This window comes from Pantoea sp. EKM10T, assembly GCF_011800685.1.
Lineage (GTDB): Bacteria > Pseudomonadota > Gammaproteobacteria > Enterobacterales > Enterobacteriaceae > Pantoea > Pantoea agglomerans.
The window spans coordinates 1-42,598 of record NZ_JAALEU010000018.1 but is presented as its reverse complement, the minus strand read 5'-3'; the positions used below and the strand labels follow the sequence as shown (position 1 = coordinate 42,598).

Here is a 42,598-nt window from a genome sequence, read left to right as displayed (position 1 = left end):
AAAACTGGAGCGGGAAACGAGACTCGAACTCGCGACCCCGACCTTGGCAAGGTCGTGCTCTACCAACTGAGCTATTCCCGCGCCTTGTACCGTTAATAAATTCTTCACCGGTACGGGGTGCGCATTATACGAGAAATCGTTGCTGCTGCAAGCGTCTGAAAGCAAAAATTTTCGCTTTCAGCGCGTTTGCTGATTAAATCAGCAACCTGGTGATTTCATGCGCACCCGTCGCCGATTAAAGCTGCAAAAAGTGTTCGCGGTAGTACGCCAGCTCCGCCACGGACTCACGGATATCATCCAGAGCCTGGTGCGTCCCCCCTTTTTTGAAGCCAGGAAGGATATCGGGTTTCCAGCGACGAGCCAGCTCTTTCAGGGTACTGACATCCAGATAACGATAGTGGAAGTACGCTTCCAGCTCAGGCATATACTTAAACAGGAAACGACGATCCTGCCCGATGCTGTTGCCGCAGATAGGCGAGGTGTTCGCCGGAACCCACTGTTTCAGGAACTCAATGGTCGCCAGCTCTGCTGCGCGATCGTCAATCTGACTCTCCTTCACCCGCGCAACCAGACCGCTGTTGGTATGAGTGCGGACATTCCACTCATCCATCAGCGCCAGCTGCGCATCGGACTGATGAACGGCCATGACCGGCCCTTCCGCCAGAATGTTCAGGTTGGCGTCAGTCACCAGGGTCGCAATTTCAATAATGCGATCGTGCGTCGGATCAAGTCCGGTCATCTCAAGATCAATCCAGATCAGATTCTGTTCATTTCCAGTAGCCATGCTGTTTCCTGCGGTTGCTGTAGTCGTCATTTACGATGAATAAGGTGTATCATAGACGTTTTGCCCAGCCGGGCGAAATCTGGCTAACGCTGTGAGGGTGAGTGAGTAAAAATAAACTGTCGAAGGGCCAACAACGCCGCGTAAGCGCTAACCACGATCGCCGTCTCAACCAACGCAGAGAGCGTCCGGAAGCGGATGACAACCTGTTTGGTGAAGCTGCAGATGGGGTCGTTGTCAGCCGTTTTGGCATGCACGCTGATGTTGAGGATAGCGCAGGCGTCGCCCACCGCTGCAATATCCGCCGAACCATTCGTTCGCTGGTCACCGGCGACCGGGTGCTGTGGCGTCCGGCAACCAGCGGCAACAAAGGTATTGTTGAAGCGGTGCATGAGCGCACCAGCGTATTAACCCGCCCCGATTTTTACGACGGCGTGAAGCCGATGGCGGCGAATATCGACCAGATCATCGTCGTCTCCGCAATCCTGCCTGAACTGTCGTTAAACATCATCGACCGCTATCTGGTTGCCAGCGAAACGCTGGATATTGAACCGTTGCTGGTACTGAACAAAACCGATCTGCTGGATGACAAGGCGCGCGCCTTTGTCGATAAGCAGATGGATATCTATCGCAATATTGGCTATCGCGTGGTGATGGTCTCCAGCCGGGCGAAAAACGGCATGGACGACCTGAAAGCGGCGCTGACCGACCGCATCAGTATCTTTGCCGGTCAGTCTGGCGTCGGCAAATCGAGTCTGCTGAATGCCCTGCTCGGCTTCGACAAAGAAGAGCAGGTCGCTATTCTGACTAACGAGGTTTCGGATGGCTCAGGCTTAGGCCAGCACACCACCACCGCATCGCGCCTTTATCACTTCCCGGACGGCGGCGATGTGATCGATTCACCCGGCGTGCGTGAGTTCGGTTTATGGCATCTTGAGCCGGAACAAATTACCCGCGGATTTGTCGAATTCCGCGCATTCCTTGGCGATTGCAAATTCCGCGATTGTAAACACGGCAGCGATCCCGGCTGTGCCATTCGCGAAGCGGTCGAACAGGGCAAAATCAACAGGTCCCGTTTTGATAACTACCACCGTATCCTGGAGAGCATGGCGCAGGTAAAAACGCGTAAAAATTTCCCTGATGGTGAAAGTTAATCGGTATAACCGCGTCTGAACGGATAAGCCGGGGCATTTTGCGAGGTGCATTCCAGTCGCGCGTCCAGACCGTGCAGCGTGCCGGAATTCGGGTATAGTCGCCATCTGAACGGGGCGCTGCTACAATCCGCCCCCTTTTTTACAACGTCATAAAATAGCCAGGAGGCTAAGGTGTTTGATCGTTTAAAACTCGGCTTGAATCATATTCTCCCGAAGAAATGGCTGACTGAACTTGCCGGTTGGGGCGCCAGTCGCCGCGGTGGTTGGTTGACCAAACTGGTCATTGACATCTTTGTCTGGTTTTACAAAGTCGACATGGCGGAAGCGCGTAAGCCCGATACCGCCAGCTATCGCACCTTTAATGACTTTTTCGTTCGTCCGCTGAAAGACGATGCGCGTCCGGTGGATGCCGATGCCAATCTCATCGCCCTGCCCGCGGATGGCGCTATCAGCCAGCTCGGCCACATTGATGGCGATCAGATTTTCCAGGCTAAAGGTCATCACTACACCATTGACGCCCTGCTGGCAGGTGATGAGCGGATGGCGGCACAATTTGTTGATGGCGAGTTCGTCACCACCTATCTGGCGCCCCGCGATTATCACCGCGTCCATATGCCGTGCAACGGCATCCTGCGTGAGATGATTTATGTGCCTGGCGACCTCTACTCCGTCAACCCGCTGACCGCGCGTAATATTCCCAACCTGTTCGCCCGTAACGAGCGCGTCATCTGCTACTTCGAAACCGATATCGGGCCGATGGTGCAGATCCTGGTGGGTGCCACCATTGTCGGCAGCATCGAAACCGTCTGGGCTGGCACCATCACGCCACCGCGTGAAGGCGTGATCAAGCGCTGGCACTATCCGGCAGCGGATGATGAAAGCGCCGTGGTGCTGTTGAAAGGCCAGGAAATGGGCCGCTTCAAGCTTGGCTCTACCGTCATCAATCTGTTCGCACCTGGCCGCGTCAAACTGGCTGAAAGCCTGGAAGCAGAAAGCAAAACCCGTCTGGGTCAACCGCTGGCGATTGCGCTGCCGGTCGCGACAGACATTTCAGACGTCATCGTCGATTAAATTGAGTGTCCTCTGTGCGTTCGATTCTCCTCCTGCTGCTGAGCCTGTGGCTCAGCAGCCCGGCCTTCGCGGCCAGCCTTCCTGATGCCAGCCAGCTCAAACAGCAGCTGGAAGAGATAAAATCGGCCAAAAGTTCACCCTCGCAGGCTGAACAGATCCAGACGATTGAAGCCGCCTTAAACTTTCTCTCTGAACGCGATGAATCGCTGGAGCGCGCGGCGCAATATCAGCAGGTTATTGATGATTTTCCGCGTCTGGCGCGCGAACTGCGTCAGCAGATCGCCGCGCTGAGTGACAGCGGGAAAACCGTGCGCAACAACATGAGCAGCGCCGAGCTGGATCAGGAGATCCTGCAGGTCAGCAGCCAGCTGCTGGAAGAGGGGCGTCAGGCACGGCAGGAGCAGGATCGGGCGCGGGAAATCAGTGATTCGCTGTCGCAACTGCCGCAGCAGCAGACGGAAGCACGCCGGGCGATGACGGAGAGTGAACGCCGTTTGCAGAGCGTCAGCAGCAGTTCGCCACAGGGGCAGCTGCAGCTGGCGGCTCGCCAGGCGGAAAGCGCCGCGAATAAAGCGCTGGTCGATGAACTTGAGCTGGCACAGCTCTCTGCCAACAACCGTCAGGAACTGGCGCGGATGCGGGCTGAAGCCCACCAGCGCAAAGCGACTCAGCTCGATAACTATCTTCAGGCGCTGCGCAACCAGCTCAACGATCAGCGGCAACGTGAAGCCGAAGTCGCGCTGGCCCGCACCGAGCAACTGGCAGAAAACAGTGGCGATCTTCCGCCAGAGATCAGCGATCAGTTTCGGGTTAACCGCGAACTCTCGGTTGCCCTCAATCAGCAGGCGCAGCGCATGGATCTGGTGGCGTCGCAGCAGCGACTGGCCACTAACCAGATTATTCAGGTCCGTCAGGCGCTCTCTACCCTGCGTGAACAGTCGCAGTGGCTGGGTGCCTCTAATCTGCTGGGCGAAGCGCTACGGGCGCAGGTCGCGCGTCTGCCGGAGATGCCCAAGTCGCAGCAGATTGATAATGAGATGGCACAGCTTCGCGTGCAGCGTCTCAATTATGAAGATCTGCTGGAGCGCCAGGAGGCGCTGCGCAAGGGACGGCAGGCCGATGGTCAGCCCTTCACCGCAGACCAGAAGCGTATTCTTGATGCGCAGCTACGCACTCAGAGGGAACTGCTCAATTCGCTGATTTCCGGCTGTGACACGCTGATTCTGGAGATCACCAAGCTCAAGGTTGGCAACACGCAGTTGCAGGATGCGCTGACGGAAGTCAAAGAGGCGACGCACCGCTATCTGTTCTGGACCGCCGACGTTAACCCGATTGGTTTGAGTTATCCGCTGGATCTGGCCAAAGATCTTTCCCGTCTGCTGTCGCTGGATACGCTGGGTCAGCTCGGCAAAGCGATGGCGATGATGTTTACCAGCCGCAACTCGGTGCTGCCGATTATTGGTGCGTTGCTGCTGGTCGGCTTCAGCATCAGTTCGCGCCGCCACTTCAATGCTTTCCTTGACCGTTCCGCCAGCAAAGTCGGCAAGGTCACGCAGGATCGTTTCCGCCTGACTATCCGTACCCTGTTCTGGTCGATCCTGGTGGCGCTGCCGCTGCCGGTGTTATGGGGTGCGCTGGGTTATGGCCTGCAGAACGCCTGGCCCTACCCTATCGCCGTAGCGATTGGTGATGGCATTACCGCCACGCTGCCGCTGCTGTGGGCGTTTATGATCAGCGCTGCCTTTGCCCGTCCTAACGGCCTGTTCATTGTGCATTTCCGCTGGCCGCAAAACCGGGTGGCGCGCGCCATGCGCTACTACTCGCTGAGCATCGGATTAATTGTGCCGCTGATTATGTTGCTGATCGCCTTTGGTAATCTGGAAGATCGGCAGTTCTCCTCGTCGCTGGGTCGTCTCTGTTTCATCCTGATCTGCGGGGCAATCAGCATTGTCACCGTGAGCCTGAAGCGTTCCGGGATTCCGCTCTATCTCGATAAAGAGGGAAATGGCGAGAACATGGTGAACCGGATGCTGTGGAACCTGATGATCGCTATGCCGCTGATGGCGGCTCTCGCCTCCGCTGTGGGTTATCTGGCTACCGCGCAGGCGCTGCTGGCGCGACTGGAAACCTCTGTCGCCATCTGGTTCCTGCTGCTGGTTATCTATCACATTATCCGGCGCTGGATGCTTATTCAGCGTCGCCGTCTTGGCTTTGATCGCGCCCGTCAGCGCCGTGCCGATATGCTGGCTAACCGTGCGCGCAGTGAAGAGGAGAAGGAGCAAGGCTCTCTGAACACTGATGCGATTGAAATTGAAGAGCCGGTAATTGACCTGGATGCGATCAGTGCGCAGTCGCTGCGGCTGGTACGCTCTATCCTGATGCTTATCGCCCTGGTCTCTGTGATTGTGCTGTGGTCAGAAATCCATTCGGCCTTTGGCTTCCTGGAGAATATTCAGCTGTGGGACGTCAGTACCTCAGTGCAGGGCGTAGAGTCGATTCAGCCCATCACCCTGGGGTCAGTGCTGATCGCCATTCTGGTGTTTATTATCACCACCCAGCTGGTGCGCAATATGCCCGCGCTGCTTGAGCTGGCGCTGTTGCAGCATCTTAATCTGACGCCAGGTACGGGTTACGCCATCACCACACTGACCAAATATCTGCTGCTGTTGATTGGCGGGCTGATTGGTTTCTCAATGATTGGTATTGAGTGGTCGAAGCTGCAGTGGCTGGTTGCCGCGCTGGGTGTGGGACTGGGGTTTGGTTTGCAGGAGATTTTTGCCAACTTTATCTCAGGTCTGATTATCCTGTTCGAAAAGCCGATTCGTATCGGCGATACCGTGACAATCCGCGACCTGACCGGCAGTATCACGCGAATTAATACCCGCGCGACCACCATAACCGACTGGGACCGCAAAGAGATCATCGTGCCGAACAAGGCCTTTATCACCGAGCAGTTTATTAACTGGTCGCTGTCCGATTCCGTGACGCGCGTGGTGCTCACCATTCCGGCTCCGGCGAAAGTCAGCAGTGAACAGGTGACCACCATTCTGATCCAGGCGGCTGAGCGCTGCAGCTATGTCCTGGACACGCCGCAACCGGAAGCCTTCCTGGTCGATCTGCAGCAGGGCATTCAGTTATTTGAACTTCGTGTGCATGCTGCTGAGATGGGACACCGTATGCCGCTGCGTCACGAACTGCATCAGTTGATTCTGAGCGGATTTGATCAGCACGGTATTGAGATGCCGTTCCCGCCGTTCCAGATGCGTATGGAAACCCTGGGTAAGAAGCTGCCTGCCAGCAACGGCACACCCGCTGCCCGCGCCTATAAGTCTGGCGGACTGTAATGCAAAACGCCCGGCTGAGCCGGGCGTTTTCATTCTGCTGACACACTCTGATCAGTTTTAATCTTACAGCGGTGCATAAACCTGAAGCGCAGGGAACACGGTCAGAGGAGGAAAGCGTCCCGAGCCAGGGATGGCGCGGGCCGAGCACGTCATGGATGACAGCTTTTGCGTCTTTCCGATCTGACCGTGTTTCCTTCGCGGGCTCAATCTTATAGCAAGACGGGCCTGGATTTGCCAACAAGTAAAACGCCCGGCAAAGCCGGGCGTTATTGCAAGTCTGAGCCGTCAGTTACTGCTTAACGAACTCTTCGCCCTGGGCGATATCTTTCTTCAGCGTATCCAGCATGCCTGACAGCGCCTGCTGTTCGTAAGCGCTGAGGGTACCAATCGGCCTGCGTTCAGCCACACCGTTTTTACCCAGCAGCAGCGGCTGGGAGAAGAAGCGCGCATGTTCACCCTCGCCTTCTACGTAAGCACACTCCACCACATTAGCTTCACCCTTCAGCGCGCGTACCAGTGACAAACCGAAACGTGCGGCTGCCTGGCCCATCGACAGCGTGGCCGAGCCGCCACCCGCTTTGGCTTCCACCACTTCGGTGCCGGCGTTCTGGATGCGTTTGGTCAGATCAGCCACTTCCTGATCGCTGAAGCTGACGCCTTTAACCTGCGACAGCAGCGGCAGAATGGTTACGCCAGAGTGGCCACCAATGACCGGGACTTCCACCTGGTCAGGCTGCTTGCCTTTCAATGCAGCCACAAAAGTATTGGCGCGAATGATATCCAGCGTGGTCACGCCGAACAGCCGATTTTTGTCGTAAACACCGTGCTTTTTCAGCACTTCTGCCGCAATGGCCACGGTGGTATTGACCGGATTGGTGATGACACCAATCAACGCTTTAGGTGCCGTTGTGGCAACCTGTTCGATCAGGTTACGGACGATGCCTGCGTTAACGTTAAACAGGTCGGCGCGATCCATACCGGGCTTACGTGCGACACCCGCGGAAATCAGTACCACATCGGCACCCTGTAAGGCAGGCGTGGCGTCTTCTCCACTGAATCCCTGAATAGCCACTGCGGTAGGAATATGGCTGAGATCAACGGCAACACCCGGCGTAACCGGCGCGATGTCATACAGCGAGAGTTCTGAACCTGCGGGAAGCTGGGTTTTGAGCAGAAGTGCGAGCGCCTGGCCTATGCCGCCAGCGGCACCGAGAACGGCAACTTTCATTCTTAACTCCTTATTAAGGTGGGGCAGAGATGGGCCGAAATTCTATCTGTGTCAGACCTTAATCAACTGCTCAGGCGATGATAAATATCCGTTGTTAATTCTACGTGTTTTCACACTTAATCTCCGGATTCAAAAGTTACTTATCATTGCACCTGAATGACCGACAACTTTGCCGTCGTCAGACAGAGAACGGCTACGTGCGTTTTCTGTTACTACACCACCAATAATATAACAACTTTGCAACCTTCGCCTTCCGGGGCTGTGACGCGTGTTTTGGTCTGAGCGGATTTATTTGCTATTATCGCCGCCCGCTAGCCGCCCGGACGCTGCTCATCAATCGAACGATTGCATAAAAATGCATATAAATGCATAATCACCACTCTGCCGCGGGCGGATGCGCGGTTATTCTCTCTATTTATTGGTAACCTATGCGAAACCCATCGAAACAAGACGATCTGGTTAAGGCTTTCAAAGCCTTATTAAAAGAAGAAAAATTCAGTTCCCAGGGCGAAATTGTTCAGGCGCTTCAGGACGAGGGCTTTGAAAATATCAATCAGTCCAAAGTCTCGCGAATGCTGACCAAGTTTGGCGCAGTGCGCACCCGGAATGCCAGGATGGAGATGGTCTATTGCCTGCCCGCTGAGCTGGGTGTGCCGACCACCACCAGCCCGTTAAAAAACCTGGTACTGGATATCGACTACAACGATGCCCTGGTAGTGATTCATACCAGTCCCGGCGCAGCACAGCTGATTGCACGTATGCTGGATTCACTGGGTAAGTCGCACGGGATTCTGGGTACCATCGCGGGTGATGACACAATCTTTATTACCCGCGCGCGTGACTTCACCGTTAAGCAGCTGCACGGTGCCATCCTCACCCTGTTTGAACAGGAACTCTGATCGCGGACTGACGACCGGCCATCATGCGTCAGTTCGTCAGTTCGTCAGTTCGTTCTTTCTGCTCACCCCTTTCCACAATAGTCACCCGCTCTGGATAAGTATTAAGCCTGCTTTTACACGCCCGGCTGTTGGTCACATCGATAACTCTGCTTTACTTTCTGCGCTATTTTACACTGCTTTACATCACTGAACCGGCACCATTGCCCGGATCCAGATCAAACTCCAGCCCGATACACCCCCGACTTTCGCACTAAAAGTTAAAGTGATCTATCTCACTGTTTTTGCAATTAAAAGTGGCTTAAAGGTTAATTTTTATCCTTTTTTTATAACGTTAAGTTATTAAAAGTAGCCATAAGGATAAAGAATCACAAAAAAACATTATTAGCGGGGTATTAATTTCTGACGTTATTAGTTCTATACTTCTTTTCGTGATGCAAATCACACTAAATAAAAAGATAAAAATAGACGACGAGGAAAAATCTATGAACGTAAAAACTACCATTGCTACCCTGAGCATTCTCTCCGCACTCTCATTTGGTGCTGTGGCAGCAGAATCTATTGATGCGTCACAGGCGCAGAATCTGCAGGCTGTCGGCACCATCAGTGTCAGCGGCGTGGCGGGTTCACCGATGGATATCAAACAGAAACTCAGCGACAAAGCCGATCAGCAGGGCGCAAAAGCCTATCGCGTGATTGAGGCATACAACAACGGCAACTATCACGCTACCGCCGCACTGTATAACTAAGGCGTAACCGATAATGCCATCTGCTCTCTGTCTGACGCGCCCTTTTGCGCTCCGGAGAGCTGAAGCAGAAATTTCAGGAGAGTTGACCATGAAAATGAAATTAGCTATCGCTGCACTGAGTCTGGCATCCCTGTTCTCAGTGGGTGCTAACGCCGCCAGCCTGGTGTCCAATGAACAGGCACAGGGTCTGCAGCCAATGAATCAGACCATCAGCATTGGTGGACGAAATGGCGACCAGACGCATATCCGTCAGGTGCTGTCAGAGAAAGCGGATGCCCAGGGCGCAAGCCACTATCGCATCATCGAAAACAACCAGGATAACACCTGGCATGTCACCGCTGAGCTTTATAAATAATTAACCGTGATGACGCCTGAAGGGCGTCAGAAGATATCGACGACCCGCCTTTACGAGTAACCGCAGGTTGTTGAAAGTATTGAGGAGATAATCATGAATATCAAAACAACCATCGCTACAGTCAGTCTGCTTTCCGTTATGGCGTTCGGCGCATCAGCCGCACAGCTGGTCACCGGCGATCAGACGCAGAACCTGCAGCCTGCGGGCACCGTGACCATCAGTGGAACCGCGGGATCGCCAATGGATTACCGCGCTGAGCTTTCTCAGAAAGCGGATGAACAGGGTGCCAGCGCCTATAAAGTTATTGAGGCGCGCACCGGTGATAACTATCACATCACCGCACAGCTTTATAAGTAATTCCTCGTCAGATGTATGACGAACCCTTTGGCCCCGCTCGCCGGGGCCTTTTTTCATCTGACGTTTTATCTGACATTAAAGTGAAGCTGACCTTCCAGCTCCTCTTCCGCTTCATCAAATAACAGAATCAGCGCGCCATAACGCCGTCGCTGTCCCCTGCCCAGATTAACAAACTCAATCTCCAGCGGCAGCGGTAACAGATCGCCCGTCACCACATCCCATAATCCATCCAGATCGCAGATGCGGTGCTCCTCCAGCGCAAATCGCTCGCTGAACTGGCGGAAGAAATGGGCCTGATCGACAATTTCATTAAAATCAAAACGCTCGATTTTCATGCTGACGGCTCCCATGCTCCGTCTGCGGGCGACCTGCGCCGCCCGTTACTGTCCGCTAGCTCAAACCGCCCAGGTGCAGCGCTTTGACCTCCAGATACTCTTCCATGCCGAGTACCGAACCTTCGCGGCCCAGCCCCGACTCTTTCACACCACCAAACGGCGCCAGCTCGGTTGATACGGCACATTCATTAATGCCGATCATGCCGCTTTCCAGCGCGGCTGAAACACGGAATACCCGCTGCAGATTCTGCGTGTAAAAGTATGCGGCAAGGCCGAACGGCGTATCGTTAGCACGGCGGATGACGTCATCTTCATCATCAAAGCGGAAACAGGCAGCCACCGGACCAAAGGTCTCCTCCTGCGCGAGCTGCATCCCTTCGTGCGCCTCAGTAATCACAGTGGGCTGCCAGAAGTTGCCACCCAGCGCATGTCGCTCGCCACCCGCCAGTAATTTGCCACCTTTTGCTACCGCATCATTGACGTGCTGCTCAACCTTTTCCACCGCCGATGCCTCAATCAATGGCCCGACAATCACGCCCTCTTCCATGCCGTTGCCCACCTTCAGCTTGTTCACTTCGGCAGCCAGCTGCTGAGTAAAACGATCATAGATAGCATTGTGAATGTAGAAGCGGTTTACGCTGACGCACACCTGGCCCGCATTACGGAATTTGTTGGCAATGGCGCCCTGCACGGCGGCATCAATATCGGCATCGTCAAACACGATATAAGGGGCATTCCCCCCCAGCTCCATCGACACTTTTTTCATGGTTTCGGCAGCATTACGCATCAGCAGCTTGCCCACCTGGGTGGAGCCGGTGAACGAGATTTTACGCACCGCTTTGCTGGCCATGATGGCATCGCTGATAGCATGGGTATCACCGGCTACCGCATTCAGTACACCATCAGGCACGCCTGCCTCCTTCGCCAGCGCCAGCAGGGCAAAGGCGGAGAGTGGCGTGTTATTGGCAGGTTTAATAATGCCGGTGCAGCCGGCAGCCAGAGCTGGCCCCAGTTTGCGGGTCAGCATCGCCATCGGGAAATTCCACGGCGTAATGGCAGCCACAACGCCAATCGGTTCGCGGGTTGCCAGAATACGGGAGCCGGGTTTAGCTGGCGGAATAATTTCACCATTGGTCCGTTTCGCCTGCTCGGCGAACCACTGAATAAAACTTGCGGCGTATTCTACTTCCCCTTCCGCCTCTTTCAGGGGCTTGCCCTGTTCGGTCGTCATCAGCTGTCCCAGCCAGCGCTTGTTCTCAATGATCAGCTGGTACCAGCGAGTGAGAATTTCAGCGCGCGCTTTTGCAGTCTGCGCCCGCCAGGCGGGAAATGCGCGCTCCGCTGCGGCGATAGCCTGTTCCGTTTCAGCTTTACCCGCTTTCGCCACCTGTGCAATCACCTCACCGGTCGCCGGATTGGTCACGTCAAAGGTAGAGGCCGCCTGATGCCACTGGCCGTCCGCTAAATAGCCGGTCCGGAACAGTTCGCTCTCTTGCAGTGATTTCATTGATTCGCTCCTGTCAGTTTTGCTCTTCCGTCTGGAGAGTATAGTTGGCAAAAGCGACAGATTTTGTGATGGGTGGGGATTGCGCAGGCCGCTGCAGGTCACAGCGGCCAGATTCAGATTTGGATGAGCGTGTTCTGGTACTTATCCAGCATCATAGCCAGTCGTTTTACCGGTTCCGTTACGCTGGCGGGAGCCTCGTAATGGGCCAGCTTTTCCTGATAGACATCCAGCTCTTTCAGCAGACGTTCAAAGTAGTAACGCCGCTTGTCATCGCTGCTGGCGGAGATCACCCGGTCAGCGGTGTAACGCAACTGCCGGTGATAAGCAGAAAGATCGGCATTCACCGGCACTTCTGCGTCGCGTAACCGCTGATGACCGATGATCAGCGTCAGGGCGATGCGATATTTGTTGATATCGCCCGGAAACAGGTTCAGCAGCAGAAACAGTTGCTGATAGAGCGCTGGCAGATGGTTTTCACGCCGGCGCGCCTGATTGGTCGTCATGGCAGAGACAGCCGCATACATAAAGCGGTTCAGCAGCTTGCGGCCGGTGCGCGCTTTTGATTTATCACGAATCAGCAGGATCACCATCATCGCCACGAAGCAGCCGATGACCTGGCCCAGAACGTTATCGAGAAAGACGTTAATGTGGAATTCCATCGGATTATCCAGCACCAGAACGTTAAGGGTGCCAATCAACGCCCCCAGCGTGCCAAGCTGACGCCGCTGAATGAAAATACCACCGATAAAACCGAGCAGGCCGATTGCGATGCAGAGCAGCAGTGCGCTCTGCTGCGTCGCCGGGAGAACATACATAAAGTAGAGCGCACCCAGCGGAACCGCGACCGTCATGCCGTAGAGAAAGTCCTTTGCCATCATCAGCGGGTTGGGCATGCGCATCGCCAGCGCGGTGATGACAGCCAGCATGACCATGCAGCCACTGCCAGAGGTCCAGCCGGTATAGAGCCAGAACAGCGAACCCAGCGCGGTCGCCACAAAGGTACGGATACCGTTGATCATCGCATGATGCGTTTCAGCGGAACGCGCCTGGATCACCACTTCGCGCTGCAGAATCTCCTCTTCCAGCGAGGTGATCCGGCTATTACTTTTGATCCCTTTCAGCAGCAGCAGATATTCGGTAGCAGTGCCTACCCAGCTGGCCAGCGTGACCGGCGTTGATTTGCCGCTGGCACCAATCACCCGCCGCATCACTTTCATCCGCTTATGCACCTCTTCAACGGTCAAGGCTGGTTTTTCAACCATCAGACGATACTGGGGCGGAATGTAATCAGGACGGGAATTCTGGATCAGAAAGGTTTCGGCTGCCTGTGTAATCAGCGTCAGTGACAGCGTATTGAGCATCTGCAAACGGCGATTGCTGTTCTTCCAGCGTGAGGATTCCATCATCAGCTGGCTGCGCATGCTGTTCAGCGCCGTGGTGCGGCGTACCAGCGCGCTCCAGGCTTTGTCGACCTCTTCTTTATCACCGTGTGCGACGCAGAGTTGCAGCAGGTTATAGTGTGCCACCAGCAGCGAATCGACCTCAGCGTCGATCACTTTTTTAATCGAACGGGGTGAGAAAATCATGTCGGCCAGAATGGCACACAGAATGCCGAGTACGATTTCACTGCAGCGCTCTACCGCATATTGTGGCACCAGCGTCAGACCGCCGCTGGCATTAGCCGTCACCACAATAATCAGCGCGGTGTAGCCCGCCAGTCCGAGCGCGTAAGAGTTTTCTACCTTGATCAGCGAAGAGAGCCAGACGCAGAGCCCTGCCCAGATGCAGCACAGCAGCAGCATCACGACCGGTGCACGCACGGTGGCAATCATGATGGTCAGCGCGGCGATACAGCCAATAAATGTCCCGATAATACGCAAAACGCCGCGATAGCGCAGCGCCCCTGAATAGGGGTCACCCCCGGCCGCAAACGCGGTACCGCCAGCCACGATACCGGCGGTCATCACCGCCCAGCGCGGCGTTTCAAGGTTAAAGTGAAAACCCACCATCAGCGCTAACACCAGCGCAAAGGTGAGCTTTACCGGGAACCGCAGGAACTCGATCATATCGCCCTCTTAACCAAACTCACGCAGGCGATTAAACAGTCGGACCATCGGTGAAACCTGTTCAGGCTGACGATCGGCCTGACCGGTGATCACCACTGTCGCTGTCGTGCCCGCCGGGAAGCGATTGCCGGGCTGCTGATCAAGCCGGATGCGCACCGGCACACGTTGCGCCAGACGCACCCACTCCAGATTGGAGTCCACCGTTGCCATGCCTTTGCTGTCGACCGAGCTGCTGCTGTTGGTGACGCCAGCCGCCACACTGTCTACGGTGCCGCGCAACACGATGTTGCTGCCAAGTGGGGTGACTTCCGCGCGGAAGCCCTTCTCCACGCCGTGCAGTTTGGTCTCTTCCAGGTAAGCCAGCACATAGAAAGAGTGCTGCTGAACCAGCGCCACGGCAACCGAACCACGGGTAATGAACTCACCCTGGTAGACATTCAGGTTGGTGACCCAGCCATCGGATGGCGCTTTCACCGTGGTGCGCTCAAGGTCAATCTTCGCCAGATCGCGTGTCGCCACCGATTTCGCCAGCTGGTGCTCGCTGGTTTGCAAATCGTTATTGGATTGCTCGATAGCCTCGCGCGACATGGCGGAGGTGCCCAGCTGGTTACGGCGCCCGGCTTCGCGACGTTTCTCACTGACCAGTGCCTGGTAATATTCAACATCCGCCTGCGCCTGATCGAGCGCTTTTTGATAGCGCGGCCGGTCAACCACAAACAGCGTATCGCCCTTCTTCACCAGCTGGTTGTCGTGTACCGGAACCTCGGTAATCAGGCCGGTAACGTCAGGGGAGATCGCCACCACGTCAGCGGCGAAACGCGCATCACGGGTCCAGGGCGATTCGGTATAGAAGACCCAGGCACGGAAAATAATGACCACTGCGATGATGACCAGCAGGATAGTAATCGCGTAGCGCGCGATTTTTCTTATGAGTGCTTTCACTTAAACCTCAGACTAATAAACGGGAGACAAGGTAAAACACACAGCAGTAAAGCGCTGTATTAAAAAGTGCCGGATGCCAGACAAGATCGTAGATACCGCTCGGCGTAAGCACGCGTTTCACTAACCAGAACAGCATCAGTGAAATAATAAGTTCGATGAAAATGGGCGGAAAAGAGAGCCCAAACATGACAAATACCGGAAGCACACTCATCACAAATCCTTAGTTCGACCTTGCCGGGATACTCATGCCTCTTCAGATGTCGCAGGAAAACCCTCTGGAAGCGTTATCCGAACCGCAGCTGGCTTAATAATAGCGTATCATCGAAGGGTATCAGGCAATGAAGAATCACCGGGAAATACCCCGGCGCGCTTATAATAACGCGCCTGACTATAAGTTTTCTACAGAATGTGATCTAAATCACTTTTAAGTCAGAGTAAATAATGGAACGACTGAAAGGCATGTCTGTCTTCGCTAAAGTGGTGGAACTGGGTTCGTTTACCGCTGCGGCGCGTCAGCTTCATCTGAGCGTCTCATCAATCAGCCAGATCGTCGCGAAACTGGAAGATGCATTGCAGGTGAAACTGCTGAATCGCAGTACCCGCAGTATCGGGCTGACCGAAGCGGGCAAAATCTATTATCAGGGCTGTCGCCGTATGCTGGCCGAAGCGACGCAGGTGCATGAACAGCTTTACGCTTTTAACAATACGCCCATTGGCGTACTGCGAATTGGCAGCTCCTCTACCATGGCGCAGAACGTGTTAGCCGGCATGACCAGCGATATGCTGCGGGAATATCCGGGGCTGAGTGTGAATCTGGTCACCGGCGTTCCGGCCCCGGATCTGATCGCGGATGGTCTGGATCTGGTGATTCGGGTGGGAGCGTTAAAAGATTCCAGCTTATTTTCGCGTCGCCTGGGTGCGATGCCGATGGTGGTGTGCGCCGCAAAAAGCTATCTGGCGCAGCATGGTACGCCGGAGAAGCCGGGTGATATCGATAATTTTTCCTGGCTGGAATATAGCGTACGGCCCGACAACAATTTCGAACTGATTGCGCCGGAAGGATTAGTGACACGCCTGGCACCCCAGGGACGTTTTGTGACCAATGATTCCCTGACGCTGATTCGCTGGCTGAAGTCGGGCAATGGCATCGCCTATGTGCCGATGATGTGGGTGATTGATGAGATCACCGCAGGCGAGATCGATATTCTGTTTCCGCAGTATCAGTCCGATCCGCGCCCGGTCTACGCGCTCTATACCGAGAAGGATAAGTTACCGCTTAAGGTGCAGGTCTGTATCGATTATCTGACCGGCTATTTTGAACAGGTGGCTGAACAGTATCAGCAGCACCGTAAAAGCTAACAATAAATTGTTGACAACATCTGTCCCGACCAGCTGTAAGACCCAGCCAGCGAAGGGAACACGGTCAGATCGGAAAGACGCAAAATCCATCATCCCAGACACGCTCGGCCCGCGCCATCTGTGGCGCGGGACGCTTTCCTCCTCTGCCCGTGTTCCCTGCGCTTTCAGCTATTGCATTGCTGCCAGGTTCATCCGGCTATGGATTTGTCAGCATTCTGACAACCCGCCGGGCGGCGGGTTGTTGGGGTCACATCAGGCGGTGCCGCCGATGGTCAGTTTATCCAGCTTCAGGGTCGGCTGACCGACACCGACCGGCAGGCTCTGTCCCTCTTTACCACAGACGCCGACGCCTTTATCCAGCGCCAGGTCATTACCCACCATCGAGATCTGCTGCATCGCTTCGATGCCGGAACCAATCAGCGTTGCGCCTTTAACCGGTTTGGTGATTTTGCCGTTCTCAATCAGATAAGCCTCTGAGGTTGAGAAGACAAATTTGCCGGAGGTGATATCCACCTGACCGCCACCAAAGTTCGGCGCATAGAGGCCATACTCAACGCTTTCAATAATATCCTGCGGCGATGACTTGCCAGCCAGCATATAGGTGTTGGTCATGCGCGGCATCGGCAGATGCGCGTAGGATTCACGACGTCCATTACCGGTAGGGCTAACCCCCATCAGTCGCGCATTCAGCTTGTCCTGCATGTAGCCTTTCAGTACACCATTCTCAATCAGCATGTTGTACTGACCGGGAACGCCCTCATCATCTACTGCCAGTGAACCGCGCAGCCCTTCAAGGGTGCCGTCATCCACCACGGTACAGAGGTCAGACGCAACCTGCTGACCAATTTTACCGCTGAACACCGAGGTGCCACGGCGATTGAAGTCGCCTTCCAGACCGTGACCGACCGCTTCATGCAGCAGCACGCCCGGCCAACCCGCACCCAGTACCACTGGCAACGCACCAGCAGGTGCGGCCACGGCGGAGAGATTCACCAGCGCCATACGCACTGCTTCACGCGCCCAGGCGTCAGCGCGGACTTCGCCATCTTCATCTGCCAGGAAAAACGCATAACCGGTACGCGCACCGCCGCCGCTTGCGCCGCGTTCACGTTTGCCCTGATCTTCCACCTGGACACTAATAGAGAGGCGAACCAGCGGACGGACATCTGCCGCCAGCGTGCCGTCAGTCGCGGCTACCAATACCTGCTCGTAAACGCCGGTCAGGCTGGCATTGACTTCCTGCACGCGCGGATCAGCCGCACGAGCCACTTTATCAACGCGATGCAGCAGGGCAATTTTGTCTTCACGTGTCAGGCTGCTCAGCGGATCGATAGCCTGATAGAGCGAACGGTTCATCACGGCAGAGAGCGTGTGTGCCTTGCCATTTCCCTGTTCGCGTACGATGCTGCGTGCGGCTTCAGAGGAGAGACGCAGTGCATTCAGCGTGATCTGGTCTGCATAGGCGAAGCCGGTTTTCTCCCCGCTGACCGCACGCACGCCCACACCCTGATCGATATGGTAGGAGCCATCTTTAATGATTTTGTCTTCCAGCACCCAGGATTCGTGAAAGCTGGACTGAAAATAGAGATCGGCATAATCCAGACGACGTTCTGAAAGCTGCCCTAACAGGGAAAATAGGTCCTGCTGATTAATGCCGTTAGCAGTCAGTAACTGCTCACTTACCAGGTTCAGAGTCATCGTTTCTCACTCATTATGTGCTCAGATAATCATAGCCTGCGGTAATTCCGGTACGGCGTCAAATTCACTTGTTGTCAGTTTCACGCGGTTTACGCAGCACTTCATTGATTTCTGGTTTATCCAGCGGGCCACTGATGTGATAACGCAGCAGCGATATCTTGTTCCACAGGGGTCCCAGAACTTTACTGGCGGCAAACACCGCCGCGCCAATTACCGGATTGATGGCAAAAGCTGTCGCCACACCGACCGAGGCGGATATTTCCGGCGCAACCACCGCTTCCATGTCGATCTGACGCTTCACCAGATCGAGATTACCCTGCATCGCAATGTCCGCTTCCAGGCCATCCACCAGCAGATTATCGGTGCGCATCATGCCGTTTTCGATCCAGGCGGTGCCGTTAATCGAGTCGAAGTAGAAAGAATTGGTGAAGGTGTCGCTGAAGTCGAAGCGCAGCTTGCGCAGTAGCGCATCAAAGCTCACCAGCCGCAGAATTTTCCCGGCGGCACCGGTATTCACATCGGCGATCTGGCCTTTGCCAAAGTGGGTCTTCAGGGTGCCGCTCAGCGTCTCTGCCGAGGGCTGCCAGGGGGCAGAGCGCCAGTGCAGGTCATACGCAATATCAAATGGCGCATCGCGCAGCGGCGTGTTGACCCCAAACCAGTTGGTCGCGTTATTAATATTCGGGCCTTTCAGCGTGCCCTTCAGCGAAGTGCGCTGGTCGTCCGGGCGGTTAACCCATTCCCCGTTGATTTTCAGCTGTGAGCTGCCAGTATCCACTTTTCCGTTAGTAAGCGCTAACGTATCTCCGCGGGGTTGCAGCATCGCGGAGACCTGACCATATTTCTGACCCAGCACCCAGCACTCTTTACAGCGCAACTGTAAAGCGGGCCACTGGCTGAAGTTAATGTTCGTGGCTTTTTGAGGTGGCGCTTTGCCGCCTTTGCCTTCACCGTTATCCCACTGCGGATTGTAGTAAAGGTAATCCAGGTTCACCTGCCACGGTGCTTTCGGTGCCATTGCCAGCGCACCACGCAGCTCTTTAGCCCTGATGCCGACCTGGCCCTTGCCGCCCGCACTCTGAGCCAGTGTCGCTTCAACCTCATGCCATTGCTGCCCGGCCAGGGTGACCGCCGGGCTACGAAGCGTGATATTGCCGGGCAGCGTAACGCCACCCGTTTTGAGGCCGCCGCCTGACTCGCTGCCCCCGGATGCTCCCCCTGCGGCCATCATCGCCACCCAGGCCTCGCCATCCAGCGCGGGCAGGTTCAGTACCATGCCGGGATGATCGGGCAGAGCAGGTGTTTTCTGCGCATCATTCAGCCAGATGCCACGATCGACGCGCAGCGTCGGCTCCAGCAACCAGCGGCTGTTAAAGCGATGGTTTGCATCGACGCTGCCACTGAGATCGAAATGGTGCAGGTCGCCACTGGCCTTGATTGCGACTGGCATCGCCTCACCGGCTTTCTTATCGAGCGGTGCAGGTAAGTGACTACTTACTTCTTTTGCATTACCGTTCAGCGTCACGTCATAACGCGCCCCGCCATGATGGGGCAGCGTAATATTGACGTCGCCCTGCCACGGCAGATTTCCGCCCAGTTGCTTGCTGACGGCTGCAGGAAGCTGGCTGATTTTAGCGGGCTGCCAGTCGCCCTGAAGTTTGACGTTCACGCCAAAGTCGTCCGGATTCTCTTTGGTGCTGAAACGCACGCCCATCGGCTGACCAAACCAGTTCGCACGCAGATCCTCACTGGCCAGATTGCCGTTGTCGTAACGGAAGCGCCCGGAAAGATTGTTAATGGTGGTTTTTAACGGTTTGATAAACAGCGAATTATTGTTCAGGTCCACATTGCCACGGGCATGAACCTGCTCACCATCCAGCGGGATATCCAGATTCAGGCGGCCGCCGACGCGGCCTTTGATTTCCAGCTGTTCCAGCGCGGCACCCAGTGAAGGTTTCAGCGGAGTCTGCCCGAAATAGTCCGCGATCTGCTGGCCTTCACCACTGATATCACCTTCAATGATCAGTTTTTCTTTCAGGTAGTCGGGGATCACCGCAGTGACGTTGCGCGCGTCCACCTCGCCCAGTTTCGCCACCGGCGCTTTCATCCAGAGACCGTCATTCAGGAAGTTAAGGTCGATATCGAGATTGCTTAACGCTGGCCATTTGGGCTGAAACGCATAGGTTGCCTGGCGAAGCGGCACCCAGACCTGGAACATGCCATCATTATGCTTGAACGGGAACAGCGCCGGATTACCGGCAAACAGCAGTGTGGCGTTGTCCACCTTGCCACCCTTCACTGCCCCACTCAGATAGTGCGTCAGGCTGTTACCCAACAGCGGTACCGGGAAGTAGCGCCAGGCATCGCCCGCATCTGTAAGCCGGATACCGGCCAGAATATCCAGACGAGGCTCACCGCCGCTATTCTGCTGGTAGCTGAAGTCGCCGCGCGCCCAGAGCGAGCGCGCCTCCAGGTCAAGATTTTCGCCCGCCAGCGTGAGGCCATGATCATCATTCAGCCAGCGCAGCGCACCGGTCACCCGCTTAATCTCTAACGGAGCCTGGAACATGTCGCCATAGGGAACGGTCGCCGCCCCCATATCCACACTGACCTGACCATTGCTCAGGCTGCCGCGCGCTTCACCGCTTAAATGGCTGATGCCCGGCAACAGTTTCCAGTGCTGCCAGCTGAAATCACGCCACTTCACCTGTACGCGGGTTTTTTCAGGCTGCTGTAACGGAATATCCAGCGCCAGGCCATCGATGGTGCCCTGTGGCTGCAGCGTCTGCCAGTTTTCAAACAGCGCCGGAGAGAGCGGCGCAAACAGCGGAACGATCGGCGCAATATGACTCAGCACCAGCTGTGTGGCGCGAACGCGCACTTCCGGCTGACCATCCGGTCCCAGCATCTGCTTATCTTCAGGACGCCATAACAGAGAGAAGTGACCGGCGGGCCAGGCGTGGCCGTCGGTGCTGAGCCGGGTTTGTGGCACATTGACCACCCAGCCATTCTGGAAACGTGACAGATGCGCGGTCAGCCCATCGACCTCAATGCGGTGTCGTCCGGTCTCGCCCTGCCAGCTGGCTCCGCCCTTGCGCAGCAGCAGATCACCGGCGTAGATGTCGCCATCGCGCAGGTTAACCCAGGCCGCCAGGCTAAATCGGGCGCTATCCAGCCGGGTATTGTCACGCACCCAACGGCCCAGCCACGGGCGCATATCGACGTCGTCGGCCTGCATCCAGATGCGGCCATCATTGAGTAAACCGTTGCTGTCGTTAAGATCAAGCCGCACCTGGACCACGCCGTGCTGGCCGGTAAAGCTCGACAGACTGACTTCGCCTTCGGCCCGGTGGCGGTTATCTTCATTGACCCAGGTGAGTCGCGGGATCGCCAGCTCAGCATGCTGACCGGAAGGGGTGCGGAAACGGATGGTGCTGTCACGCAGGTCAAAGTGGTCAAACTGACGCAGGAAGAGTTCGTTTATCTGCGCCGGACGGAAGCTGTTTTTCTCTTTGTCGTTATCCAGCAGCGGGCGATTAGTATCGAGGTGCAACTGCCAGAAGGTCAGATCGCGAAACTGCCACCGCCAGTGCAGCAGGGACTGCCAGACGTCGAGAGCCAGATTGATGCGTTTGATAGTGAGTTTGCCGTTCTCATGCAGATCGACGCTAAGATCGCGAACCTGCAGGGTTGGGCCAAAATTCTCCCATTTACCCTGTAACTGGCTGGCGTTGACCGGCACGCCGCTGCTGTCGGAGATGTATTGCAGAAGGTTGCTGCGATAGCTGTCGAGATGCGGCATCACCAGACGCAATCCGCTGACCAGCAGCGCGACAATCACGATGATTGCCGCGACCAGCAGTAACAAAATCCTCGGCAACTGCCTCACTCACGCCTCTCCTTGTGTTCCGTAAACGACGGATAGTTGGTTCTCATACCCGACCGTCTCCCGATAAAAGCGTTAAAACGCGCATTTTATCTCAAACAAGGGCGATTTTTCAGCCCGATATCCGAAGAAACCGGTGACCGGGCTGGCGTTACATCATCACCACGTCGAACTGCTCCTGAGTGTAGAGCGCTTCGACATGAACTTTAACCTGCTTGCCGACAAAGATTTCGACTTCAGCCAGTGCATGAGACTCGTCGGTTTTTAACGCCTCACCCACCGTCGGTGAAACATAGACCAGAAAGCGGTCAGAATCATAAGCGTGATGAACCCGGACAATCTCCCGCATGATTTCATAGCAGACCGTTTCAACGGTTTTCAGCGTGCCGCGCCCTTTGCAGACCGGGCAATCCTGGCACAAAACGTGCTCAATACTTTCGCGGGTACGCTTACGCGTCATCTCCACCAGACCCAGCGCCGAGAAACCATTAATACCGGTTTTAACCCGATCTTTACTGAGCGCGCTTTCCAGCGAATGCAATACCCGGCGGCGATGGTCTTCGTTGCTCATATCGATGAAGTCGATAATGATGATGCCACCAAGATTACGCAGTCGCAGCTGACGTGCGATCGCCTGAGTGGCTTCAACATTGGTATTAAAGATCGTCTCATCAAGGTTACGATGGCCGACAAACGCACCGGTGTTGATATCGATGGTGGTCATCGCTTCGGTCTGATCGATGATCAGATATCCGCCTGACTTTAGTTCAACTTTGCGATCCAGCGAGCGCTGAATCTCATTTTCGACGTCAAACAGGTCGAAAATAGGCTGTTTACCGTTGTAGAGCTCCAGCTTACCGGCCATTTCCGGGATATATTCACCGGTAAATTCCACCAGCATATCGCAGGTCAGGCGGGAGTCGACCCGGATGCGATCCAGCGCCGCGCCCGCAAAATCACGCAGAATACGCTGGGCCAGAGCCAGCTCACCGTAGAGCAGGCAGCGGGTCTGATTGCGCTTTTTACGCTCGCTGACTTTGGTCCAGAGTCGTTTGAGAAAAGCCGCGTCCTGCGCCAGCTCCTCTTCCCCGATGCCTTCTGCGGCGGTACGGATAATAAAGCCGCCCAGATCGTCGCAGTAGTCAGCCACGACCGCTTTAAGCCGATCGCGCTCTTTCTCGCTCTCAATACGCTGAGAGACACCCACATGCGATGCGCCTGGCATAAAGACCAGGTATCGTGAAGGCAGCGTGATGTCAGTGGTCAGCCGGGCACCTTTGGTGCCAAGCGGATCTTTGACGACCTGAACCACCAGATCCTGTCCCTGCCGCACCAGCTCGGCGATATCCCGCACGATAAAGTTTTTCTTTTCGTCGCCCGCCACACATTCAGTATGCGGCATGATATCTGAGGCGTGCAGAAAGGCCGCTTTCTCCAGACCGATATCAACAAAGGCGGCCTGCATGCCGGGCAGAACACGGCTTACACGGCCTTTATAAATATTGCCAACGATGCCGCGCCGCGCCTCACGCTCAATGTGAATTTCCTGCAGTATGCCGCCGTCAATATAGGCAACACGTGTTTCAGAAGGCGTGACGTTTACCAGTAATTCAGCCGTCATGTTGACCCCTTACGGCACGCAGTGACTCGAAATGGCTGATCAACTCCCCTGTCTCAACCAAGGGTAATCCGACCACTGCATGGTAGCTTCCATTAATTTTGCGGACAAAGTTTCCTCCCCTGCCCTGAATACCGTATGCACCCGCTTTATCCATTGGCTCGCCGGTCGCGATATAGTCGTCGATGTCGGTGGCGGTTAAGGTGCGGAATGTCACATCAGTGGTTACGACGCAATCCAGCGCCTGCTGACTGTCGGCCAGCGCTACCGCCGTCATCACCTGATGCGTATGACCAGAGAGTTTGCACAGCATCGCGCGGGCATCAGCGGCATCGCGCGGCTTTTCCAGCACTTCGCCATTCAGCACCACAATCGTATCCGCGCCCAGCACCGGCAGATCCTGCGCGGCCAGTTTGACACCCGCCTGCGCTTTATCATTGGCCAGACGGCGGACATAGATCTCCGCCGCTTCGTTCGGCTGACGCTGCTCTTCAACGTCAGTCACGATGCGCTCGAATGTCAGACCAAGTTGAGTTAACAGCTCACGACGACGCGGTGAACCGGAAGCAAGATAGAGGGTTACCATAAATTTCCTTATTGAACAGCGAACTGACGTCGAATTTTTCTCATTAATAAGAATAGCCAGGGCCAGAGAATACCGTCGACGACACTGCTCCAGAAAATTTCAGGTCGGAATGAAACGTTGATTACCAGGAATTCAGCCCAGAAGACAATCACATCCATCGCCAGTGACAGCACCATAACCATTAACGCTTGCTGCCACAACGCTAAGTTGCGGAATAACTGGAACTTAAAGGCAATCAGATAGGCGATGATACTGAGCGCCAGCGCACGCACGCCAAGTGTGGAACCCGCAATCAGATCCATGATGGCACCCAGCACAAATCCGCTGCCGACATTGACCCGATGCGGCAGTGCGAGCACCCAATAGATAAGGATCAACAGCAGCCATGAGGGCCGGAACATATAAATTTCATCCGGCCAGGGCATGATCTGCAGGACAAGCGCAACCAGGAAGGAGAGCCAGATGACCCAACGTCCCTGGCTGCGATATCGACTCAAGGCTGCCCCCCGCGTGAACGCGAGGAGTTGCTTTGTCCACTGCTGCTGGTAGCTGACGGTGCAGGCGGTCCCATCTGTACGGCAGGCGCAGGCGGGCCCATTTCTCCCGCAGGCGGTAAGACCTGCGGCATCATCTGCATCAGACGCTCGTTCGCAACGCGATGAACTTCATCCTGCGGCAACGGCATATCACCATTGCGATCGGCACCCCACAGCAGCAGCAGGTAACGCAGACGCTGCAGACCCGCGGTCGGATGCGCCTGAATCACCGTATAGGCGCGTTGGGTATCCACTTTTACCGAGGAAACCACACCCACCGGATAGCCTTCAGGGAATCGGCCACCGATACCTGAAGTCACCAGTACATCGCCGACCCGAATGTCCGTATTACCTGGCAGATGCTCAAGCTGAAGATCTTCAGTACAACCGTTACCTGCGGCAATGACACGAATATCATTACGCAGCACCTGAATCGGCAGGGCATGTGACGCATCGCAGATGAGCAGAACACGGCTGGTGAGTTGTCCGACAGCGATGACCTGACCGACTACCCCTTTATCACTGATGACCGGCTGGCCTTCATAGACGCCGTTAACGCTGCCTTTGTCGATTACCACCTGGTCGGTGTAAGGATCGGTGCCGGTGGAGATGACCTGTGTCACCATCTTTTGCTCATCCTGACGCAGCGGTGAACCCAGCAGTTCACGCAGGCGTGCGTTTTCCTGCTTATATTGCCCCAGCATTAGCAGGTTACTGTTTTTCAGGAAGAGCTCACGACGTAACGCTTTGTTTTCCTGCTCGAGTTGCTGACGCGACGCCAGCGACTCTGACACGCCATCCAGCAGCTGACGTGGCCCATTGGCCAGGAAGTAAAACGGACTGACCGACGTATCCAGATAGTTGCGTATTTGGGTGAAAGAACCCACACGGCTGTCGGCAATGATAATGGCAATCGCCACGATAACCGCCAGGAATAGACGCAACTGCAGGGAAGGTCCCCTGCTAAAAATCGGCTTCATATAATCTGCGTGATCCTCGACAACAGGAGAGGAAGCGACGGCATAACACCGTGCTTCCCTGGGCTGAACGCACTGCACCGGCACAGATTGCGCCGGTTCACATGCCACTCCCTCGCATGATCATTGCGTTCTTAGCCGGTTGAGGCAATTATTCTTCGCTGAACAAATCGCCGCCATGCATGTCGATCATTTCCAGCGCTTTGCCGCCACCGCGAGCCACACAGGTCAGTGGATCCTCAGCAACCACAACCGGAATGCCCGTCTCTTCCATCAGCAGACGATCCAGGTTGCGCAGTAACGCACCACCGCCGGTCAGCACCATGCCGCGCTCCGAAATATCTGAAGCCAGCTCAGGCGGACACTGCTCAAGGGCAACCATCACCGCGCTAACGATGCCGGTTAATGGCTCCTGCAGCGCTTCCAGAATTTCATTAGAGTTCAGTGTAAAGCCGCGCGGTACACCTTCTGCCAGGTTACGACCACGCACTTCGATCTCACGGACTTCATCACCCGGATAGGCTGAACCGATCTCATGCTTAATACGTTCTGCGGTCGCTTCGCCGATCAGTGAACCGTAGTTACGACGCACATAATTAATAATAGCTTCATCGAAACGATCGCCACCAATACGCACTGACGAGGAGTAGACCACACCGTTCAGCGAGATCACCGCCACTTCTGTGGTACCGCCACCAATATCCACCACCATTGAGCCGGTCGCTTCTGAAACGGGCAGACCCGCACCAATTGCTGCAGCCATCGGCTCTTCAATCAGAAATACTTCACGCGCGCCTGCGCCCTGAGCGGATTCACGAATCGCGCGGCGTTCAACCTGTGTTGCCCCGACGGGTACGCAGACCAGCACACGCGGGCTGGGACGCATAAAACTGTTGCTGTGAACCTGCTTGATGAAGTGTTGCAGCATCTTTTCGGTCACGAAGAAGTCAGCGATAACGCCATCTTTCATCGGACGAATCGCTGCGATATTGCCTGGCGTACGGCCAAGCATCTGTTTGGCCTCATGACCTACGGCCGCAACACTTTTCGGTGAACCGGCACGATCCTGTCGAATAGCGACGACGGAGGGCTCGTTCAGTACGATGCCCTGTCCTTTCACGTAAATCAGGGTATTCGCGGTACCCAGGTCAATGGACAAGTCGTTGGAAAACATGCCACGAAATTTTTTAAACATACTAAGGGGTAATCCTGCAAGCTGGGGGCGGAAAATAAAATCCGCTTACTTTACCAACCACACGAAGCTGCCACAAGGCGCAAAAACGTTCTGCTTCGGTGAAAAAAGACGCCTGATTGCGTTTAAGTCATCTGAACTGGCGATCCACAACAGCAGAATGGCGACCAGACGCCATCAGCACTGCATTTCACGCTATTTCCCCTCGCCCTGTCCGACATAAAATCTAACATTTCCGGCAGTAAGTTCAGAGGTTCAGACGCGGATAAACATTAAAAAAAACCGTAAATTTCCGTCAGTACGACCGCAATTCATTAAATACGGTAACGTTGTGAATACTTCTTCACGTTACTGTTAACCGGAAGCGAGGGAGCAAAAAAGTCGCCCTGCCCACCTGCTACGCCCAACGCGACTAAAGTTTGCCACTCCGCTTTAGTGCGGACACCGGTAGCAAACACCTGAATGCCCGTACATTTACAGACTTCCAGCAGACTCTGCACAAACAGCTGATTTTCAGTCCGTCGCTCAATATTGCGTACCAGACCGGCATCAAGCTTGATCAGTTCCAGCGGCAGCTGTCGTATATAGGCGCTGCTTACCACGGTTAAACCCGCCTGATTTACCGCAACCCGACAGCCAAAAGCCTTAAGTGCGCGGAAAACTGGCGTTAAACGGTTGATGTGTTGACAAACATCTGCCTCGGCAAGTTCAAATAAAAATCGTTTTCTTTGCGCTTTCGGGCACTGCAGCAGCATGTTCTGCAGCCAGAGGACAAAAGAGCGCTGCAGAAGCGAGGTAATCGTCACCGGGATCACCAGCGTCTCTTCTGGCCAGAGTTCAGAGAGTGCCGCAATGCGGGTCATTAACTGGCGATCCCAGCCATCAGCCATGCCGAGCTGCTGTACCAGGGGCATATATTCTGCGGCCAGCACTTCTTTATCGCCGTCGAAGATGCGGGTCAGCATCACCCGGTGCTGTACCTTACCCTCAATATTGACGGTGGGTTTATGATAGAGCCGCGGGCCGCCACGGCTAAGCGTGTTCTCCAGCAGGGTTCGCCAGCGCACACTACCCCGCCCGGCGTCCTGCGGATTTCCGGCACCATTGGTCCAGTTGTTGCCGCCCAGCAGTGCCGCACGTCGGGTAGCCATTTCGGCATTTTCCATCACCTGCGGCACAGTCTGCCCGCTGTGCCAGGCGCTGATGCCGATATGGATGAGATCATCACGATTAACCAGCCGCATCGGCGGCAGGGAATCAACGGCATTGATCAGCTGATCCGCAATACTGTTTGCCTCTTTGAGACTGCGATGCGGCAGTAGCACGGCAAAATCACTGCGGAAATAGCGTGCCAGCAGGGCGCCAGGATAGCGCAGCACAAAGGTGGAAAGCATGTTGACGAAATTGAAGAGGTACTCCTCAACCAACCCCGGCTCCAGCGAATCCTTCAGCGTGTCCAGATCGGGCAGGCGCACCATCATCACCACACCATGGGTGCCGACAGCCTCCTGATCTTCCAGCAGGGTGGCGAGCTGGTTATCAAAGAACAGCCGGTTGTTGAGACCGGTGCGTCCATCCTGCGCAGCAAAGGTGCGGATCAGCGTGTCGATACGCAGACGCTGTTCGCCCGCTTCCTGCAGATCCGCCAGCAACACATCCAGTGCGCGGCTCGCTCTCGGTGGCCACTCATCCGCACCGCGTTTCGGCATTACGCCGCGCTCACCGCTGATAATCGCCTCTGCCCGTACTTCAAGATGCTCCATACCGCGCCACTGACGACTGAGCCAGCGATGCATCAGCAGCAGCACCAGACTCATCACCAGCATGACGGTAAACAGGATGCCCAGCGTAGAGGTGCCGGTAATGGAGCGCAGCCAGGTTTTGGCAGGATCAAGGGTGACGACCCGCAGCTCTAACCCCGTCTGGTGCATCAAAGGCACATCGACCTGGATAAAACGATTAGGCTCGTCTTCCAGCATCTGGTTTTCGTGTCGGGAGAGGGTAAGGAAAGTCTGCCTGCCGTTGTGAAGAGAAATCTGCTCGGCATTCATTATCGGCATCATACGCGTGAGCCAGACATGCAGCTCTGCCGGCGTCTGGGTGAACATCGCCTGATCCACTTCGGTCGCCAGTATCTGCGCCCGATGTTCAACCCGCTGATGACTGAACCAGAAAACACTGAATGCACAGCCTGCCAGCATCAACGACATGGCCAGCAGGCTTAAAAAGGTAATAAACGCAGATAATTTTGTGGTTAATCGCATCCCTGTGCCTGTATTACTGCGGTGATAACCGGATCACCCAACCTTGTACCGTCAGCCTGACGAAAACGCGAGCAAAAATAGCATAATTTGCCGTTGCCGACAGCGCCGGGACGTATGAAGCCGAAGTATATCGTCGGGATATCATCGCTGACGTTGATCCTGGCACTTTTCGGTGCATTCTCATCGTACCGGCCAGCCAGGAAATTTCACATTTTCAGGGCGAAACTGGCTGATATCAGTAATAGTCATCATGCTGGTTAATGACATCCTGTCTGGAGAGGGCACCATGAAACGCACACCCCGTCTGACCGAAGCCGACGTAACGCCGGAAAGCATTTTTAACATGAAGCGCCGCCAGGTGCTGAAAACGCTGGGACTGAGCGCAGCGGCGATGGGTATGCCGGGCGTGGCGCAAGCCGATATTCTCAGCTGGTTCAAAGGCAACGATCGCCCACCCGCGCCAGCAGGCCGGCCGCTGGACTTTACCAAACCAGCGCAATATCAGGCCGATCTGACCTTAACGCCTGCGGATAAAGTTTCCGGCTATAACAACTTCTATGAGTTCGGGCTGGATAAGGCCGATCCGGCTGCCAATGCCGGTACGCTGAAAACAGAACCCTGGAAACTGACCATTGATGGCGAAGTGGCTAAACCCGTGACCCTGGATATGGATGACATCTTTAAACGGTTTGCCATGGAGCAGCGAATCTATCGCATGCGCTGCGTGGAGGCCTGGTCGATGGTGGTGCCCTGGATAGGCTTCGAGCTGAATAAGCTTATCTCTCTGGCGGAACCCACCAGCAAAGCGCGTTTTGTCGCCTTTCAGACACTGTACGATCCTGAGCAGATGCCAGGTCAGAAAGATCGCTTTATTGGCGGCGGACTCAATTATCCCTATGTCGAAGGTTTACGTCTGGATGAAGCCATGCATCCGCTGACCATTCTGACCACCGGCGTCTATGGCAAAGCGCTGCCGCCGCAGAATGGCGCGCCGATTCGCCTGACGGTGCCGTGGAAATATGGTTTTAAGGGCATTAAGTCGATTGTCAAAATCACCCTGACCGCAAATCAGCCACCAACGACCTGGAATCAGATCGCCGCAGATGAATATGGTTTTTATGCCAATGTGAATCCGCATGTTAATCATCCACGCTGGTCGCAGGCCACTGAGCGATTTATTGGCCCGGGCGGCAGTCTGAAGGTCGAACGTCAGCCAACTCTGCTGTTTAACGGCTATGCCGAACAGGTTGCGTCGCTCTATCGTGGCCTGGATTTACGGGAGAATTACTAGGTGGTACGCCTGTCGATAAAACAGATCACCTGGCTTAAGGTGATTCTGCATCTGGCGGCCCTGTTGCCGCTGATTTATCTGGTTCTTGCCGCGATGCAGGGCGGCCTGAGTGCGGATCCGGCAAAAGATATTCAGCATTTTACCGGCCGCATGGCGCTGAAACTGCTGCTGGGTACGCTGCTGGTCTCACCGCTGGCACGTTATGGCAGGCAACCGCTGTTAATCCGCACCCGGCGTCTGCTTGGCGTCTGGACGTTTGTCTGGGCTTCTCTCCATCTGCTGAGCTATTACCTGCTGGAGCTGGGCGCTGACAATCTGCGTCTGCTGGGCAGCGAGCTGATTTCCCGTCCCTATCTGACACTGGGGATTATCAGCTGGCTGATATTACTGGCCCTGGCGCTGACGTCGTTTCAGCGCGCTCAGCGCAAGCTCGGTAAGCGCTGGCAAACCCTGCACAACGCGGTCTATCTGGTGGCCATTCTGGTGCCGATTCACTATATCTGGTCAGTGAAAACCGTGTCACCCCAGCCACTTATCTACGCACTACTTGCTGCAATACTGTTAGCCTGGCGTTACAAAAAATTTCTCAAATGGTGGCCTCGCTAGCGCTTCACCCGTTGTTTTCCTCTGCACTTTTCTGATAAAAGATGTGGCCCGCAGGCCACATCCGATCATCTTCGCAGATAAGACCAGTATTTTGCTGCGAAATGACACGAAACGGATATAATGCCCGGCTTTATTGCTCGTCGGGTCTTCTTTTTCATTCTCAAAGGTGACAAATGAAGATTCGCAAGGTATTTTACGCGATGCCTCAATGATTGCGGGAGATGGCAGCACGATGGCGCATAAATTACATATTCTGCTTTTAAACGGGCCCAACCTGAACCTGTTGGGAACGCGTGAACCTGAGAAGTATGGTCATACCACGCTGCGTCAGATCGTTGACGATTTGACACGTCAGGCAGACCAGTTGAATGTGGAATTGAGCCACCTGCAAACCAATGCTGAATTTCAGCTGATTGATCGCATTCATGAGGCCAAAGGCAATGTGGATTACATCATTATTAATCCTGCCGCGTTTACCCATACCAGTGTCGCACTACGTGATGCCCTGCTGGCGGTAGAAATACCGTTTATCGAGGTTCATCTCTCCAACGTGCATGCCCGCGAGCCCTTCCGCCATCACTCCTATCTTTCTGATGTCTCTGCTGGCGTGATCTGTGGGCTTGGCGCTGACGGCTACACATGGGCTTTACAAACGGCAGTAAAACGCCTGTCTCAAACTAATTAATCAAACTGAGTACGGAACCCCACTCATGGATATTCGTAAAATTAAAAAACTGATCGAACTGGTTGAAGAGTCTGGCATTTCAGAGCTGGAAATTTCTGAAGGTGAAGAGTCCGTGCGCATCAGCCGTGCACCTGCAAACGTGGGTTACCCGATGATGCAGCAGACTTACGCTGCGCCGGTTCAACAGCCTGCTCTGGCAACAGCTGTTGCTCCTGTTGCAGCGGTTGCCGAAGCGGCACCGGCTGAAATCAGCGGTCACATCGTGCGTTCACCAATGGTAGGGACCTTCTACCGTACGCCGAGCCCGGATGCGAAAGCCTTTGTGGAAGTCGGCCAGAAAGTGAATGCCGGCGATACCTTGTGCATCGTCGAAGCCATGAAAATGATGAACCAGATCGAAGCTGACAAATCAGGTGTAGTGAAAGCTATCCTGGTTGAAAGCGGTCAGCCGGTCGAATTTGACGAGCCACTGGTTATCATCGAGTAACGGGGCAGATCATGCTGGATAAAATTGTTATTGCTAACCGTGGTGAGATTGCGCTGCGCATTCTGCGTGCCTGTAAAGAACTGGGCATCAAGACTGTTGCGGTACACTCAAGCGCGGATCGTGACCTGAAGCACGTGCTGCTGGCAGACGAAACCGTCTGCATCGGCCCGGCGCAGTCAGTTAAAAGTTACCTCAACATCCCGGCGCTGATCTCTGCTGCAGAGATCACCGGCGCGGTGGCGATTCACCCTGGCTACGGCTTCCTCTCTGAGAATGCCGATTTTGCTGAGCAGGTTGAGCGCTCCGGCTTTATCTTTATCGGTCCGAAAGCAGACACCATTCGCCTGATGGGCGACAAAGTCTCTGCGATTAATGCGATGAAGAAAGCAGGCGTCCCAACCGTACCCGGTTCTGACGGTTCGCTGACCGATGATATGGAAAAAAACCGTGCCTTTGCGAAGCGCATCGGTTATCCGGTCATCATCAAAGCCTCTGGCGGCGGCGGCGGTCGTGGTATGCGCGTTGTGCGCAGCGACAAAGATCTGGAACAATCCATCAACATGACGAAAGCGGAAGCCAAAGCGGCTTTCAGCAACGACATGGTTTACATGGAGAAGTATCTGGAGAATCCGCGCCACATCGAGATTCAGGTTCTGGCTGACGGCCAGGGCAACGCGATCTATCTGGGCGAACGTGACTGCTCTATGCAGCGTCGTCACCAGAAAGTGGTTGAAGAAGCGCCAGGCCCAGGTATTACTGAAGAACAGCGCAGCTTTATCGGCAATCGTTGTGCCAAAGCCTGTATTGAGATTGGCTATCGTGGCGCAGGTACCTTCGAGTTTCTGTACGAAAACGGTGAGTTCTACTTCATTGAGATGAACACCCGTATTCAGGTGGAACATCCGGTGACCGAGATGATCACTGGTGTGGATCTGATCAAAGAGCAGCTGCGCATTGCTGCGGGTCAGCCACTGTCGATCAAACAGGACGAAGTGGTTATTCGCGGACATGCGGTCGAGTGCCGTATTAACGCTGAAGATCCGGTCACCTTCCTGCCAAGTCCGGGTAAAATCACCCGCTTCCATGCGCCAGGCGGTTTTGGCGTGCGCTGGGAGTCGCATATTTACTCAGGCTACACCGTACCGCCGTATTACGACTCCATGATCGGTAAGCTGATCACCTATGGCGAAACGCGCGACGTGGCTATCGCCCGCATGAAGAATGCGCTGGCGGAACTGATCATCGACGGTATCAAAACCAACGTTGAACTGCAGATGAAAATCATGTCCGACGAAAACTTCCAGCACGGTGGAACCAATATCCACTATCTGGAGAAAAAACTCGGCTTGCACGAGAAGTAAACGCAACGCTGAGTCAGTCAGAGGCCGGTTAATCCGGCCTTTTTCTTTTGCCGCTGGCGTTAAGGTTGAATCATGGATGCTCGTTTTATACAGGCACATAAAGAGGCGCGCTGGTCGCTCTACCTCACCCTGCTCTGGCTCGCTGCCTGGGGGCTTTCTGCCTGGCTGGGTGGCAGTGAAATTGGTATCACCGGCCTGCCGCGCTGGTTTGAACTCTCCTGCCTGTTTGCTCCCCTGTTGTTCGTATTCCTGTGCTGGATGATGGTGCGGTTTATTTTCCGCGACATGCCGCTGGAGGACACAAATGAACAGTGAAATTATCCTGCCGTTACTGATTTATCTGGTGCTAATTGCCGCGCTGTCGGTGTTTGCCGTGCGCAAAAGGCGCGAGGGCAGCTTCCTCACTGAATATTTCCTTGGCAGCCGCTCCATGGGCGGATTTGTGCTGGCGATGACGCTCACCACCACCTATATCAGCGCCAGCTCGTTTATTGGTGGTCCCGGTGCCGCCTACAAATATGGGCTGGGATGGGTATTGCTGGCGATGGTGCAGGTGCCCGCCGTCTGGCTCTCGCTGGGTGTGCTGGGGAAAAAGTTTGCCATCCTGGCGCGTAAGCATAATGCGGTGACGCTGAATGACATGCTCTACGCCCGCTATCAGAGCCCGCTGCTGATCTGGCTGGCAAGTCTGAGCCTGCTGGTTGCCTTTATCGGTGCCATGACGGTGCAGTTTATTGGCGGCGCGCGGCTGCTCGAAACCGCCGCAGGCATCCCCTATGACACGGGTCTGCTGATTTTTGGCGGCACTATTGCGCTCTACACCGCTTTTGGCGGGTTCCGTGCCAGCGTTCTCAATGACGCCATGCAGGGCATCGTGATGCTGATTGGCACATTTCTGCTGCTGTTCGCGGTGATTCATCAGGCTGGCGGCCTGAGCACGGCCGTGCAGAAACTGCATGACATTGATCCCGCTCTGCTGTCGCCGCAGGGACCGGGTGAGATTATAACGCCGACCTTCCTCAGTTCATTTGTCGTGCTGGTCTGCTTTGGGGTGATTGGCTTGCCGCATACTGCGGTGCGCTGCATCTCTTATAAAGACAGCAAGGCAGTCCATCGGGCCATTATTCTGGGTACCATTGTGGTGGTGATCCTGATGCTGGGAATGCATCTGGCCGGTGCGCTGGGCCGGGCGATACTGCCGAATCTGACCGTGCCGGATAGTGTTATACCCACCCTGATGATCACTGTGCTGCCACCGTTAGCTGCCGGACTGTTTCTGGCAGCCCCCATGGCCGCCATTATGTCGACCATTAATGCCCAACTGTTACAGGCTTCGGCTACGCTGATCAAAGATCTCTATCTGCGTGTTGCCCCACAGCAGATGGAAAATGAGACGCGGCTGCGGCTGTTATCTGGCACCATTACGTTCGCACTGGGTCTCCTGCTGCTGATTGCGGCCTGGAATCCACCCGATATGATTATCTGGCTCAACCTGCTGGCCTTTGGCGGCCTTGAGGCGGTTTTCCTCTGGCCGCTGGTACTGGGTCTCTACTGGGAACGCGCTAATGCCGCGGGCGCCATCACCGGCATGGTGGTGGGTGGAGGCTGCTACGCTTTTCTGGCGAGCCTGAACCTGCAGATTCTGGGTTTTCATCCCATTGTGCCCTCACTGCTTTTAAGCCTGCTGGCATTTTTAGTGGGCAACCTGTTTGGACGCGCGCCGCAAACGGTCGACGCGCCGCAACATTGACGGAAAGAGAGACGTTATGCCGTGGATTCAAATCAAAATTAATAGCTCAGGTGAACACGCGGAAACGCTGAGCGATGCGCTGATGGACATCGGTGCGGTTTCAGTGACCTTTCAGGATACCAACGACACGCCGGTGTATGAGCCGTTGCCAGGTGAAACCCGCCTGTGGGGCGATACCGATGTTATCGGCCTGTTCGATGCAGAAACTGATATGGCCGCGATTACCGCCGAACTGGCGCAGCATCCGTTGCTGGGCGCCGGTTTTCGTCACCGGATCGAGCAGATCGAAGATAAAGACTGGGAGCGCGAATGGATGGAAAACTTCCATCCGATGCGCTTCGGTGAGCGGCTCTGGATCTGTCCGAGCTGGCGTGATGTGCCGGATCCTGATGCCGTCAACGTGATGCTCGATCCCGGCCTAGCGTTTGGGACCGGCACGCATCCGACCACCTCACTCTGCCTTACCTGGCTTGACGGGCTGGATCTGGTGGGCAAAACGGTGATCGATTTCGGCTGTGGTTCGGGGATTCTGGCGATCGCCGCACTGAAGCTGGGCGCGGCTCAGGCGATCGGGATTGATATCGATCCGCAGGCTATTCAGGCCAGCCGGGATAATGCTGAGCGCAACGGCGTCTCTGATCGCCTGTCGCTCTATCTGCCCCACCAGCAACCCGAAAATCTGCAGGCTGATGTGGTGGTGGCCAATATCCTGGCCGGCCCGCTACGTGAACTGGCCTCGCTGATCAGCGTACTGCCGAAGTCTGGCGGTCATCTGGGCCTATCGGGCGTGTTAGAGAGCCAGGCAGAGAGCGTCTGCGAAGCGTATGTCAGCGAGTTCACGCTCGACCCGGTTGCGGTTAAAGAGGAGTGGTGCCGGATTACCGGGATTAAATCCTGAATATGGCGCCTGTCTGCCGCCTCTGATATCGCTCTGCCCGGAACAAAGTGCCTTAACAGAACATTCAGCCAGCCCGTAGCGTAAGTTGCGGGCTTTCCCGATTTGAAATGGATGCTTGTATCGTTAATCACGGCATGTGACGTTTTTTATCTGGCGAATTGACGTACTTTTCTGGAAAAACTTTTGCTCACAATTTCAGCATAAATTGTTAACTCATTGATATTTAAGCTTAATAAATATGCGCATCGATCATGACCCGGATTTCATTGATCTTTCTTGCTGATTGTTCAAAGTTTGGCCTTTCATCTTCCTGCAAAAATGCGTAATATACGCCGCCTTGCAGACACAGTATGGCCATTCTGACTTCATGCGTATTGGAAACCTCCAGCTGAGAAATCGACTGATTGCAGCACCGATGGCCGGTATTACCGACAGGCCGTTCAGGGCGCTGTGTCACGAAATGGGTGCAGGCATGGCAGTTTCTGAGATGTTGTCTTCAAACCCGGAAGTCTGGGCTAGCGACAAATCTCGATTACGTATGGTTCACAGCGATGAGCCAGGCATTCGCGCCGTGCAAATTGCCGGTTGCGATCCCAGTGAAATGGCGCAAGCTGCACGCATTAATGTTGAGGCTGGTGCACAGGTCATCGACATTAATATGGGATGCCCTGCCAAGAAGGTTAACCGCAAAATGGCGGGTTCAGCCTTGCTGCAATATCCCACCGTGGTGGAGTCAATTCTCTCCGCAGTGGTTAATGCAGTGAATGTGCCGGTTACGCTGAAAATTCGTACTGGCTGGGATCCTGAAAACAGGAACTGTGTCGCGATTGCCCAATTGGCTGAACGCTGCGGTATACAGGCTCTGACGATACATGGTCGCACTCGTGCCTGCCTGTTCAACGGAGAAGCTGAATATGACAGCATTCGGACAGTTAAGCAGAGTGTCTCCATTCCGATTATCGCGAATGGAGACATAACTGACCCGCATAAAGCCAGAGCGGTGCTCGACTATACAGGGGCCGATGCTCTGATGATAGGACGTGCTGCTCAGGGAAGACCGTGGATCTTCCGGGAAATCCAGCATTATCTGGACACTGGGGAGTTGCTTGCCCCGCTGCCGATGGCAGAGGTCAAGCGCTTGCTTGTTTCGCATATACGTGAGCTGCACGACTTTTACGGTTCAGGCAAGGGATACCGTATAGCGCGAAAGCACGTCTCCTGGTACCTGCAGGAGCACGCCCCGAATGACCAGTTTCGGCGCACATTCAACGCCATTGAGGATGCCAGCGAACAGCTGGAGGCGTTGGAGGCATACTTCGAAAATCTTGCGTAACGAAATAAAGAGCTGAAAGAACTATGTTCGAACAACGCGTAAATTCTGACGTACTGACCGTTTCAACCGTTAACTCACAGGATCAGGTAACTCAAAAACCTTTGCGTGATTCGGTTAAACAGGCACTGAAGAACTATTTTGCTCAACTGAATGGTCAGGATGTGAGCGACCTGTATGAGCTGGTTTTGGCTGAAGTCGAGCAGCCTCTGTTGGACATGGTGATGCAGTATACCCGTGGCAATCAGACCCGTGCTGCCCTGATGATGGGTATCAACCGCGGTACGCTGCGTAAGAAATTGAAAAAATACGGCATGAACTGATTTTTAGTTCTGTCTGTAAATCACGCCAGCCTTCGGGCTGGCGTTTTTATTTGTGCGTCGACGCACAAAGCCACAGTAATGATAGTGAAACAGTTTCCGATAATATGGTAACTGTAGTTGCAATCGCTGGCGTGATATTTCACCCTCTCGCTTTCGCCCGCTGTGATTTGACTTAGTGCCTGCCTGACCCTCACCTTGCTTCACATCCCCGCCACTGCTGGGTATGTGACTTTCTGCGCATTAAAAAGCAACGCAATCTCTTCATACATTTCTGCCTGAGTGAATGCTCACACTGCTCCCACATAGTGAAACTATTTGCACTAAATGTGATCGGGTCGACTCGCATTGCTTCCTTTTGGTGCGCCATATTAGCGGAACTTTCTAAGTGCTTCCGATTATTAACCGTTCTTTCATACGAATTCAGGAACCTGCAAACCTGGCATCAGCTTTGCAGAGTCGTGGATGGCTGACCGCCACAGACAGGAAAAACGCACACTAAAGTGCGCAAACATAACAACATGATCCCGCCACACAGGATGCTTTATGAAAAAGATGATGCTCTCTACGCTGATCGCTGCTGCCTCGCTGGTTGCCGTTGCTCAGCAAGCACACGCAGGCACCACACTGGATGCGATAAAGAAAAAAGGTTTTGTTCAATGTGGTATCAGTGACGGCTTGCCAGGCTTCTCCTATGCAGATGCTGGCGGCAAGTTTACCGGTATCGATGTGGATGTGTGTCGTGCGACGGCTGCCGCTGTGTTTGGTGATGCGACCAAAGTGAAATATACCCCGCTGACCGCGAAAGAGCGTTTTACCGCCCTGCAGTCCGGCGAGGTGGATGTGCTTTCACGTAATACCACATGGACCTCATCGCGCGATGGCGGCATGGGCTTCCTGTTTGCGGGCGTGAACTATTACGACGGTATCGGCTTCCTGACTCACCAGAAGGCCGGCCTGAAAAGTGCGAAAGAGCTGGATGGTGCCACCGTCTGTATTCAGGCGGGAACCGACACCGAGCTGAACGTAGCGGACTTCTTTAAAGCCAACAAAATGCAATATACGCCTGTAACCTTCGACCGCTCTGATGAATCGGCTAAAGCGCTGGATAGCGGACGTTGCGATACGCTGGCGTCTGACCAGTCTCAGCTTTACGCATTACGCATTAAACTGGGCAAACCGGACGAATTTATTGTTCTGCCCGAAGTGATCTCCAAAGAGCCGCTGGGGCCGTTGGTGCGTCGTGGTGATGATGACTGGTTCACCATCGTGAAGTGGTCGCTCTACGCCATGCTGAATGCGGAGGAGATGGGCATCTCCTCGAAGAACGTTGATCAGATGACGGCCAAGCCAACCACACCAGACATGGCACACTTCCTGGGCGCAGAAGGTGATTTTGGTAAGGATCTGAAGCTGGATAACAAGTGGGCCTACAACATCGTCAAGCAGGTGGGTAACTATCAGGAAAGCTTTGACCGTAACGTCGGTAAAGACAGCGCACTGAAGATCGCACGTGGTCAGAATGCGTTGTGGAACCAGGGCGGTATTCAGTACGCACCACCGGTACGTTAACAGACCTCACTAATCGGGCACCCTATTCTGTGGTGCCCTACCCCAGCTTTCGTTACTGAGGTTTCAACATGTCACAACGCCCAACCGTGAAAAGGGATTTTTCATTTGGTAATCCCACGGTTCGCGCCTGGATTTATCAGCTCATCGCCATCGTCGCGGTGCTTGGTGTGGTGGGTTATCTGGTGCATAACACCATTATTAACCTTGCCAATCGCGGCATTACATCGGGGTTTGGATTTCTTGAGCGCACTGCCGGTTTCGGCATCGTTCAGCATCTGATTGAGTACACTGAGGGAGATACCTACGCGCGCGTGTTTCTGGTCGGATTAACCAACACGCTGCTGGTCTCTGCACTCTGTATTGTTTTCGCTTCGATTCTCGGATTCGCGGTCGGTCTTGCCCGACTTTCTGACAACTGGCTGCTGCGGAAACTCTCGAATATCTATATCGAAACCTTCCGTAATATCCCCCCCCTGCTGCAAATCTTCTTCTGGTACTTTGCAGTCTTACGCAATCTGCCGGGCCCACGTCAGGCGCTGAATGCTTTTGACCTGGCGTATGTCAGTAATCGCGGACTCTACGTTCCGTGGCCAACCTATGCAGCAGGCAGCTGGCCGTTTGTGATCGCACTGCTTCTGGCCGCGGCTGTGAGCTATGGCCTGTACCGCTTTAACCGTAAACATCAGCTGAAAACCGGTCAGTTACGTCGCACATGGCCCGCTGCCGTTGCGATGCTGATTCTCTTTCCTTTGCTTGCGCACCTTGGGTTTGGCCCAGCCACGCACTGGGATGTGCCACAACTGCGCGGTTTCAATTTCCGTGGCGGCTCGGTGATGATACCGGAGCTGGCAGCCCTGACGCTGGCACTGTCGATTTATACCTCGTCATTTATTGCTGAAGTGATCCGCTCCGGGATCCAGTCGGTACCCTATGGTCAGCATGAAGCGGCGCGATCGCTGGGGCTGCCTAATCCGGTTACGCTGCGCCAGGTGATTATTCCGCAGGCCATGCGCGTCATTATTCCGCCACTGACCAGCCAGTATCTGAACATCGTGAAGAACTCCTCACTCGCCGCCGCTATCGGTTATCCCGATATGGTGTCGCTGTTTGCCGGATCGGTACTGAATCAGACCGGTCAGGCCATCGAGACGATTGCTATCACGATGGGCGTTTACCTGATTATCAGCCTGCTGATATCAATGCTTATGAACTTCTACAACCGCAAAATTGCGCTGGTTGAGCGTTAAGAGAACGGGATAACTATGTCTGTGACTACGCATGAAACGCCCCCCGTCCCGACGACTCTGGTCAGTCGCGCCTGGTTTTGGGCTCGTAAAAACCTGTTTTCCAGCTGGTTTAATACGCTACTGACGCTTTTTTGCATCTGGGTTATCTGGCACGTCATTCCGCCCGCGCTGAACTGGCTGGTCTTTCAGGCAAACTGGATCGGCACCACGCGCGCCGATTGCACCAAAGAGGGTGCCTGTTGGGTCTTTATCCATGCTCGTTTCGGCCAGTTCATGTATGGGCTTTACCCGCATGAGTTGCGCTGGCGTATTAACCTGGCGCTGGTGATCGGCCTGCTGTCGATTGTGCCGATGTTCCTGAAGAGCCTGCCGTATCGTGGACGCTACATTGCTGCCTGGGCTGTCATCTATCCGGTGATTGTCTGGTTTCTGCTGTATGGCGGCTATCTGGGGCTGGAACGTGTCGAAACACGTCAATGGGGCGGATTAACGCTGACGCTGATTATTGCGTCAGTGGGTATTGCCGGTGCGCTGCCGCTGGGTATTTTGCTGGCGCTGGGCCGTCGCTCACGCATGCCGGTCGTGCGCACGCTGTCGATTATCTTTATTGAGTTCTGGCGCGGCGTGCCGCTGATTACCGTGCTATTTATGTCATCCGTGATGCTGCCGCTGTTTATGTCTGAAGGCACTAACATCGACAAGCTGGTGCGCGCGCTGGTCGGCGTCATTCTGTTCCAGTCCGCCTATGTGGCAGAGGTGGTTCGCGGTGGCCTGCAGGCACTGCCGAAAGGTCAGTACGAAGCAGCCGAATCTCTGGCGCTGGGCTACTGGAAGACGCAGATGCTGGTTATTCTGCCCCAGGCGCTGAAGCTCACTATTCCCGGCCTGGTCAATACCATCATCGCACTGTTTAAAGATACCAGCCTGGTCATCATCATTGGTCTTTTCGATCTGTTCAGCAGCGTCCAGCAGGCAACGGTCGATCCGACCTGGCTGGGGATGTCGACCGAAGGTTATGTCTTTGCTGCACTGGTCTATTGGATCTTCTGTTTTAGCATGTCGCGCTACAGCCAGTATCTGGAAAAGCGCTTTCACACCGGGCGTACATCGCACTGAGGTTTTACATGACTGACTCTATGACACACTCTTCCGACGCGTTGATGATCTCGCTTGAGAACGTGAATAAATGGTACGGGCAATTCCATGTACTGAAAGACATCAACCTGCAGGTTAAACCCCGTGAACGCATCGTACTGTGCGGACCTTCCGGCTCCGGCAAATCGACGACGATCCGCTGTATCAACCATCTGGAAGAGCATCAGCAGGGCCGCATTGTTGTTGACGGTATCCATCTTAATGATGACGTTCGTAACATTGAGCGCGTGCGCACCGAAGTCGGTATGGTCTTCCAGCACTTCAATCTCTTTCCGCATCTGACCGTACTGCAAAACTGCACGCTGGCACCTTCCTGGGTAAGAAAGATTCCAAAGAAGGAAGCTGATGAGCTGGCCATGCACTATCTGCAACGCGTACGTATTGCCGAGCATGCACATAAGTTTCCGGGCCAGCTCTCTGGCGGACAGCAGCAGCGTGTCGCCATCGCCCGCTCACTCTGTATGAAGCCCAAAATAATGCTGTTTGATGAGCCCACGTCAGCGCTGGATCCTGAGATGGTTAAAGAGGTGCTGGATACGATGATTGGTCTGGCTGAGGATGGGATGACTATGCTGTGCGTCACCCATGAGATGGGCTTTGCCCGAACGGTGGCTGACCGGGTGATCTTTATGGATCGGGGAGAGATCGTCGAAGTCGCGCCACCGCAGGAGTTCTTTGCGAATCCAAAATCGGAGCGTACCCGGGCGTTTCTATCGCAGGTTATTCACTGATCAGACGTTCAGTTATCTCACTACCCGGCCTGGTGCCGGGTTTTTTTATGGCCTGAACAGCCGCTTTAATATGCTTACTGACCTGTTGCTGTTATGAATAGACAGACAGATACGCTGTGAAGAGGGAGTTTTATCGCGGTTTGCCACAACGAAAAAAGCCCTTCGCATACGCAAAGGGCTCTCTCTTATTTGATGCCTGGCAGTTCCCTACTCTCGCATGGGGAGACCCCACACTACCATCGGCGCTACGGCGTTTCACTTCTG

General features: G+C 54.8%; 37 protein-coding genes and 1 tRNA gene. 22 read left to right on the top strand and 16 right to left on the bottom strand.

From position 1 onward, the window contains the following. Positions 1 to 5: 5 nt before the first annotated feature. Both HFD95_RS21485 and orn read right to left on the bottom strand, forming a co-directional pair. A tRNA-Gly gene (locus HFD95_RS21485) sits at positions 6 to 81 on the bottom strand. A gap of 154 nt (positions 82 to 235) precedes the next feature. Continuing rightward, positions 236 to 784 (bottom strand): oligoribonuclease, encoded by a 549-nt coding sequence (orn, locus tag HFD95_RS21480; RefSeq protein ID WP_010256094.1) that lies wholly within the window; start codon positions 782 to 784, stop codon positions 236 to 238. Positions 785 to 885: 101 nt separating this feature from the next. On the opposite strand from orn, the gene rsgA reads away from it, so the two are divergent. The 3 genes from rsgA to mscM all read left to right on the top strand — a co-directional run bounded on the left by rsgA (position 886) and on the right by mscM (position 6,350). Further along, a complete protein-coding gene (gene rsgA / locus HFD95_RS21475; RefSeq protein WP_010256092.1) occupies positions 886 to 1,935 on the top strand; it encodes a small ribosomal subunit biogenesis GTPase RsgA in 1,050 nt (349 codons plus the stop codon). A gap of 171 nt (positions 1,936 to 2,106) precedes the next feature. Beyond that, the gene (asd, locus tag HFD95_RS21470; protein WP_010256089.1) at positions 2,107 to 3,006 is read left to right on the top strand and encodes an archaetidylserine decarboxylase; all 900 of its coding nucleotides are present in this window, start codon (positions 2,107 to 2,109) and stop codon (positions 3,004 to 3,006) included. 14 nt (positions 3,007 to 3,020) lie between these two features. Further along, positions 3,021 to 6,350 (top strand): miniconductance mechanosensitive channel MscM, encoded by a 3,330-nt coding sequence (gene mscM / locus HFD95_RS21465; protein ID WP_010256086.1) that lies wholly within the window; start codon positions 3,021 to 3,023, stop codon positions 6,348 to 6,350. A gap of 289 nt (positions 6,351 to 6,639) precedes the next feature. On the opposite strand, the gene mdh is transcribed toward mscM, so the two are convergent. Then, a complete protein-coding gene (gene mdh / locus HFD95_RS21460) occupies positions 6,640 to 7,578 on the bottom strand; it encodes a malate dehydrogenase (RefSeq protein WP_010699812.1) in 939 nt (312 codons plus the stop codon). Positions 7,579 to 8,006: 428 nt separating this feature from the next. Between mdh and argR the strand changes: the two genes are divergently transcribed. The 4 genes from argR (at position 8,007) to yhcN (HFD95_RS21440) (ending at position 9,935) form a co-directional block, all read left to right on the top strand. Beyond that, the gene (gene argR / locus HFD95_RS21455; protein ID WP_010256080.1) at positions 8,007 to 8,477 is read left to right on the top strand and encodes a transcriptional regulator ArgR; all 471 of its coding nucleotides are present in this window, start codon (positions 8,007 to 8,009) and stop codon (positions 8,475 to 8,477) included. Positions 8,478 to 8,959: 482 nt separating this feature from the next. Next, on the top strand, positions 8,960 to 9,223 hold the full coding sequence (gene yhcN / locus HFD95_RS21450) for a peroxide/acid stress response protein YhcN (RefSeq protein ID WP_022623941.1): 264 nt from the start codon (positions 8,960 to 8,962) through the stop codon (positions 9,221 to 9,223). A gap of 88 nt (positions 9,224 to 9,311) precedes the next feature. Then, positions 9,312 to 9,578: a YdgH/BhsA/McbA-like domain containing protein gene (locus HFD95_RS21445; protein ID WP_010256074.1), complete on the top strand. Its 267-nt coding sequence runs from the start codon at positions 9,312 to 9,314 to the stop codon at positions 9,576 to 9,578. A 93-nt stretch (positions 9,579 to 9,671) separates the two neighbouring features. Then, positions 9,672 to 9,935, top strand: coding sequence for a peroxide/acid stress response protein YhcN (gene yhcN / locus HFD95_RS21440; protein WP_010256072.1), 264 nt, complete (start codon positions 9,672 to 9,674; stop codon positions 9,933 to 9,935). Between the two features lie 65 nt (positions 9,936 to 10,000). On the opposite strand, the gene HFD95_RS21435 is transcribed toward yhcN (HFD95_RS21440), so the two are convergent. From HFD95_RS21435 to aaeX, 5 genes are all read right to left on the bottom strand, one after another. Continuing rightward, a complete protein-coding gene (locus HFD95_RS21435) occupies positions 10,001 to 10,270 on the bottom strand; it encodes a barstar family protein (RefSeq protein WP_167423940.1) in 270 nt (89 codons plus the stop codon). 55 nt (positions 10,271 to 10,325) lie between these two features. Further along, the gene (locus HFD95_RS21430; RefSeq protein WP_033780631.1) at positions 10,326 to 11,777 is read right to left on the bottom strand and encodes an NAD-dependent succinate-semialdehyde dehydrogenase; all 1,452 of its coding nucleotides are present in this window, start codon (positions 11,775 to 11,777) and stop codon (positions 10,326 to 10,328) included. Between the two features lie 113 nt (positions 11,778 to 11,890). Then, positions 11,891 to 13,843, bottom strand: a complete 1,953-nt coding sequence (gene aaeB, locus HFD95_RS21425; RefSeq protein WP_158148962.1) for a p-hydroxybenzoic acid efflux pump subunit AaeB — start codon at positions 13,841 to 13,843, stop codon at positions 11,891 to 11,893. 9 nt (positions 13,844 to 13,852) lie between these two features. Next, positions 13,853 to 14,785 (bottom strand): p-hydroxybenzoic acid efflux pump subunit AaeA, encoded by a 933-nt coding sequence (gene aaeA / locus HFD95_RS21420; protein WP_010256061.1) that lies wholly within the window; start codon positions 14,783 to 14,785, stop codon positions 13,853 to 13,855. A gap of 7 nt (positions 14,786 to 14,792) precedes the next feature. Beyond that, complete coding sequence (gene aaeX / locus HFD95_RS21415; protein WP_010256058.1) at positions 14,793 to 14,996, bottom strand: p-hydroxybenzoic acid efflux pump operon protein AaeX; 204 nt, start codon at positions 14,994 to 14,996, stop codon at positions 14,793 to 14,795. A gap of 230 nt (positions 14,997 to 15,226) precedes the next feature. Here aaeX and aaeR point away from each other — a divergent pair, with 230 nt between their 5' ends. Continuing rightward, positions 15,227 to 16,144: an HTH-type transcriptional activator AaeR gene (gene aaeR / locus HFD95_RS21410; protein ID WP_010256055.1), complete on the top strand. Its 918-nt coding sequence runs from the start codon at positions 15,227 to 15,229 to the stop codon at positions 16,142 to 16,144. Between the two features lie 252 nt (positions 16,145 to 16,396). Here the strand turns inward: aaeR and tldD are convergent, their stop codons facing one another. The 8 genes from tldD to csrD form a co-directional block, all read right to left on the bottom strand. Next, complete coding sequence (tldD, locus tag HFD95_RS21405) at positions 16,397 to 17,842, bottom strand: metalloprotease TldD (RefSeq protein WP_010699816.1); 1,446 nt, start codon at positions 17,840 to 17,842, stop codon at positions 16,397 to 16,399. A gap of 64 nt (positions 17,843 to 17,906) precedes the next feature. Next, positions 17,907 to 21,731, bottom strand: a complete 3,825-nt coding sequence (yhdP, locus tag HFD95_RS21400) for an AsmA2 domain-containing protein YhdP (protein ID WP_064690032.1) — start codon at positions 21,729 to 21,731, stop codon at positions 17,907 to 17,909. A 148-nt stretch (positions 21,732 to 21,879) separates the two neighbouring features. Further along, entirely contained in the window at positions 21,880 to 23,349 is a 1,470-nt protein-coding gene (gene rng / locus HFD95_RS21395; protein ID WP_003855268.1) for a ribonuclease G, read from the bottom strand. After that, positions 23,339 to 23,932 carry a nucleoside triphosphate pyrophosphatase gene (locus tag HFD95_RS21390; RefSeq protein ID WP_010256046.1) on the bottom strand — a complete coding sequence of 198 codons (594 nt, stop codon included), beginning with the start codon at positions 23,930 to 23,932 and terminating at the stop codon, positions 23,339 to 23,341. Before HFD95_RS21390 ends, rng begins: the two co-directional genes overlap by 11 nt. Positions 23,933 to 23,940: 8 nt before the next feature. Continuing rightward, entirely contained in the window at positions 23,941 to 24,429 is a 489-nt protein-coding gene (gene mreD, locus HFD95_RS21385; protein WP_010256045.1) for a rod shape-determining protein MreD, read from the bottom strand. Then, the gene (mreC, locus tag HFD95_RS21380; protein ID WP_010256043.1) at positions 24,426 to 25,448 is read right to left on the bottom strand and encodes a rod shape-determining protein MreC; all 1,023 of its coding nucleotides are present in this window, start codon (positions 25,446 to 25,448) and stop codon (positions 24,426 to 24,428) included. Before mreC ends, mreD begins: the two co-directional genes overlap by 4 nt. 148 nt (positions 25,449 to 25,596) lie before the next feature. Next, positions 25,597 to 26,640, bottom strand: a complete 1,044-nt coding sequence (mreB, locus tag HFD95_RS21375; RefSeq protein WP_004385136.1) for a rod shape-determining protein MreB — start codon at positions 26,638 to 26,640, stop codon at positions 25,597 to 25,599. Between the two features lie 311 nt (positions 26,641 to 26,951). Further along, a complete protein-coding gene (gene csrD / locus HFD95_RS21370; protein WP_010699819.1) occupies positions 26,952 to 28,901 on the bottom strand; it encodes an RNase E specificity factor CsrD in 1,950 nt (649 codons plus the stop codon). A 286-nt stretch (positions 28,902 to 29,187) separates the two neighbouring features. Here csrD and msrP point away from each other — a divergent pair, with 286 nt between their 5' ends. The 14 genes from msrP to HFD95_RS21300 all read left to right on the top strand — a co-directional run bounded on the left by msrP (position 29,188) and on the right by HFD95_RS21300 (position 42,334). Then, positions 29,188 to 30,192 carry a protein-methionine-sulfoxide reductase catalytic subunit MsrP gene (msrP, locus tag HFD95_RS21365; protein WP_010256016.1) on the top strand — a complete coding sequence of 335 codons (1,005 nt, stop codon included), beginning with the start codon at positions 29,188 to 29,190 and terminating at the stop codon, positions 30,190 to 30,192. Then, positions 30,193 to 30,798 (top strand): protein-methionine-sulfoxide reductase heme-binding subunit MsrQ, encoded by a 606-nt coding sequence (msrQ, locus tag HFD95_RS21360; protein ID WP_010256013.1) that lies wholly within the window; start codon positions 30,193 to 30,195, stop codon positions 30,796 to 30,798. 232 nt (positions 30,799 to 31,030) lie between these two features. Continuing rightward, a complete protein-coding gene (gene aroQ / locus HFD95_RS21355) occupies positions 31,031 to 31,483 on the top strand; it encodes a type II 3-dehydroquinate dehydratase (RefSeq protein ID WP_010256011.1) in 453 nt (150 codons plus the stop codon). 25 nt (positions 31,484 to 31,508) lie between these two features. Then, the gene (accB, locus tag HFD95_RS21350) at positions 31,509 to 31,970 is read left to right on the top strand and encodes an acetyl-CoA carboxylase biotin carboxyl carrier protein (RefSeq protein WP_010256009.1); all 462 of its coding nucleotides are present in this window, start codon (positions 31,509 to 31,511) and stop codon (positions 31,968 to 31,970) included. Between the two features lie 11 nt (positions 31,971 to 31,981). Then, complete coding sequence (accC, locus tag HFD95_RS21345) at positions 31,982 to 33,331, top strand: acetyl-CoA carboxylase biotin carboxylase subunit (protein WP_010256007.1); 1,350 nt, start codon at positions 31,982 to 31,984, stop codon at positions 33,329 to 33,331. 72 nt (positions 33,332 to 33,403) lie between these two features. Then, complete coding sequence (locus HFD95_RS21340) at positions 33,404 to 33,646, top strand: YhdT family protein (protein ID WP_061901997.1); 243 nt, start codon at positions 33,404 to 33,406, stop codon at positions 33,644 to 33,646. Further along, positions 33,636 to 35,081, top strand: coding sequence for a sodium/pantothenate symporter (panF, locus tag HFD95_RS21335; RefSeq protein ID WP_010256003.1), 1,446 nt, complete (start codon positions 33,636 to 33,638; stop codon positions 35,079 to 35,081). Before HFD95_RS21340 ends, panF begins: the two co-directional genes overlap by 11 nt. Before the next feature lie 16 nt (positions 35,082 to 35,097). Further along, on the top strand, positions 35,098 to 35,979 hold the full coding sequence (gene prmA / locus HFD95_RS21330; protein ID WP_010256001.1) for a 50S ribosomal protein L11 methyltransferase: 882 nt from the start codon (positions 35,098 to 35,100) through the stop codon (positions 35,977 to 35,979). Between the two features lie 367 nt (positions 35,980 to 36,346). Then, on the top strand, positions 36,347 to 37,312 hold the full coding sequence (dusB, locus tag HFD95_RS21325; protein WP_008925814.1) for a tRNA dihydrouridine synthase DusB: 966 nt from the start codon (positions 36,347 to 36,349) through the stop codon (positions 37,310 to 37,312). A 23-nt stretch (positions 37,313 to 37,335) separates the two neighbouring features. Then, positions 37,336 to 37,632 (top strand): DNA-binding transcriptional regulator Fis, encoded by a 297-nt coding sequence (fis, locus tag HFD95_RS21320; protein ID WP_003855228.1) that lies wholly within the window; start codon positions 37,336 to 37,338, stop codon positions 37,630 to 37,632. Between the two features lie 543 nt (positions 37,633 to 38,175). Continuing rightward, the gene (locus HFD95_RS21315; RefSeq protein ID WP_010255984.1) at positions 38,176 to 39,201 is read left to right on the top strand and encodes an amino acid ABC transporter substrate-binding protein; all 1,026 of its coding nucleotides are present in this window, start codon (positions 38,176 to 38,178) and stop codon (positions 39,199 to 39,201) included. Between the two features lie 68 nt (positions 39,202 to 39,269). Next, positions 39,270 to 40,448: an amino acid ABC transporter permease gene (locus tag HFD95_RS21310; protein ID WP_167430697.1), complete on the top strand. Its 1,179-nt coding sequence runs from the start codon at positions 39,270 to 39,272 to the stop codon at positions 40,446 to 40,448. A gap of 15 nt (positions 40,449 to 40,463) precedes the next feature. After that, entirely contained in the window at positions 40,464 to 41,564 is a 1,101-nt protein-coding gene (locus HFD95_RS21305) for an amino acid ABC transporter permease (protein ID WP_010255980.1), read from the top strand. An 8-nt stretch (positions 41,565 to 41,572) separates the two neighbouring features. Continuing rightward, positions 41,573 to 42,334, top strand: coding sequence for an amino acid ABC transporter ATP-binding protein (locus HFD95_RS21300; RefSeq protein ID WP_010699823.1), 762 nt, complete (start codon positions 41,573 to 41,575; stop codon positions 42,332 to 42,334). Positions 42,335 to 42,598 lie beyond the last annotated feature (264 nt).

Excerpts from the sequence above, each read along its gene's own strand:
- argR (WP_010256080.1), top strand. The coding sequence starts at position 8,007 with ATGCGAAACCCATCGAAACAAGACGATCTGGTTAAGGCTTTCAAAGCC.
- dusB (WP_008925814.1), top strand. The coding sequence starts at position 36,347 with ATGCGTATTGGAAACCTCCAGCTGAGAAATCGACTGATTGCAGCACCG.
- HFD95_RS21300 (WP_010699823.1), top strand. The coding sequence starts at position 41,573 with ATGACTGACTCTATGACACACTCTTCCGACGCGTTGATGATCTCGCTT.
- yhcN (WP_010256072.1), top strand. The coding sequence starts at position 9,672 with ATGAATATCAAAACAACCATCGCTACAGTCAGTCTGCTTTCCGTTATG.
- mreC (WP_010256043.1), bottom strand. The coding sequence starts at position 25,448 with ATGAAGCCGATTTTTAGCAGGGGACCTTCCCTGCAGTTGCGTCTATTC.
- panF (WP_010256003.1), top strand. The coding sequence starts at position 33,636 with ATGAACAGTGAAATTATCCTGCCGTTACTGATTTATCTGGTGCTAATT.
- mreB (WP_004385136.1), bottom strand. The coding sequence starts at position 26,640 with ATGTTTAAAAAATTTCGTGGCATGTTTTCCAACGACTTGTCCATTGAC.
- msrP (WP_010256016.1), top strand. The coding sequence starts at position 29,188 with ATGAAACGCACACCCCGTCTGACCGAAGCCGACGTAACGCCGGAAAGC.
- prmA (WP_010256001.1), top strand. The coding sequence starts at position 35,098 with ATGCCGTGGATTCAAATCAAAATTAATAGCTCAGGTGAACACGCGGAA.
- orn (WP_010256094.1), bottom strand. The coding sequence starts at position 784 with ATGGCTACTGGAAATGAACAGAATCTGATCTGGATTGATCTTGAGATG.
- HFD95_RS21390 (WP_010256046.1), bottom strand. The coding sequence starts at position 23,932 with ATGGTAACCCTCTATCTTGCTTCCGGTTCACCGCGTCGTCGTGAGCTG.
- aroQ (WP_010256011.1), top strand. The coding sequence starts at position 31,031 with ATGGCGCATAAATTACATATTCTGCTTTTAAACGGGCCCAACCTGAAC.
- aaeX (WP_010256058.1), bottom strand. The coding sequence starts at position 14,996 with ATGAGTGTGCTTCCGGTATTTGTCATGTTTGGGCTCTCTTTTCCGCCC.
- HFD95_RS21435 (WP_167423940.1), bottom strand. The coding sequence starts at position 10,270 with ATGAAAATCGAGCGTTTTGATTTTAATGAAATTGTCGATCAGGCCCAT.
- HFD95_RS21430 (WP_033780631.1), bottom strand. The coding sequence starts at position 11,777 with ATGAAATCACTGCAAGAGAGCGAACTGTTCCGGACCGGCTATTTAGCG.
- rng (WP_003855268.1), bottom strand. The coding sequence starts at position 23,349 with ATGACGGCTGAATTACTGGTAAACGTCACGCCTTCTGAAACACGTGTT.
- HFD95_RS21310 (WP_167430697.1), top strand. The coding sequence starts at position 39,270 with ATGTCACAACGCCCAACCGTGAAAAGGGATTTTTCATTTGGTAATCCC.
- HFD95_RS21340 (WP_061901997.1), top strand. The coding sequence starts at position 33,404 with ATGGATGCTCGTTTTATACAGGCACATAAAGAGGCGCGCTGGTCGCTC.
- fis (WP_003855228.1), top strand. The coding sequence starts at position 37,336 with ATGTTCGAACAACGCGTAAATTCTGACGTACTGACCGTTTCAACCGTT.
- HFD95_RS21305 (WP_010255980.1), top strand. The coding sequence starts at position 40,464 with ATGTCTGTGACTACGCATGAAACGCCCCCCGTCCCGACGACTCTGGTC.
- mdh (WP_010699812.1), bottom strand. The coding sequence starts at position 7,578 with ATGAAAGTTGCCGTTCTCGGTGCCGCTGGCGGCATAGGCCAGGCGCTC.
- tldD (WP_010699816.1), bottom strand. The coding sequence starts at position 17,842 with ATGACTCTGAACCTGGTAAGTGAGCAGTTACTGACTGCTAACGGCATT.
- aaeR (WP_010256055.1), top strand. The coding sequence starts at position 15,227 with ATGGAACGACTGAAAGGCATGTCTGTCTTCGCTAAAGTGGTGGAACTG.
- aaeB (WP_158148962.1), bottom strand. The coding sequence starts at position 13,843 with ATGATCGAGTTCCTGCGGTTCCCGGTAAAGCTCACCTTTGCGCTGGTG.
- HFD95_RS21445 (WP_010256074.1), top strand. The coding sequence starts at position 9,312 with ATGAAAATGAAATTAGCTATCGCTGCACTGAGTCTGGCATCCCTGTTC.
- HFD95_RS21315 (WP_010255984.1), top strand. The coding sequence starts at position 38,176 with ATGAAAAAGATGATGCTCTCTACGCTGATCGCTGCTGCCTCGCTGGTT.
- accC (WP_010256007.1), top strand. The coding sequence starts at position 31,982 with ATGCTGGATAAAATTGTTATTGCTAACCGTGGTGAGATTGCGCTGCGC.
- yhcN (WP_022623941.1), top strand. The coding sequence starts at position 8,960 with ATGAACGTAAAAACTACCATTGCTACCCTGAGCATTCTCTCCGCACTC.
- csrD (WP_010699819.1), bottom strand. The coding sequence starts at position 28,901 with ATGCGATTAACCACAAAATTATCTGCGTTTATTACCTTTTTAAGCCTG.
- accB (WP_010256009.1), top strand. The coding sequence starts at position 31,509 with ATGGATATTCGTAAAATTAAAAAACTGATCGAACTGGTTGAAGAGTCT.